Below are 56812 nucleotides of genomic sequence, written 5' to 3'. Positions count from 1 at the left end.
GCCTTCGCCGACCGGTTCGCCGGCTGCGGATCCGACAACGACCACTGGCGCGGCCTGCTGGCGCCCGACGCGATCGCCGCCGCCCGCGCCCGCCTGCTCGCCGGCGACCTGCCCGCCCCCGCGACCCCGGCCGTGCCGGTCGACGGCGACACCACGTCCATGGCGGCGGTGGACGGCGACGGCATGGCGGTGAGCCTCATCCACTCGCTGGCCTTCACGTTCGGCGCCCGCGTCACGGTGCCGGGCACCGGCGTCGTCCTCAACAACCGGCTCGGCCGCGGCGCCTACCTCATCGACGGCCATCCCAACGAGGTCCGGCCGCGGCGGCGCCCGCTGCACACCCTGAACGCCTGGCTGGTCACCGGCGACGACGGGCGGCTGCTGCACGTCGGCAACACCCCGGGCGGCGACGGGCAGGTCCAGTGGAACGCCCAGCTCCTGTCCCACCTGCTGGATCACGGCCTCGACCCCGCCACCGCCGTGGCCGCGCCCCGCTTCACCGCGCACCCGGGCAGCGACGCCGACGTCATCGGCGAGCCGCCGGAACTGCGGTGCGAGTCCCGGCTCGGCGCGGCGCGCCTGCAGCGGCTGCGCGAGCTCGGCCACGACGTGCGGGTCCAGGGGCCGTGGGCGGCGGGTGGCAGCGCCCAGATCATCTCGGTCGCCGAGGAGACCGGCGTGCTGCTCGGCGCCTCCGACCCACGCCAGGACGGGGTGGCTCTCGGTGTCTGACAAGCGCGGTGCCGAAGAGCGGGCCCTGCCGCGGCCCCCGCGTCCCCAGGGCGACTACGCGCCCGCCGTCGTCGCCCCGTACGGCGCCGGACTCGTGCTGATGGCCAGCGCGGGCATGACCCCGCGCCGCGACGGGGAGCTGACCGTGACCGGGCTGGTCGGCCGCGAGGTGGACGCCGCCGCCGCACGCGACGCCGCCGGGGTCGCCGCGCGCAACGCCGTGTCCGCCGTGGCCGCGGCTGCGGGAGGCCCCGGGCGGGTCCGGACCTGGCTGCGGATGACGGTGTACGTGGCCTGCGCGGACGGCTTCACCGCGCTGTCGGCCGTCGCCGACGGCGCCTCGGCCGCGCTGGCGGAGCTGACCCCGGACGTCGCGCCGCCCGCCCGCAGTGCCATCGGCGTACGCGCGCTGCCCGGCGGGGCGCCGGTGGAGGTGGAACTGACCGCGCTGGCCCTCGCCCCGGCCGGCGACATCCCTGTGGAGGACCGCTGAGCATGCAGACCCGACCGCACACCGGGCTCAACCTCGTCGCGGGGGAGTGGACGCCCGCCGCCGGCGGCCGCACCTTCGCCCGCCGCAACCCGGCCGACCAGGACGACGTGGTCGGCGAGTTCCCCGACTCCTCGGCCGCCGACATGGCGGCCGCGGTCGCCGCCGTCGCCGAGGGCGCCGCCGAGTGGGCCGCCGCGCCGGCCGAGCGCCGCGCCGCGGTGCTGGAGGCCGCCGCCGCATGGCTGGAGGAACGAGCGGAACAACTCACCGCCGAACTGGTGCGGGAGGAGGGCAAGACCCGCGCCGAGGCGGCGATCGAGACGAGCCGCACGCCCAAGAACCTGCGCTACTACGCGGGTGAGGCGCTGCGCATCACGGGCCGCAGTTATCCGGCGGACGACGGCGGGCTGGTTTACACCCGCCGCGAACCGGTCGGCGTGGTGGGTGCCGTCACGCCGTGGAACTTCCCGCTCAACATCCCGTCCCGCAAGATCGGCCCCGCGCTGGCCGCCGGGAACGGGGTGGTGTTCAAACCCTCGCCGGTCACCCCGCTCATGGCGCAGCGGCTCGTGGAGGCGCTGCTGGCGGGCGGACTGCCGCCGCGTGTCATCGCCCTCGTCCATGGCGGCGCGGAGCCGGGGGCCGCGCTCGCCGCCGACCCGCACGTGGCGGCGGTGACGTTCACCGGTTCCACCGCGGCCGGGCGGGCCGTGCACGCGGCCGTCGGGCCGTCGCGGCGCTGCCAGCTGGAGATGGGCGGGAAGAACCCCGTCATCGTCCTGGAGGACGCCGACCTGGACCGCGCCGCGCAGATCGTCGCCAAGGGCGCGTTCGGGCTCAGCGGCCAGGCGTGCACCGGAACCAGCCGCGTCATCGTCCACGAATCGGTCCACGACGCCCTGCTGGAACGGGTCGTCCGGCTGGCCGAGGCGCGGACGGTCGGCGACGGCATGCGCCCCGGGGTCGACATGGGCCCGCTGGCCGCCGACTTCCAGCTCCGCAAGGTCCTGGAGTACGTGCGCGTCGGCGAGGAGGAAGGGGCCAAGCTCGTGACCGGCGGACGCCGGCCGGACGGGCCCGGACTCGACCGGGGCCTGTTCGTGACCCCGGCCGTCTTCGCGGACGTCACCCCGGACATGCGGATCGCCCGCGAGGAGATCTTCGGGCCGGTGCTGGCCTTCCAGCGGGCCGCTGATCTCGACGAGGCGATCGCGCTCGCCGACGCCACCGAATACGGCCTTTCCGCGGGCATCGTGACCCGCGACCTGGACCGCGCCCTCACCTTCGCCGCGCGCGTCCGCAGCGGCCTGGTCAAGGTCAACCAGCCGACCACGGGAATGGCGATGACCGTGCCCTTCGGCGGCCTCAAGGAATCCAGCACGCAGACATTCAAGGAACAGGCCGGTGAATCGATGATGCTCTTCTACACCCAGGAGAAGAGCGTCTACATCTCGCCGTGACCGGCGGCGTCACGGCGGCCCCGGGGACGGGGCGTGGCGCCGCCTCGTGCAAGGTGCACACCGGATCCGCCCGGCGCTGTGCGCTCCGGCCATGGCAGGCGACCCCGGCGCGCTTTTAGCTTGACGGAGAGAAAGGAGCCCAAAATGGCGGAACTGCTGTCCAAGGAAGAATTCCGTAAGGAACTCGAGAATGCCATCAAGGGGCGGGAGGCGAAGAACGCCTCGTTCAGCCGCGCCTGGGCGGAAGGGGAGCTGAAGCGCGAGCACTTCGCCCGCTGGGCGGAGAACCACTACCACTACGTGGGCCCGTTCGCCGACTACCTGGGCTACGTCTACGCCAACACCCCCGACCAGTTCACCGGCGCCAAGGACTTCACCCTCCAGAACATGTACGAGGAGGAGCTGGCCGACATCCGGCACACCGACCTCCTCATCCGGTTCGCCGAGGCGTGCGGCACCACCCGTGAGCGGGTCGAGGACCCGGCCAACATGAACCCCATCACCCGCGGCCTGCAGGCGTGGTGCTACTCGGTCGCGATGCGCGAGCACTTCGTGGTCGCCACCGCCGCGCTGGTCGTCGGGCTGGAGTCGCAGGTGCCCAGCATCTACAAGAAGCAGATCGTGCCGCTGCGCGAGGTGTACGGCTTCACCGAGGACGAGATCGAGTTCTTCGACCTGCACATCACCTCCGACGTGGTGCACGGCGAGCGCGGCTACCAGATCGTGCTCGACCACGCCGACACGCCGGAACTCCAGCAGCGCTGCCTGCAGATGTGCCGGTGGGGCGCGGAGATGCGCTTCTCCTACACGCAGGGCCTCTACGACTACTACGTCAAGCCGGACCTGGTGGGGTCCGGCGCCTGACGGACCGGCCGCGGCCGGACGGCGGTGGGCGCGTCCCGCCGCCGCCCGGCCCCGCGGCCCCCGGCCCCGCCCCGCCCGGTACCCGGAGCGGGTCGGGGCCGGGTCCGCGGCGGACCGCCCCGCAACGAGGAACGGAACGGAGAGAGATGACGACGGACCACTGGGTCGAGGCCGCGGCCCTGGCGGACGTGCGCCGCCGCCGGCGGCTCGCGGTCACCGTCGCCGGACGGCACATCGCGCTGTTCCTGGTCGGCGAGACCGTGTACGCGCTCGACGACCTGTGCGTGCACAAGCAGCGCCGGCTGACCAAGGGCACCCTGCTGTACGGGCGCGTGATCTGCCCCGGGCACCAGTGGAAGATCGACCCGGAGACCGGCCGCGTCGAGGACCGCGAGGAGTGCCAGCCCACCTACGCCGTGCGCGTCGACGGCGGGACCGTCTACGTGGACCCGCGGCCGCGCGTCCCCACCAAGGAGTCGTGATGATCGAGTCCGTCCTCGTGGTCGGCGCGGGGCAGGCCGCCGCCGTCGCCGCCCGCACGCTGCGCCGCCGCGGCTTCGACGGCCGCCTCACCCTGGTCGGGGAGGAGCCCGAGGCGCCCTACCAGCGGCCGCCGCTGTCCAAGGACTACCTGGCCGGCGACCAGGACCGGGACGAGCTGTTCCTGCTCACCCCGCGGTGGTGCGCCGACAACGCCGTCGAGCTGCGGACCGGCACCCGGGTCGCCGCCATCCGCCCCGCCGACCGCGCGGTCGAGTACGCCGACGGCACGGTCCAGACGGCCGGCGCCGTGCTGGTCGCGACCGGAGGACGCCCCCGCCGGCTGCCCGGCGTGGCGGGCGACCGCGTCCGCTACCTGCGCACCGTCGCCGACGCCGACCGGTTGCGCGCCGAGCTGCGGCCGGGAGCGCGGGTCATCGTCATCGGCGCCGGGTTCGTCGGCTCGGAGGTCGCCTCCACCGCCCGCGCGCTGGGCGCCGAGGTCACCGTGGTCGAGCAGGCGGGGCAGCCGTTCGGGCACGTCCTCGGCGAGCCGGTGGGCGACGCGCTCGCCGCCCTCCAGCGCGACGCCGGCGTGGATCTGCGCACCGGCGAGAAGGTCGAGACGTACCGCGAGACGGCGGACGCCGCCGTGATCACCACCAGCGGCGGCGCCACCGTCGAGGGCGACCTGGTCGTGGTCGGCGCGGGCATGGTGCCCAACGTCGAACCCGCCGCCGGGACCGGCGTCGAGATCGCCGGCGGCATCGTCGTGGACGAGTACTGCCGGACGGCCCAGGAGGGCGTGTACGCCGCCGGCGACGTCACCGTCTTCCACCACCCGCTCGCCGGCCGGCGGATCCGCGCCGAGCACTTCGACAACGCCAACGCGCAGGGCATGGCCGTCGCCAAGACCATCCTCGGCCGCGAGACCGCGCACACCGCGCCGCCCTGGTTCTGGTCCGACCAGTTCGACCGCAACCTGCAGTGCGCCGGATTCACCGGCGGCGCCGACCGGCTGGTCGTGCGCGGCCGGGTCGAGGACTTCGACTTCGCCGCGTTCTACCTGGCCGGGGGCGTGCTGCGAGGCGTGTTCGCCGTCGACCGCGGCGGCGAGGTCGCGGTGGCGCGCGAGCTGATCGCCGCGGGCGCCGCCCCCGATCCGGACGTCCTGCGTGACGAGGACGCCGACCTGACCGACCTGCTGAGCTGAGGAGCCCGCGATGGAGTCCGCCGAGTTGCCCGAGTCCTCCGCGACCGGAGCGGGCGAAGCCCCCGAGTACCAGTACGTGGCCCGGTCGGGGCAGGTGCCCGAAGGCGTGGTCCGCCGCTTCTTCGTCGGGGAGGCCGAGATCGCCGTCGCCCGCTCGGAGGGCGTGGTGCACGCGATGTCGAACTACTGCACGCACCTGGACTGCCTGCTGTCCTCCGGGCGCGTGACCGAGGACGGGCTGCTGTGCTCCTGTCACGGCAGCGTCTTCGACTTCGCCGACGGCGAGCCGATCACGCCGCCCGCCACCCGTCCGGTGCGGGTCTACCCGGTGCGGGAGGAGGACGGCAGGATCCTGGTGGCCATCCCGCCGGGCGTGGAGCAGCCCGGCCCGCGACGCCGGCGGCAGGGTGTCCACCAGCGATGAACCGGCGGGACGCGGCCCCGGCGGGGGCCCGTGGGCCGCGCTCGTCCCCCTGCTGACCGGTACGTTCACCGGCACCGTCGCCAACACGATCGTCAACGTGCCGCTCAGCGACATCCTCGACGACCTCGGCGTCCGGGTGTCGGCCGGGTCGCTGCTGGTGGTCGCGTTCACCGTCACCTTCGCGGTGCTGCTGCCCGTCTCCGGCTGGGTCGGCGACCGGTACGGCCACCGCAGGGTGTTCGCCGCCGCGATGGCGGTTCTCGGCGCGTCCTCGGCGGCCGCCGCCCTCGCCCCCGGCCTGCCCGCGCTCGTCGCGGCACGGGCCGTGCAGGGGGTCGCGACCGCCGCCATGCTCCCGACCGTGATGGCGCTCATCGTGACGCTGTTCCCCGGCGACGGGCGGGGCCGGGCGCTGGCGCTGTGGGCCGCGGCCAACGGCGTCGGGCAGGCGGCCGGGCCGACCCTCGGCGGCGGGCTGGCCACCTGGTTCGGCTGGCGCGCGGTGTTCTGGCCCGTCGTCCCGCTGGGACTGGCGGCGGCCGTGCTCGCCCTGCGGCTGGTACCGCGCGACCGGCCCCGGCGGGTCCCGCTCGACTGGCGGGGCGCCGTCCTGCTGACCCTCGCCGCCGCGCTCGGCCTGGGCGCGGCGTCCGCCGTCGCCCCGCTGGGCCTGTCCTCCCCGCTGGTGTGGCTGGGCGCGCCCGCCGGGCTGCTCGCCGCCGTGGCCTTCCTGCTCGCCGAACGCGGCCGGGCCGACGCGTTCCTTCCGCCGCGGCTGCTGCTGGAGGTCCGGTACCTGCGGTCGTGCCTGACCGTGCTGGCGCAGATGTTCTGCCTCGGCGCGACGCTGCTCGGCGTCCCGCTCTACCTGACGACCGAACGGCACGTGGCGACCTTCGCCGCGGGCGGGCTGCTGCTGTGCCTGCCGATCGCTATGTCGGTCCTCGCGCCGGTCGTCGGTGTCCTCATGGAACGGGCCGGTCCTCGCCGGGTGCTGCGCGGCGGGCTGGTGCTGCTGGTCGCCGGGCAGGCGCTGGTGTGCGCGGTCTTCGTCGTGCACGCCGCCGTCCCGTGGCTGCTGGCCGCGCTGCTGCTCACGGGCGCGGGCGTGGCGCTGGTGCAGACCCCGGCGGCGACCGGCGCGACGCGTTCGCGGGCGGGCGGGTACGGCGCCGGGCTCGGCCTGTTCAACCTGCTGCGCTTCGGCGGCTCGGCGCTGGGCGCGGCGTGGGTCGCGGCCGTGCTGGACCGGGGCCCGGCGTTCGGCGCCGTCTTCGCCGGCTGCGCCGCGATCGCGGTGCTCGGGCTGCTGGCGTCGTTCGCCGGTCGCGCCCCCGCCGCGTAGCGCCTCCCGCACGCACCACCGGGTTTCCCGGTTTCGCGGTGACGCGCCGTCAGGTGTCCGCGCGGGGCGTCCGCCGTCGCCCGGGGCCGTCCCTGCCTTCTCTGGCCCGCGCCGTCCGTGCCGCCTCGCCGCCGTCGCCCGGCGTGCGCCCCTGGGCGTCGCCGGCGGGCGGGGACAGCTCGTCGGCGAGGGTCTGGGTGACCGAGCTCAGCGTCTCGATGTGGTGCGCGAGCCAGAACATGAACTGCGCCTCGGCCGTGCGGATGTCCATGCGCAGCGCCCGCGAGGCGCGGTCGAGCTTGTACAGCATCGTGTTGCGGTGCAGGTTGAGGGAGCGCGCCGCGGCGTTGAGGTTCCCGGACGCCCTGATGTAGGCGAGCACGATCGCCTCCAGGTCGTCGCCGCCCGCCTGCCGCAACGGGGACAGCGTCTCCCGCGCGAACACCTGCCCCTCGGCGCTGCCCGCCGCCTCCTTGAGCGCCGCGAAGACCCGCAGGTCGTCGTAACCGCACACGTGGTCGGCGCCGGTGTGCCAGGCCAGCCCCATCGCCAGCCGGGCCTCGTAGTAGCTGGTGGCGACCCCGGCCGCGCCCCGGCCCGGACGGCCGTGGGTCACCCGCAGGTCGTCGCCCAGCGCGTCCAGCAGCCGCCGCCGCAGCCGCCGGGCGAACCGGCCCGCCTCCTGCCGCCCGGCCAGCGGGTCGTCGTCGGACGCCAGCTGCCGGATGACCACGATCGTGGAGCCGATCGCGGCGGTCAGCGTGGTGCCCTCCGGCTCCATGGACTGCGCGATCCGCGCGGCGGTGAGCGTGTGGCGCAGGTAGTCCCGGCCGACCGGCAGCAGCGAGGACGCCGCCACCACGTGCACCGCGAAGTGCCCCGTCACGTCGAACCCGTGGTGGCGGGCGCGGGCGCCCAGCTCGTAGGGATCGGCGAACCGGCCGTGCACCAGCGCCTCGACGAAGTCGCCCCGGGCCCGCTCCTCGGCCGCCCGTACCGAGCGCTGCCGCAGCATCTCCGATCCGGTCAGCGTCGCGCCGTGCTCGGCGATGACGCGGTGCTGGGCCAGGTCGTGCTCGTCGGGCGGCCAGGACCGCTCGATCATGACCAGCCGCCCGTACGGCTCGCCGCCCACCACGATGGGGGTGACCAGCACGCGCACCGGGTCGCGGCCGGGACCGGGCCGCAGGTCCAGCTCGACCGGATGGGCACCGCCCCCGGCTCCGTCGCCGGCCGCGGACGGAGATCCGGCCGGGGGCAGCGCGGCGATGATCGGCCCGGGATCGCTCGCCGCGCCGTCCGGCGGCTCCTCCCAGGCCAGCCGCTCGCCGTCCTCGTCCAGGATGAGCACCGGGCAGCGGGACAGGCTGGCGATCGCGTGCGCCATGGCGGGGACGCCGGTGCCGCGGGCGAGGACGTCGGCGAGGGTGCGGTGCACGCGGGCGCCGTACTCCAGGACGTGCGAGGTCTGCGCCAGCGCCTTCTGCCCGACGAGCCGGCTCACCGCCCGGTAGTCGGCCTCCTCGCGCAGGCACAGCAGCGGGATCCCGGCGCGGTCGGCCGCCCTGGCGGCGGCCTTCAGGTCGGACCAGGTGCCCGGGGGCTGCCAGGCCAGCAGCGCGGCGGCGCCGCGCCGGGCCAGCTCCTGGACCAGCGCTCCCGGACCGTCCGCCCCCTCGGCGGCGGCCAGCACGGTCGCGGGCAGGTGCACGGCGATGCCCGGCAGGTCCGCCGCGCCGGCGGTGTCCTCGGCGTAGCGCCGCGTCTCCGAGAGCGGCAGGCACCAGGCGACCCGGCGGTCCAGCCCGGCCGCGCCCGCGACCAGGCCGCCGCGCAGCAGCGGCTCGGCGAGCAGGGCGCCGACGGTGATCCGGCCCTCGGCGCCCGCGCCGTCGTCACCGGGGGGAGGGGCCGCCGCCGGGACGGCGCGGCCGGGGGCGGTGCCGGGCGCGTCGCCGAGGTGGTCCGGGGAGGCGGTTTCCGCATGCTGATGTGCCATGTGCCCACATCCTGTCCCGATAGTTCGGCAAAGTGTACATAGTCCGGTTTGCCGAGGTCCCGGAGACTGACTGCCGTGACCGCGGGACGGGACGGGCGGGCGAGGGCAGGGAATCCTTTTTCCGCTCCTCTCATTTTGCGGCATCGAATCGGGCGGGGCAATACCCCGAATGGCGGGAGAACGGCACCGGCCGACGGCGCACGGCAATTCATTGATTCCGTGAATCGGGAACAGAGAGGAAGCGAAGAATGCAGACCGTTCATCGGCTCACCCTGGAGGACGCCCTGGTGCTGCTGGAGGCCGCCGAGGCCGAGGCGGAGCGGATCGGGGTCAAGGAGACGATCTGCATCGCCGACGACGGCGCGCACCCGATCGCCCTGCACCGCATGACCGGGGCCCGGCTGACCGGGGTGGAGATCGCCATCGCCAAGGCGTTCACCGCCGCCGGCCACCAGCGCGACACCCACAAGTTCAACGAGCCGCCGAACGGGCCCGCGCTGCCCGGCAACGAGGCGTTCGGCATCAGCCACATGCACCCCGGGAAGTTCGCCATCTTCGTCGGCGGCTTCCCGATCGTCTACGAGGGCCAGGTCATCGGCGCGGTCGGCGTCAGCGGCGGCAACGGCGAACAGGACAAGGCGGTGGGGGCGGCGGCCCTGCGCGCCTTCGAGGAGAAGATCGCGCCCCGGGCCGCCGCCGCGTCCGGCTGAACCGGGCTCAACGGGACGGGGTGGGCGGCGGCCACAGGCCGAGCCCCTCGACGGCCACCGCCGCCGCCAGCACCCGCACGTCCTCGTGCCGCCGCCCGACGATCTGCAGGCCCACCGGGGCGCCTCCCGCCGTCCCGGCCGGCACCGAGATCGCCGGATGCCCCGACAGGTTGAACGGGAACGTGACCGCCAGCGCGCCCCAGTGGTCCACCGGACGCCCCGCGATCTCGGTCGGCATCGGCCCCTCGGCGGGGAACGCGGGCACCTGCGTGGCCGGGGTGAGCAGCAGGTCGAACCGGTCGAACGCGGCGGCCAGCGCCGCCACCAACCGCGCTCTGGTCTCGTGCGCGTCCACCAGGGCGTCGGCGTCCAGCGCCGCCGCCGCGTCCCCGTAGCGGCGCACGGTGGCATGGACGGCGTGGAGCCGGTCGGGCGGCGCGGCCCGCAGCTCGGCGTGCACGTCCGGCACCGACAGGGTGCGGAACGCCGCGCCGCACGCCGCCTCCAGGTCCACCTCGGCGGGCACGCGGCGCGCGCCGGTGGCCGCGACGAACGCCTCCGCCGCCGCCTGCACCACCGCCGCCACCTCCGGATCGCACGGGGCGTTCCCCAGATCCGGCGTCCACGCCACCCGCAACCCGCGCAGGTCGACCCCGGCCAGCGCCGTCTCGAACGGCTCGGCGGGCGCGGGCAGCGAGGACCGGTCGTACTCGTCGCTGCCGCAGACGCAGTCCAGGAACCGCGCGGTGTCCCGCACCGTGCGGGTGAGGACGCCGTAGTGGTCGTTCTCGGCCGTCCCCCGGTGGTACGGCCCGCGCGGCACCCGCCCGTAGGTGCCCTTGAAACCGACGAGACCGCAGTACGACGCGGGGATCCGCAGCGAGCCGGCGCCGTCCGTGCCGGTGGCGACGGGGACCATCCCGGCCGCCACCGCCGCCGCCGAGCCGCCGCTGGAACCGCCCGGAGTCAGCGCCGGGTTCCACGGGTTGCGGGTGACCCCGTGCAGGGCCGACGCGGTGAACGACGCGCGCCCGAACTCCGGCGACGCCGTCAGCCCGACCGGGATCGCCCCCGCCGCGACGGCCCGCGCCACCAGCGTGGAGGTGTGCCCGGCGATCCGGTCGGCGTGCAGCGCGCTGCCCATGGCGTACGGCCAGCCCGCCACCGCGTGCAACTCCTTGACGCCCAGCGGGACGCCCGCCAGCGGCCCCGGATCGACGCCCCGGGCCACCATGGCGTCGATCTCGCGCGCCCGCTCACGTGCGCCGTCCTCGTCGACGTGCACGAACGCGCCCAGCTCCGGATCCAGCTCGGCGATGCGGGCCAGCGCCGCGTCGACGACCTCGCGGGCGGCCAGCGCGCCCGTGCGGACCAGCTCGGCCATCCCGGTGACGGTGCCGGCCCCCGCCGGATCCACCGGGTACGGGACCGCGGCGCGGAAGGCCGTGCCGTTCGGGGACGCGGCGTCGTCCACGTGCGTGCTCATCGGGCTCCTCGTCTCCATCCCCGTCACAGTGCCACCGAGGCGATCGCCGTGGCCACCACCAGACCGGCGACCACGGGGACGAACAGCCGCCGCGCCAGCTCGACCACCGACACCCCGGTCAGCCCCGCGACCACGATCAGCGACGACCAGATGACCAGCGTGCCGCCGCCGGTCCAGCTCGCGCCGTTCTGCGCGATCGCGGCCAGCGTCGACACGTCGGCGCCCGAGCCCTCGCCCAGCGAGTGCGCCAGCGACCCGGTGAACGGCAGCCCCGGCCAGCCGTTGCCGTCCAGCCCGATCACCATTCCGACCAGCAGCATCGCGAACGAGGCGAACACCGGCACGTGCGGGATGTACGGCTCCACGTGCTTGATCGCGTCCAGCAGGAACGCGGGGGCCCGCGCGTCCTCGGGCAGGCCGAGGATGTCGGCGGAGTAGTCCGACAGGCCCACGTAGACGAACCCGGCGACCGGGATGACCATCCCCATCGTGCGGAACGCGAAGGCGATGCCCTCGGTGAAGTGCTCGCAGACGTCCTCCAGCCAGTTCGCGCGGTTCGCGGTCAGCGCGATGACGACCAGCGCGAGCGCGGCGGTGCCGCCGACCAGCGGGGCGCCCTGCCCGTCGTCGATGTTCGGCACCAGCGAGGTGAACCGTCCCAGCAGCATGAAGACCAGCAGCGCCGCGAACACCAGCGGCACGGCCACGGCGATGATCCGCGCCCTGGACGGCGAGCCGGGGCCGGCGGCGTCCGCCGTGTCCTCCGAGCCGCCGCCCGCGCCCTCGCCGGGGGCCGGTGAGGTGGTGAGTGTCGCCGCGGCTCCGCCCGTCGCCGCGGACGGCGCCGCGTCCGTCCCCGCCGCCGCGGCGGCGGCGTTCGTGCCGGGAGACCCGGCCCCCACCGAGGCGCTCCCGGCGGAACCCGCCTCGGCGGCGGGCAGGACGACCAGGGCGGAGGCCATCGGGTCGAGCATCTTGGTCCGCACGTCCCGCAGGTAGGCCACCGCGAGCGCGACCACCCCGGCGATCAGCGAGATCACCATCGCCCGGTCCGCGATCGGCCCGGCCGGGACGTCGGCGCCCTCGGCCGACAGCGCCGGCGCCACGCCCATGATGTAGTCGGAGCTGAGGGCCATGCCCTGCCCGGTGATGGCGATCGCCAGCGCGGCCCCGAACGGCGCCAGCCCGGCCCGTACGGCGGCGGGCACCAGGATCGCCGCGATCAGCGGGAGCACCGGCGTCGGCCAGAACGACAGCGACAGCGCGTAGGTCACCACCGCGATGACCACGTACGCGACGTGGCCGTTGCGGAAGAACCGGCCGAGCGGCCGGACCATCATCGCGTCCGCGCCGAGCCGCCGCATCGCGCCGAGCATGGCGGTGACCAGGGCGATGATGACGAAGATCGGGAGCAGTTCCCGGGTGGCGAGGACGGCGGCGTTGAACACCGAGCCGAGCCCGGTGACGACGCTGCCGCCGTAGGCGAGGCCGGTGACGAACGTGGCGACGACGGCCAGCGCCACCACGTTCCTCCGGGCCACCACGGTGGCGATGAGGGCGGCGAGGCCGAGCAGATAGATCCAGTGGGCAGCGGACAAAGCAGCACCTTCCAAGACGGGGGAAAGGCGGAGTCGGGGGAGGGGCGCCAGGATTTGTTAAGCGGAGTTTTCGGCATTGTTGCGGGCGGCGTTCCCGCCGGTTGACCGGCGGTGGGAGAGACTCTGGCCGATCGTTTATCGACGAACAATGAGAAAAGTGCACATCCGCCCGGCGGACAATTTGTGCAGGGTTCCGGACCCGGCGCGCCTGCGACGCGGCCGGGACGGTGCGTCCCGTGGCGCCGTCACGCAGAGTGGATCATGCGATCACACATGGAGAGCATCCCTGGTCTCGGCGACCTGGCCGTGCGGTGCGGGCGTCCGGCGGCCGTCCCGCTGAAGAGCGGGTGCTCGGTTGGGCCGGCGCGAAATCAACGGGCCGTCTGGCTGAGTCGGTCGGCCGTGCGGCGCAGTTCCGTCATGTAGTGCCGGCGTTCGGCGCGGCCCACGGCGGCGCGGAGCGGGCCCACCTGCAGCTCCCAGGTGGCGCGTCCGGCGGCGTCGAACACCGGGGCCACGAGGTGGCTCAGCGGCAGCGGGGCGTCGGCGGTGACGTCGGCGGCGCCGTAGGGGCGTCCGCTGATGTCGGCGAGCAGGGCCAGGACGCGTCCGCGCAGGTCCTGTGACGCGGGGTTGTCCGACAGGTGCTCGACCACCTCGGCCAGCACGTCGAGTGCGGCGGGGGCCGCGGCGTCGATGCCCCACAGCGCGACGCCGTCGGCCCGGATCTGCTCCAACACCTCGGCGAGCGCCGCGCGGCAGTCGGGTGGCGCGGTGGCGAGCCATTCCCGTTGCCGCTCCCGGCTGCTGAACGCCACCGACGCCGCCCCCGCGGGAGCGCGCAACGGCAGGACGGTGCCGGTGGTGATGCCCGCGGGAAGACGGCCCTCGCCCGCGGTGACCGCCACGAACGTCAAGCCGTTCGGAGTGACCAGGCCCAACGCCACGCCGCAGCCCACGCGTTCGGACAGCCCGCGAATCGCCTCGTCGGCACCGTCCGGAGCCGCCAGACGGCCGCAGGTGAGGGCGATGGCGGCCAGGCGCGGGCCGGGCTCGTAGGTGAGGTCGGGCAGCCGTCGCACCCAGGCGCGGTCGGCGAGCGTGCCGAGAATCGCGCCGACGGTCGAGCGGCTGAGCCCGAGGGCGTCCGCGACCTCGGCGGCGCTGACCGGCTTCCGCCGCGCGGCGAGGAGTTCCACCACCGCGATCGCGCGGTCGGTCGGCGGGGACGCCGGCCGGCCCTTGCCATCCACCACCGGCCCTCCTAGCCTCGAATGCGACTATTCATCTCATCGATACGAATATTCGTATCACGAGGGGGGACGCGATGGGCACCCGACCGCTCGCGGACGCCGTCGACGTCAACGGTGTCGACTTCGCGTTCGAGGACGTCCCGGCCCTCCATGAACTCCTCGCCGACCTGCGCGCGGTGCGGCCGTACGCGATCGTCCCGTTCGCGGGCGCGCACGCGGTCCTGCTGCTCACGCACGAGCTGGTCAGCGCGGCGTTCAAGGACGAGGAGACCTTCCCGGCGGCGGCGATCTACCCGCTGACGACCGGCCCCGTCCTCGGCAGGACCCTGCAGTGCATGAGCGGAACCGAGCACCGGATCAACCGCGCCGTCGCCTCGCCGCCGTTCCGCCGCAACCGGGTCGCCCGGTACGTCGAGCCGGTTCTCGAGCCGCTGGCCCACGAACTGGTCGACCGCTTCGCCGAGCGCGGCGAGGCCGACCTGGTCGCCGAGTTCACCACCCGCTATCCCGTCCTGGTCATCAGCCGGCTGCTCGGCCTGCCGGTGGAGGACGAGAGCACGGTGCGCCGGTGGGCGCACGACCTGTTCTACTTCCCGTTCGAGCCGGACGCGGCGATGACGGCCTCACGGGAATTCACCGAGTACATCGGCCCGATCCTGGCGGAACGGCGACGCCGCCCCGGCGACGACCTGGTCTCCATGCTGGTCACCGAATCCGTCGACGGCAACCGGCTCGGCGACGAGGAGGTGTTCGCGTTCCTGCGGCTGCTGTTCCCCGCGGGTGCCGACACCACCATGCTCGCGCTCGCCAACACGCTGACCGCGCTGCTGACCCATCCGGACCAACTGGAGACGGTCGCCCTGGCCCCGGACGAGCACGTCACCTGGGCGGTCTGGGAGGGGCTGCGCTGGGAGCCTCCGGTGGGCCTGCTGCCGCGTCTGTGCCCGCGGGCCACCACCTGGAACGGCATCGACATCCCCGCGGACACGCCGATGATCTTCTCGATCAACGCGGCGCTGCGCGATCCCGCCGTCTACCCCGACCCGTATCGCTTCGACATCACCCGACGTGAGACGGCGATGTTGGCCTTCGGCCAAGGCCCGCACACCTGCGCCGGAACATGGCTCGCGCTCGCCGAACTCACCACCGCCCTGTCCGTACTGCTGCAACGCCTTCCCAACCTCCGGTTGCAGGACGGGACAGAGGAGCACGTCCGCATCACCAGCCAGGTGGGCGCTGCCCTACGCGGCCCCACCGTCCTGCCCGCACGTTGGAACACCGCCTGAACCCATGCGTCCCGCCGGTGGCTGCTCCACGAGGCCCCGGCAGTTCCGCCTCGGCGGCCGATGCCTGTGCGGCCGAGTATGACGAAATGTTCGTGCAAGTGATTCGCGGGCTTCGCATTCGGCTCGTCCGGGGGCAGACATCCAGGCCGATATTTTCGGCGAAGTACGGCTTGCCGGATCCGGCGCCGGGAGAATTCCGGGTGGCAACGCGCATGAAATATTCACGGTCGCCCAGTGACCATCGGGCGGTCTGTCGTTAGCCTGGCGATGGAGATCGTTCGCCGGGCGTGAGGAGGGCCTTGGTGTCTGACGTTCGAAGAGCCCGCCAACGACAGTGGTTCGACGTCGCCGCTTTCCGTCAGGACGTTCGCGCCGCCCTGGTCGACGCCACCGCGGCGCTCGTCATCACCCTGGCCGTCTTTTTCTGGCTCTACCGGCGCATCGAGTCCGGTTCGTCGATGACGCTGCAGGTCATGCCGGACCTGGCCGACGCCGGCAGGTACTGGATGTACTGGATGTGTCAGGCGTTCGGATGGTCCGGTCTGCTGTGGGCCTGGATGACCGTGATGCTCGGATTGCTGCGCTCCAGCCGCCGACGCGACTGGCTGCCGGTCTCCGTCGCCCGGATCGAGAAGTGGCACCGGACCACCAGCCTCACCACCGTCGCGCTGATGTTCGGTCATGCGTTCTGGCTTTTCGCCGAATTCGTCCGCGGCAACGAGGACCGGCAGGGATGGGCCGGGCGGACCTGGAGCGCGTTCGTCGACACCTTCGTCCCGGGCGCGTATTCCAGCGGAACGGGAAAGGTCGCGATTTTCATCGGACTGCTGGCCTTTTACCTCGCCATCCCGCTCGGCCTCGCCTTCTACGCGCGCAGGTCGATCGGCGCGCGGGTCTGGCGGGTGCTGCACGCCTCGATCCTGGCGGTGTACGTGCTCAGCGTCTGGCACACCCTGCTGTACGGCACGAACGTGTGGTTCGACGGCTGGTTCCGCACCACCGTCTGGCTGCTTCAACTGCCCGTCGCGGCGCTGCTGCTGATCCGGCTGCTGGCACCGGCGAGCCGCCCCGGGCGGGGCCGGCTCGATCTGCTGGGACGCGCCATAGGCCGCACCTGCGCCGCGGCGACGATCGTCGTGGTGCTCGTCGTGGCCGCCAGTGGCCGTGACGGCGGGCGCACTCCCGGCGTCGACGGCGCCGGGCTCAATGTCACGCGCACGATGATCTGGATCGGGTTCGCGCTGTTCGCCGCCGGGGTCACCGCCTTCGTGTACCGAGCACAGCGCCTCACGTCCTCACGACAGGCCAGGGCGGAACAGGAGGTCGAGACTTCACCCGCGTGATGCCGGGCGGGCCCCTGCGCTGCCGGGCACGGTGACCGGGTGTGCGAAGCCGCGCGGAGACGTGCCGCGGCGACCGGAACGGCGAACAGGACGGGAGCTTCGCGGTGCGAAGGCGCGGCCTAGTCGCGAATTGGTCGCTACTGCGTCTTGTTTGCAATAATGCGCCGCATGGTGAAACGTCCGGTTGTGGCCGTGATGGCCGTCGCCGTCGTCGTGGCGGCGTTCGCGTCGGCGTGCGGGCAGGGTGACGATCCCGCCTCGGGGAAGGACGGCGTGCTGACGTACGCGATCGGTGACGAGCCCGAGACGTTCAATCCGGGCCTGCAGGACGAGCACACCGATCCGGTGACCGAGCTGGTGTTCCGCGGGCTGACCCGGCACGACAAGGACAACAGGGTCGTCCCCGGGCTCGCGCGCTCCTGGCAGGTCGCGCCGGACGGCAAGAGCTACACCTTCGCGCTGCGACCCGGCGTCAAGTGGCAGGACGGGCGGCCGTTCACCGCCGACGACGTCAAGTTCACCATCGAGACCATCAAGAACGCCGGCGCGGACTCGCCGCTGTCGCGCAACTTCGCGATGGTCCGCTCGGTCACCACGCCGGACCCGGCCACGGTGCGGCTGGAGCTGGACAGGCCGTTCGCGCCGATGCTGGACGCGCTGTCGATGGGGATGCTGCCCAAGCACCTGCTGCAGGGCAGGAAGCTCACCGATCCGGTGTTCGGCCGGCAGCCGGTGGGCACCGGGCCGTTCACGCTCACGACCTACAAGCCCGGCCAGTACGCCGAGCTGACCGCCTTCGACGGCTACTACGAGGGCAGGCCCGGCCTGAAGAAGATCGTCATCAAGTACGTGCCGGACGACTCGGCCCGGCTCATCCAGCTGCGCAACGGCGAGGTCGACGCCGCCAACCTCGCGCCGCAGCAGGCGGGCAAGACCACCGGGCACCGCGTGGAGGTCTACCCGACGGCCGACTACCGGGCGCTGATGTTCAACATGACCAATCCGGTCTTCGCCGACCGCCGGGTGCGGCAGGCGATGAACCACGCCGTCGACCGCGACGCCATCACCAAGAGCGTCGTGCTGGGCTACGGCTCGCCCGCCAAGGGGCCGCTGGACACCAGCCCCTACGCCGCCGCCCCCGGTTTCGCCCACGACCCGGCCAAGGTCGGCGAGCTGATGCGGTCGGCCGGGTACGCCAAGAACGCCCAGGGCCTGTGGGCCAAGGACGGTAAGACGGTCCGGTTCGAGCTGAGCACGTTCGCCGAGGACTCGCTGCGGGTGGCCATCCTGAACGTGGCGGCCACCCAGCTCAAGCAGCAGGGCTTCGACGTGGTGCCCAACCCGCGTCCCAGGGACTGGGTGCGCAAGCATTGGGGCGACCTGCAGATGTTCGTGGTCGGCTGGGGCACCCCCTACGACCCCGACTCCTCGGTGTACGGGCCGTTCGCCTCCTCCCAGGCGCTGTCCAAGGGCGGCTCCAACTACGGCTCCTACGCCAACCCCGCCGCCGACAAGTCGCTGGAGGAGGGCCGCTCCACCCTGGACCCGTCCAAGCGCAAGGCCGCCTACACCGCCTTCCAGCAGGCCCTGCAGGACGACCCGCCGTTCGTGTGGATCGCCTACCTCAAGACCATCAACGCCGTGCCGAAGAACCTGACCGGGCCGGCCCAGCGCACCCTCGGTCACCACGGCTACGGCTTCTTCTGGAACGCCGAGACCTGGCGCTACAACTAGATGGCTCTGCTCCTGGCCCGCCGGGCGGCGACGGCACTGCTGGTCGTGGTGGCCCTGTCCATGGTGTGCTTCGCGCTGCTGGACGCCGCCCCGGGCGACCCGGCCGCGTCGATCCTGGAGGCCCGCTCGGGCGGGCGACCGGCGACCGCGGCGGCCGTCGCCGAACTGCGCGCCCAGATGGGACTGGACGACCCGCTCGCGGCCCGGTACTGGCGGTGGGCCACCCACGCGGTACGCGGCGACCTGGGCACCTCCTACATGTCCGGCCGGCCGGTCACCGCCGCCCTCGGCGAGACGCTGCCGTGGATGCTGCTGCTCACCGCCGCCGCCACCGTGCTCAGCTTCGCCGCCGCGTTGGCGGTCGGGCTGGTCGCCGCGTTGACCCGCCGCGCCTGGCTGCGCCGCGGCATCGACCTGGTCCTGTTCGTCATGGGCGGCATGCCCGGCTTCGTCGCCGCGCTCCTGCTGCTGTACGTGTTCGCGGCGGCGACCCACCTGATGCCGTCCGGTGGCGTCAGCCGCCCCGGCGAGCCCGTCACCGCCTACGGCCTGCTGGCCCATCTGGTGCTGCCCGCGTGCGCGCTGGCGTTCGGCCACCACTTCGGCATCTACGTGCGGCTGGTGGAGACCGGTGTCGGACGGCTGCGCGACGCGCCGCACGTGCACAACGCGCGCGTCCGCGGCCTGCCCCGCCGCACCGTGGTGACACGGCACCTGATGCGGCCCGGACTCGTGCCCTTCACGGCCCGGCTCGGCGTCGGCGTCGGCACGCTCATCGCCGGTGTGTACGCCACCGAGGTGATCTTCTCCTGGCCCGGCATGGGGCGGCAGGCCATCGCCGCCGCCCGCGCCCAGGACTACCCGCTGCTGGTCGCCGTCGTGCTGGTCACCGGCCTGATCGTGGTCGCCGCCAACCTGGTCGCCGAGCTCGTCGTGGCCGTGCTGGACCCGCGCGCCCGCTCGGGGCAGGCCGATGCCGACTGAACGCCGCACCGTCGTCCGTGCACCTTCGCCCGTACCGTCGCCAGAGGGGAGCCCGCAGGTGGTGGCTGAGACCCGGGGACTGCTGGCCGTGCGGCTGCGGCCGCGGCGTCCGGCGTTGCTCGTCGCGGTCGCGGTGCTGGCCGTGATGGGGCTGGCGGCCGTACTGGCGCCGTCGCTCACCCCACTCGACCCGGTGGCCACCGACACGTCCGCGACCTCGTTGCCGCCCGGCTCGGCCGGTCACCCGCTGGGCACCGACCTGCTCGGCCGCGACCTGCTGGCCCGCATGCTCTACGGCGCCCGCACCTCCCTGCTGGTCGGGCTGGCCGCCGCGGCGGTCACCGTCGGGCTCGGCATGCTGGTCGGCGGCCTGGCGGCCATCGCCCCGCGCTGGCTGGACGGGCTGATCGCGCGGATCGCCGACGTGCTGCTGGCGCTGCCGCTGCTGGTCATCGTGCTGGCCCTGGCCGCCGTCGCCGGGCCGTCCATGGGCCTGGTGATCGCGGCGATCGCGCTGACGAGCTGGATGCCGGTCGCCCTGATCGTCCGCGCCGAGCTGCGCACCCGCCGCCGGCGCCTGTACGTCCGCGCCGCCTACGCCCTCGGCCTGTCCCGATGGCAGGTGCTGTGGCGGCACCTGCTGCCCGGCGCGCTGCCCCCGGTCGCCTCCGTCGCCGCGTTCGAGGTCGGGCACGCCATCCTCACCGAATCCACCCTCAGCTTCCTCGGCCTGGGCATCCCGCCCAACCGGCCCAGCTGGGGCAACCTGCTCACCGAGGCCCAGTCCCACCTTCTCACCGGCGAGTGGTACACCGTCGCCATCCCGGCCGCCGCCGTCGTGGCCACCATCATCGCCGTCAACGTCATCGCCGGCGCCATCGCCGGCCCGGAGGAAGGCAGGACCTGGTGACCTCCACAGCCGAGCACCGGGGACTCGCCGTCACCGGACTCACCGTCGAGGTCCCCGGCCGCCGTGTCGTGCACGGCGTCGACCTCACCGTGCCCACCGGCCGCGTGCTGGCGCTGGTCGGGCCGAGCGGCAGCGGCAAGACCCTCACCGCACGCGCCATCGCCGGGCTGCACCCCTACCGGGGCACCGTGCTGGTCGACGGCCGGCCTCCTGTGCCCGGCCGCGACGTGGGATACGCGTTCCAGAACGCCCTGGCCTCGCTCAACCCCACCATCACCGTGCGGCGGCACCTCACCGAGACCGTACGCGCTCACCGGACCGGCGACCCCGACGAGGCACTGGCCCGCGTCGACCTGGACCCGGCCCTGGCCGCCGCCCACCCGTTCGAGCTGTCCGGCGGCCAGGCACAGCGCGTCGCCCTCGCCCTGGCCACCGTCCACCGGCCCCCCGTGCTCATCGCCGATGAGATCACCACCGCCCTGGACCCCGTCACCCAGGCCGGCGTCCTGGACCTGGTGCGCGCCCAGGCCCGCGACCGCGCCGTCCTGCTCATCACCCACGACCTGGCCGCCGCCGCCCGCTGGGCCGACGACATCGCCGTCCTCCACCACGGCCGCGTCCTCGAACACGGCCCGGCCCCCAAGATCTTCGCCGCTCCCCGCACCGACCTCACCCGCCGGTTGCTCGAAGCCGCCGAAGCGGCCCCTGCGCCGCGTCCCGTCCCACCGGCGGCCGAGCCCTCCACCGAAGGCGGCCTCGCCCTCCAAGGCGTGCGGCGGGTACTGCGGTCACGCCGGCGCCGCACCGTCGCGCTGGACGACGTCGACCTCGACATCGCCCCCGGCGAGGCCGTGGCCATCGTCGGCCGCAGCGGCTCCGGCAAGTCCACCCTCATCGGCGCCCTCGCCGCGCTCGACCGCCCCGACCACGGGACCGTCCTGCGCGACGGCCGTGACGTGTGGGCCCTGCCCGGCCGTGGACGACGCGCCGTCCGGCGCCGCACCGGACTGATCTTCCAGGACCCGCTCGCGTCCTTCGACCCCCGCCACACCGTCCGCCAGGTGATCGCCCAAGCCGGCCCTTACGACGACGACCTGCTGCGCTACGTCGGCCTCGACCCCGCCCTGGCCGCACGTCGCCCCGCCACCCTGTCCGGTGGCGAATGCCAGCGCGTCGCCATCGCCCGCGCCCTCGCCCAGCGCCCGCACGTCCTGCTCGCCGACGAACCCACCAGCGGCCTGGACGTCCTGGCGCAGGAGCGCATCCTGCGGCTGCTCACCGACCTGCGCCGCGATCACGGCCTGACCATCGTTCTGGTCACCCACGACCTGCGCGTCGCCCGCCGCGTCGCCGACCGCGTCATCACCCTGCATCGGGGCCGCGTCGTCGACGACCTCCCCGCCACCGCTCTCGACACCGCCCAGCACCCCGAGACCCGGCGCCTGCTGGAGGCCACCCGGCGGGACCCCGCGTCCCGCTGAACGAGCCGCCGACACCGGCCGTTGAAGTCATGGCAGTATGTGGGGGTAGGCGACGGCGGAACGAGGAAGCCGGTGCGAATCCGGCGCGGTCCCGCCACTGTGATCGGCGAGCGGACTCCGATGACGCCACTGCCCGCGTTGCGGGTGGGAAGGCCGGAGCGAGCATCGACCCGAGAGCCAGGAGACTCACCTCGTCGCCTCCTCGTTGGAGCTGGGGCGGATTTCCCCAGGGAGGAGAGGGTGCTCGCGTGCGTTCACGCATGGCCGGCTCGACGCCGGTTCCTGTCCGTCGTGCTCTTCTCAGCTTGGTGACGGCGTTGTGCCGCGCCTGCGCCGAGGGGGCCTGGTCCCGATGACGCGCAGCGCTCGGTGGCTGCTCGCGTGGGTGCTGGCGTCGGTGTCGCTGGTCGCCGCCTGTGGCGGTTCGGCGACCGGCACCGGTGGCGCCTCCGGCGGGGAGGCGGCGCCGGGGTTCCCGGTGACGATGACCAACTGCGGGATGAAGACCACCTACCTGCGTCCCCCGCGACGTGCGGTGTCGCTGAACCAGCACGCGACCGAGGTCATGCTGGCGCTGGGGCTGCAGAAGTCGATGGTGGCCACCGGATACCTCGATGACGAGATCCTGCCGGAGTACCGGGCGGCCTACGACTCCATCAAGGTGATGTCGAAGGAGTATCCGTCCTTCGAGACGCTGCTCGCTGCCGAGCCGGACTTCGTCTACGGGGGCTTCGCCGGCACCTACGACGCCAAGGAGGGACGCGGCCGCGACGCCCTCGCCAAGGCCGGGATCAACTCCTACCTCAACGTCGAGGGCTGCGCGTCCGGGCCGGTGACCGTGGACACCATGGACACCGAGATCCGCAACATCGCGAAGATCTTCGGTGTGCCGGAGCGGGCCGAGGAGCGGATCGCCGGACTGCACCGCACGCTGGACGCCGTCAGGGCCGAGGTCGCCGGGGTCGCCCCGGTCAAGGTCTTCGTCTACGACAGCGGTGACAGGACCGCCTTCACCGCCGGCGGCGCGGGCATCGGCAACGAGATCATCCGGCGGGCCGGCGGCGTGAACCTGTTCGCCGACCTGGACAAGACGTTCGGCGACGTCTCCTTCGAACAGGTGGCCGACCGCGCCCCCGAAGTGATCGTCATCTACGACTACGGCGACCGGCCGGTCGCCGACAAGAAACGGTTCCTGCTGAACAACCCCGCGCTGAAGGACGTACCGGCGATCAGGAACCGGCGGTTCGCGGTGCTGCCGCTGTCGTCGACCGTGCTGGGCGTACGCGTACCGTCGGCGGTGGAGTCGCTGGCCCGGCAACTGCACCCGGACCGCTTCCGGTGACGCACGCCGCGCGGGAGGCCGGTGACGCACAGGCCGCAGGCGGTGGACAGAGGTCGGTCGTCCGGCGGACGCGGGTGCCATACGCGCTGGTGCTGGTCGTGCTCGGCGGCCTGGTGGTGGCGGCGGCCACGGCCGGGATCGCGATCGGCTCCATCAACATTCCGGCCGGTCAGGTGTGGGGCATCCTGCTGCACCGGTTGCATCCGGCGCTGGCCGATCCCGGCTGGACACCGGTGCGCGAGACGATCGTCATCGACGTCCGGCTGCCGAGGGTGCTGCTGGCCGGGGCGGTCGGGGCCGGGCTGGCGGTGTGCGGGATGGCGTTGCAGGCGCTCGTGCGCAACCCGCTGGCCGACCCGATGCTGCTGGGGATCTCCTCGGGCGCGGCGGTCGGCGCGGTACTGGTCGTGGTGTTCAACGTGACGTTGCTGGGCGTGTTCTCGCTGCCGGTGGCGGCGTTCGCGGGGGCGTTGACGGCCCTAGTCGCGGTGTACCTGCTGGCTCGCTCGGGCGGGCGCATGACGACGGTCCGGCTCGTGCTGGCCGGGGTCGCGACGGCCGAGGTGCTGTCGGCCGCCGCCAGCTTCCTGATCGTCACCTCCGGCGACCCCCACAAGACCCAGGCGGCGCTGCGCTGGATGCTCGGCGGGATGGCGGGCACCACTTGGACGATGGTGTGGATCCCCGGCGCCGCGGTGCTGGCGGGGACGGCGGTGCTGCTGGGCGTGACCCGCCCGCTCAACCTGCTGCTGGCGGGCGAGGAGGCCGCCGCCTCCCTCGGGCTGGACGTGCACCGGTTCCGCTCCGCGCTGTTCGTGCTGGTCGCGGCGCTCGTCGGCACGATCGTCGCGGTCAGCGGGCAGATCGGGTTCGTCGGGCTGATCATGCCGCATGTGGTGCGGCTGCTGGTCGGCGCCGACCACCGCCGGGCACTGCCCGCCGCCGCGCTGCTGGGCGCGGCGTTCCTGATCGCCGCCGACCTGGCCGCGCGCGTCCTCATCGCGCCCGAGGAGATCCCGGTCGGCGTGTTGACCGCCCTGGTCGGCGGCCCGTTCTTTCTGTGGCTGATGCACCGCAGGACCGCGTCATGACCCGCCACCGAGTTTCCACCGACGTGCCCATCGACGTGCCCGACGACGAGCCGGGCGCGGTGCGTGCCGAGGCGGTGTCGGTGGTCGTCGGCGGCCGTGCCCTGGTGCACGAGGTGTCCGTGGACGTCGCCCCGGGTGAGGTGATGGGCCTGGTCGGACCCAACGGCGCAGGCAAGTCGACACTGCTGCGCACCTTCTACCGGGCGCTTCGTCCCACGTCCGGCCGCGTACTGCTGGACGGGGAGGACGTGTGGCGGACACCCGGCAGGCGGGTGGCGCGGCGGCTGGCCGCCGTCCCGCAGGACGGCGGTGGCGACTTCGAGCTCACCGCGTACGAGGTGGTCGCGATGGGCCGCACCCCGCACAAGCGGCCGTTCGCGGGCGACGACGCCACCGACCGCGCCATCATCACCGCCTCGCTGGACGCCCTCGGCGTCGCGGCACTGGCCGACGCGCCCTTCGACCGGCTGTCGGGCGGCGAGCGGCAGCGGGTCCTGATCGCCCGCGCGCTCGCCCAGCGCACCGGCACGCTGGTGCTGGACGAGCCCACCAACCACCTGGACCTGCGCCACCAGCTGGACGCGCTGCGGCTGGTGCGCCGGCTCGGCGTCACCGCCGTCATCGCCCTGCACGACCTCAACCTGGCGGCGGCCTTCTGTGACCGCCTCTGCGTCCTGGACGCCGGCCGCCTGGTCGCCGCCGGACCGCCCGGCCAGGTGCTCACCGCCGACCTGCTGGCCGAGGTCTACCGGGTGGACGCCGAGGTGACCGTCCATCCCCGCACCGGCATCCCGCAGATCACCGTCCTGCCCGAAATGACACGCCTGATCGAATGACCCGAATAGGAAGACGACAGGCTGATCCCTGATGTCGACGCCTGTGCCGACACCGGCAGTGTCGCCCGCCGCACGGCCTGGCGGAGTCGCTCAACATTCCCCATAACCGCAGGTAGTCATACGGGTGCGGATACGGGTTTCCCCGGATGTCCTTCACTCAGCACGGTGACACTCTGTGATCAGCCAGTCACGTTCGCAGATCTGGGGGGACACCATGACATTCAGCCCGTTGAAGGTAGGGATGCTCGGCCTCGGTGCCGGCGCCTGCATCGCCATGACCACGGGCGGCGCCGGGGCGACGGAGTCGGCCCCGGCCACGTCCAAGCAGGTGGCGCGCACCTGCCACGTCCGCTCCGACGGCAAGCTCCTCTGCGAGAACAAACGCGGCGCGCCGCTGTACCAGCACCGGTCGACCGGAAGCAGGATCGTCGACTACCTCGACACAAGCCCGAGCGTCTTCGCCTGCTGGGGCGAAGGCGACCTCCACGCCGGAGGCAACCGCATCTGGTACTGGACCAACGGCGACCGCACCAAGCAGTGGGGCAACATCCCCGCCGTCCACCTCTACACCTCCGTCGACCCACCGGCCGGCATGAAGAAGTGCTGACCTGATTCGGCGGAACCCGGGCCCCTGGACTCCAGGGGCCCGCACCGCTGGTGAGGGCCTGTTCCCATAGGGCGGGCCTACCGCACATTGACTGCGCCGCCTATCCTTTCTCCGCTCGCTCGCGGATCGGTTCATCCGCCGGTCGCGGCGCCGTGCACCCGGTACCGCTCGGCGTCGGCCCACTTGATCTCAAGACCGAGCCCGGGGCGGGCGCGGTCGGGGCGCAGCGCGCCGCCGCTGGGCGAGGGGACGCCGTCGAAGACGGTGTGTTCCACGCGCACGTGGTCGTGGAAGTACTCCAGGTGCCGCAGCCGTTCGACGGCGCGGAAGGCGTGCGCCGAGACGGCGGGCGCGCAGTGCGCCGACAGGTCGATCTGGTGGCCGGCGGCGAGCCCCGCCACCTGAAGCAGCCCGGTGATCCCGCCGCAGCGGGTGATGTCGGCCTGCAGGCAGTCCACCGCCTGGGCCTGGAGCAGATTGGTGAAGTCGCGCAGGACGTAGCCGTATTCACCGGCGGCGATGTCCAGGCCGCCGGGCCCCGCGCGAGACAGCATGCGCAGCCCTTCGAGGTCCGCGGAACTCACGGGCTCCTCGAACCACGACACGTCCCATTCCTCGGCGAATCGCCGCGCCCAGTACAGCGCCTGCTTGCGCGACAGGGCGCCGTTGGCGTCGGTGAACAACTCCGGCTCGTCGCCGATCGCCTTGCGCACCGCGGTCAGCCGCGCCGGATCGTCGGCCGGATGCCGGGACGTCTTGAGCTTCACCCGGGGAATGCCCTGCTCGACCCACCCGGCGAGCTGGGCGGTGAGGCGGTCGAGCGGGTAGTTGGTGAAGCCGGCGCTGCCGTAGACCGGCACCCGGTCGTGGAAGGACGGCAGCAGCGCCGTCAGCGGGAGCTCCAGCAGGTGAGCCTTGAGGTCCCAGAGCGCCACGTCCACCGCCGAGACGGCCATCGCCCCCAGGCCCGGCCGTCCGGTGTTGCGGATCCGGGCGAACATCCGCCGCCACAGCGCGGCCGGAGCGAGCGCGTCGCCGCCGACGACCACGGGGGCGAGCTTGGTCTCCACCAGTGTCGCCGCCGGCACGTCGGTGTAGGTGTAGCCGATGCCCGTCCGTCCGCCGCCCTGGGCCAGCACCACCACGATGGTGGTGGAGTCCCAGGTCAACGTGCCGTCGGTCTCTTCGCCGTCGGGACCGTCGGTGGGGATCTGGAAGGCGTGCACCTCCAGGCCGTCCACCGTCACCGTGGTATCGGTAACGCCCACGGACCTTCCCCCTTCACCACGTGTCCCCCCGTACGTGGCGGCCGACCGGCACGGTCAGCCGGGCCCGGCGCGATGCCCGCTTCTCTAGTGGCCGCGGCCGGGTAGCGACTCGTACACCTCCGCCAGCTTCTGCCGGAACCCCTTGGCGACGATCCCCGCGCGTTCGGGGTCCCGCAGCGCCGCCTTGACCGACTTCTTGGCCTGCTCGGGCATGATGTGCGGCGGCAGCGGCGCCACCTCCTGGTCCACCTTGAACTCCAGGACCACCGGGCGGTCGGCGGCCAGCGCACGGTCCCAGGCCGCGCCGACCTGGGCGGGGTCGTCGCAGTAGATCCCGGTCAGCCCGAGGAGCTCGGCCCACTTGTGGTACGGGACGTCGGGGAGGTACTGCGACCCCATGAACTTGGGCTCCCCGCCCATCGCGCGCTGCTCCCAGGTCACCTGGTTGAGGTCCTGGTTGTTGAAGACGCAGAAGATCAGCGGCGAGCGGCCGAGACGGTCCAGATAGCGCTTGACCGTGATCATCTCGTTGAGGCCGTTCATCTGGAACGCGCCGTCGCCGACGAAGGCGATGACCGGCCGGTCGGGGTAGGCGAACTTGGCGGCGATGGCGTAGGGCGTGCCGGGGCCCATCGTGGCCAGGGTGCCCGACAGCGACGCCTGCATCCCGTCGCGCAGCCGCAGCTGCCGTGCCCACCAGGTGGTGGACGATCCCGAGTCGGCGGTCAGGATGGCGCCCTCGGGCAGCCTGCCCGACAGCTCCCACGCGACCAGCTGCGGGTTCAGGGCGTCGAACCGCTGGTGCGACTGGCGGTCGAGGATGTCCCACCACTCGCGGACGTCGGCCTCGATCTTCTCCCGCCACGAGCGGTCGGTCTTGCGTTCCAGCAGCGGGATGAGGGCGCGCAACGTCTCCTTGGCGTCCCCGACCAGGTGCGCGTCCATCGGATACCGGATGCCGATCATCCGCCCGTCGATGTCGATCTCCACACCCCGGGCGCCGCCCTCGTCCGGCAGCCACTCGGCGTAGGGGAAGCTGGTGCCGATCATGAACAGGGTGTCGCAGTTCATCACCATCTCGTCGCTGGGCCTGGAGCCCAGCAGCCCGATGGGGCCGGTGACGAACGGCAGGTCGTCCGGCAGCACCTGACGTCCCAGCAGCGCCTTGGCCACGCCGGCGCCCAGCAGCTCGGCCGCCTCCACCACCTCGGCCTCGGCCTCGGCCGCGCCCTGCCCGACCAGGATCGCCACCTTCTTTCCCGCGTTCAGCACGTCCGCGGCCTTGCGCAGCTCCTGCTCGTTCGGCAGGATCCGCGGCCGCGACCAGCCGACGCTGGAGTAGACGGCGCCGTGCTCCTTGGGCGGGGACGGCACGGCGGGAGACTCCTGGACATCCTCCGGGACGATGACCGTGGCGATGCCGCGCGTGGTCAGCGCGGTCTTGAACGCCCGGTCGATCAGATGCCGGGCCTGGGCGGGCTCCATGCACACCGCCACGAACTCCGAGACGTCCTTGAACAGGCTGAGCAGATCGACTTCCTGCTGGTAGTGGGCGCCCAGCGACATCCGCTTCTGCTGACCGACGATCGCCACCACCGGCTGGTGATCCAGCTTGGCGTCGTACAGCCCGTTGAGCAGGTGGATCGCCCCGGGCCCGGACGTGGCCGTACAGCAGCCCACCTCGCCGGTGAACTTGGCGTGCGCGCACGCCATGAACGCGCCCATCTCCTCGTGCCGCGGCTGGATGAACTCCGGATCCCCCGCCGCGCGGTCGAACGCGCCGAGCAGACCGTTGATCCCGTCCCCCGGATAGCCGTAGACGCGGTGGACCCCCCACTCGCGCAGCCGACCGAGGATGTAGTCGCTGACCTGCTGCTTCATCGTCCTCTCCCCAGCTTCGGTGTCACAGCGGGCGAACGCCTCCAAAAGCGGCTACCCGCCCGAAGGCCATCCATACCGATCCGGGCGGCGACGCGGCCCCCACTGACATGGCGCGAAGGCGCTCTCGGCCGCCCGCCATTCGGAGCAGAGCAGGGTGCCCAAGCAGGACTCACGATGACGACGAGACCTGGTCAGCGGGCAAGTGCGGAGCGTCGGCCGGCCTGTGTGGGGCGGCGGCTGGCTGGTAGGGGAGCGGGCGTGCCTTCGCCGGATCGGCCGCGCATTTTCGTGTCGCAGGAGACGCAGAGCAGCGCGCGGATCAGGGCGAAGGTGGGGGAGGAGCTGGAGGAGGCCGATCCCCGCGCGGTGCTGACCGCGGTGCTGACCGAACTCGTCCCCTACGACGCGGCGACGCGGCTGCACATGCGCGTCCGCCAGTCCTTCACCGCCCTGGCCCTGTCCGACGCCGCCATCGCCGACCGGCTGCGCGCCGAGTACGTCACCTTCCACGAGCAGATCGCCGGCCTGTTGCGCAAGGAGCAGGCGGCGGGGCGCGTCGCCCCGGGCGATGTGCGCGAGACCGCCATGGAGCTGGTCGCGCTCGCCGAGGGGCTGGCCTACTACGTCCTGATCGGCCTGGTCAGCACCGACTGCGCCCGCGAACGTGTGCTGGCGGCCATCGCCGACGCCTACGTCTGACGGCAGCGTCGTCCTCCTGTGGCGCCGTTCCGCTGCCGGGTGGCTGTGAGCGGCCGTACGAGCGGGACGGAAGTCCGTTGACAAGCGGACCGGTCGCCGAGAACGTCAGTGCCTGCGTAGGGCCCCCGCATCGTGCGCGAGCCGAAACGCGGTGGAGACGATCAACGCCAGGACGAGCGTCGCCAGGCGGGCGCGCTGGGCGTCACATCACTTCCGGTCGACGCTTCCGCCCTGCCCTTGTCCAGTGCTCGCCGACTCCGGCCGGTTCCAGCCGTGCCGCTCCAGGGCGCTGAGAAAGGCGTCCACCACCACCGGATCGAAGTGGGTGCCCGAGCAGCGCCGAAGCTCCTCGGCCGCCTCCTCCAGCGACCACGCACCACGGTAGGAGCGGTTGGAGGTCATGGCGTCGAACGCGTCCGCCACCCCGATCACCCGGGCGAACTCGGGGATCTCCTCGCCGGCCAGTCCCAGGGGATAGCCGCGGCCGTCCAGCCGCTCGTGATGGTGCATGATCCCGGCCAGCGCCTCGTCCAGGAACCCGATCTCCTGGACGATCTGCAGCCCGCGCATCGGGTGCAACTGGATCTCGGTGAACTCCTCGTCGGTCAGCTTCCCCGTCTTCTGCAGGATCTTGGTGGGAATGCCCAGCTTGCCGACGTCGTGCACCATCCCGGCGAACCGCAGCGCATCGACCCGGTCGGCGCGCATGCCGATCTGGCGGGCGATCATCACCGCGCCGCGCGCGACCCGCTCCGAATGCCCGCGCGTGTAGGGGTCCTTGGTCTCCACCGCCTGGCACAGCGCGGCCAGGGTCGCCGCGTACGCCCGCCGCTGCTCGTGGGTCTGCTGGAACGCCCACCGCGCGATGAGAACAGGCAGCAGCACCAGCACCGCGCTCAACGACCCGGCACTCTCCCACAGGCCGGCGATGAGCAGGCCCAGCATGCCGTATCCCAGGCACCCGACGGCGAGCTGGCCGCTCTCGCGCAGCAGCTCCTCGGCGGAGGCCTGCCCACTGAGCAGCAGGATTCCCGCCATGAGTGCCAGGTTCACCGTCACGAACACCACCAGCGCGCCCAGGAACGGGCCGATGACCTGCCCCACCCACCCGACCTGGCCGGGGTGGAACAGGTCACCGTCCAGCAGGTCGAACACCATGCCGGCGGTGTAGCCGCTGAGGGCGAACTGGGCCCCGTTGAACACCCGCTTGACGGGCGCGGACAGCCGCTGCCCGGTCGCCACGGCGCTCGCGCCGACCAGTGCGGCGCCGACCGCACCGAGCAGCACCACCGATGCCAGGCTCGCGGCGAAGCTCAGCGACACCCGCGCGCCCTCGACATTCAGCCGGGCCGGAACCGAGTCGCAGATCAGAAACAGCACGACCAGCCCGGCCAGCGTCCCCCAGTCCAGAGAATCGAAGGCAGAGGCGGCGATGAGGCCCGCCGCCGACGCCGCCACAACACAGATGTACGCCCAGGCGGCACCAGAGAGTCCCAGCATGTCACCCAACAGTGGTCGACGTGACGAAGAGCGAAAAGCACGCTCCGTACTCCATATCTCACGATCAGCGTACATTGGCAAGCCGCGTGCACGGCCCTGATCGGCGAAGAAACCAGCGGTGCCGCAACAGTCCGAGTTAAGTGCTTCTGACTGAGGGAAAGAATGATCTTCAGAATCACGTGGTAATGGCGGAATCCGTCCCTCAGGCGCTTGGTGACGTCCGGCGACCAACTTGTCCAGGTTCATGACCGGGTCCGCGCGGAACTCGTCTGCCTCGGCGAGGACGTGCGCATCCATCTCGACGACGGCATGCGGCGATCGGGCCTCGGCCGGAGCCGAGGGGGCGGCGCCGATGCACCGCCGGGCAAGACGGCGGTCAGCCGCGTGCTGTTCACACCACGGCTCTGACCGCCGCGGCCTAACTGTTCATCCTCATTCGCGTGAGGACGAGGAAACCAGGCGAGGAAGGTGCTACGCCATGAACCGGATGATCAACGACGTGCCCAGTCCGGTGCGTCCCGCTTGAAAGACTAAGGGAATCCGACTGTGGCCCCCGAGCAGGGCGCCAACCTCCTGCGGGACGGCACGCTGCCCGATGTCTGCGTCGTCGGCTTCACTACGCAAAAAACGAACCGGATGCCCAGATGAAGGCCCCACCGCCACTGCCGCGTGGTAAACGACGACCTGCTGCAATGCGTCCTGTTCGACCGCAGCGCCCGGGACGCGAATCTAATCGGGACCGAGCACATCGTCTCCGAGCGGCTGTTCGGGACGCTGCCGGACGCCGAGAGACCAGGACGCCGCCCTGGAAGCCTCCGCCGCGTGACAGGTGGCCGTGAGCGACGAGGTAGGCGCTGACCAGCAGGGTGACCGGCAGCAGCGTCAGGCCGGTGACGCGCAGCGCGTCGAACCCGTCGGCGGGTCCGCGGCGCAGCGTGCCGGTCTGGGCCTCTTCCTCCCGGTCGACGGCGCGCAGCAGCATGACGGTGCCCGGCATCGCCACGAGGAGATGCGAGCCGAGCTGACCAACGTCTTCCGCCTCGCGGCGGTGTCTAGGCGTGCTGGCGGGCGGCCATCTACCGCCGCTACGTCGGCAAGCAGGAGATGGTCTTCGCCGCCGCCGTGCACGATCTGACGATCACCGCCCCCGCCGACTCCGGTTCGCTGCGCGCCGACCTCACCGCGCTGTGCGCCGACCTCGCCGCCAGCCTGACCACCATCCCCGCGCCCAGCCTGCTGGGTCTGCTCGCGGACATCACCCCCCATCCGGCGTCGGCGGCCCGCATCCAGGAGGCGTTCGTGGTGACCGAGCGGGCGCCTGCGAGGGCGGAGGCGATGAGGGTGAGTTCCTCGCCCGGCGAACGGGATCCATCCGGCGGCCAGGTGGGGCGGGTGGGCGGCCAGGGTGCTCACCGGGTGGCCTCCCCGGTGCTCAGCGCGGCGCCGGCGCCCGCAGGACTTCAAAATCGCAGCTCGCGTGTGCGGGCGTTCAGGGGCGGCCCGGACCCGGGGGAGGGCGGTCGATCGCTGCAGCACCACGTGATCTGCGACGGCGCCCGGCGCGTTCTTTGGGCGGGCTGGCCGTTCTCGTGCCTAGTCAGAGGGTCATCGCCGTCGGCTGGGCGTCGGGGCGCATGGCGGCGTCGGTGCCGCCGTCGACGTAGAGGATCGCGCCGGTGGTGTAGCGGGCCTCGGGCCTGAGGAACTGGTGGACCCAGAAGGCGATGTCCTCCGGGTGTCCGAAGACGCCCAGCGGCATCGGCGTGGGGAATTCGTCGGCGTCCGGCTCGGTGGTGTTTCCGGTGGAACCGAGCATGAGGGGGGTGAGCACCGCGCCGGGCGCGATGGCGTTGAGGAGCACGCCGCGCCGGGCCCACTCGGGGGTGACGGCGGTGCGGCGCACCCAGCGGGCGAGGGCGAACTTGGACGAGGCGTAAGCGGAGATGCTGGGCGCCATGTCGAGTACCTCCCGGGGCATGGCGTTTTGCGCCGCGCGGGCGTGCTTGCGGGCGGCGTCCTCGTCACCGGCGAGGGCGAGTTCCACCAGGCGATCGTCGATCAGCGGCACGGTGGTCGCGGAGTTGGATCCGATGACGACGGCGCGGCCGGCGCCCGAGCGTTCCAGGGCCGGTCGCAGCGCTTCCAGCAGCGCCACCGGCCCGAAGTAATTGATGGACATGACCGCGGCCGCGTCCGGCACGCTCGGGCCGACGCCGGCGACGGCGGCGACGCCGTCGAGTGTGCCGCCGCTGTTCGCCAGGATGTCCTGGACCGCCTTGGCGCGGCCGTCGGAGGTGCCCAGGTCGGCGATGACGTCGGCGTCGTGCAGATCGACCCCGATGACGGTGTGCCCGGCGGCGCTGAGGTTCGCGACGACGGCGGCGCCGATGCCCGAGGCGGATCCGGTGACGGCGTAGGTTCCCATGCTCGACTCTCCTCGCGAGACGCCGCGGACAGGGTGGGGGGACGACAGCGGCTTACATCAGCCAATCATTGATTGGACCGTGCTTCCACCGTCTGTGATGCAATGTGCGCATGGCAGAGGAACCCGTCTCGACGCGAGATCGTTTGCTGGCGGCCGCGGAGCGGCTGTTCCTGGCGAAGGGCGTCGACCAGGTGTCGGTCCGTGCGATCAACGCCGAGGCGGGGCTGAACCCGGGTGCGGTGCACTATCACTTCGGGTCGCGGGAGGGGCTGGTCCTGGCGCTGCTGGAGCGGGAGCTGCTGCCGTTGTGGTCGGACCGGCTGGAGGCGATCGCCCGCCGTTCCCAGGCCGACGACGACGGTCCGCCCTTCGATGTCGTGGACCTGGTGACGGCACTGGTCGAGCCGTTCGAGGAGCTGGCGCGGACGGAGAAGGGCCGGATGCTGTGCCATCTGCTGGCCCGCTCGGTGCTGCCGGCATGGCGGCTGCCGAGCACCTCGCCGTGGTTCGGCCCGGTCCCGTTCGAGGTCATGCTCGGACGCGCGATGCCGCAACTGTCGGTGCGCGAGATCGCCGAACGCTGGCGGCTGGTCTTCGTCCTGCTCCTGGAGATCTACGGACGCCCGCTGGCGTCCTCCCCGACCGCCACGGCGTCGCTGCCCGAGTCCGGCACGGTCATCGCCTTCATCACCGCCGGCCTGACCGCACCTTCGCCGAAGCCCGGTTCCTGACCCGCCCCAGGCGGCCGATCAGGATCGTCGGGGTGTGCCGCCGCGGGACTACGCATGCCTTCATGGGTTGTGTTCAGCTGAGGTGTGTCACTGACGTGGCGCTTGGTTCCCGGCCCGGGCCCGGCTCCAAGGACGGGCTGCGTGCAATCCGAGGTCGGCGCGGAGCTCATCACATTCCGGCGTGCTGCGTCGTCGTACTGCTGAGTCGAACACGCCATCCCGTGAAGAGGAAAGCCCAGCGACATGGAACCCGTGAACGCCGCGATCATCTACTACAGCGCCACCGGCACCCTGCACGCCCTGGCCCGAGCCGCCGCCGAGGGCGCGGAGAAGGCCGGTGCACACGTGCGACTGCGCAGGGTCGCCGAAACCGCCCCACCGGAAGTGATCAACTCCAGGCCTGCGTGGGCCGAACACCTCCGGGACACCGCCGACGTCCCCCAGGCCGACCTGGACGACCTGGCCTGGGCCGACGTGGTGCTGTTCGGCACTCCCACCCGCTTCGGCAACCCGGCGAGCCAGCTCAGGGCGTTCATGGAGAGCACCAGTGCGCTGTGGTTCAACGGCGGGCTCGCGGACAAGGTGTACTCGGCTTTCACCGCCAGCAACACGCCCCACGGCGGACAGGAGTCCACCATCCTGGCGCTGGGAAACACCTTCTACCACTGGGGCGGCATCATCGTGCCCCCCGGCTACACCGACCCCGTCCAGTTCACGTCGGGCAACCCCTACGGCACCTCTCACGTGGCGGGCGGTGGACCGCCCGACGACGTCACCTTGGAGGCGGCCCGCCACCAGGCCCGACGCGCCGTCAACACCGCGGCCGCGCTCAAAGCCGGCCGCGCCGCCTGAGCCATGCCGATCTTTTCCTGACCCGCCTCACCCGCCCGCTGCGCGTAGTGGTGTGACGTGGAGCGGCCACCGCGTGATCACGCCGAGGTCGTGGACTCAGACGGTCTCGCGGTGGCCGGGACCTCGTCCAGTGCGGTCGGCCACCACGCGGCGGGGCCGATCTCGCGGGCCAGCGCGGGCACCAGCAGCGAGCGGATGACCAGGGTGTCGAGCAGCACGCCGAACGCGACGATGAACGCGATCTGCGCCAGGAACGCCAGCGGGATCACCACCAGCGCCGCGAACGTGGCGGCCAGCACCACCCCGGCGGAGGTGATCACGCCGCCGGTCGCGGTCAGCCCGCGCCGGATCCCCTCCCGGGAGCCGTGGCGCAGCGCCTCCTCCCGCACCCGGGTCATCAGGAAGATGTTGTAGTCCACCCCCAGCGCGACCAGGAACACGAAGCCGTACAAGGGCACGGACGCGTCCGTGCCGCTGAAGCCGAGCAGCCCCTGGAACACCAGCGCGGTGACGCCGAGGGTGGCGAAGTAGCCGAGCGCGACCGTCGCGACCAGGAGCAGCGGCAGCAGCACGGCGCGCAGCAGCGCGAACAGGACGACCAGGATGACGGCCAGCACCACCGGCGCGATCAGGTTGCGGTCGCGGGTGGCGGTGTCCTGGGTGTCGATCTGCTGGGCGGTGCGCCCGCCGACCATCGCGCCGGCGTCCGGGACGGCGTGGACGGCCGCGCGGAGGCGTGCGACGGTCCGCCTGGCGGCCTCGCCGTCGGACGCGCCGGTGAGCGTGACGTCGATGCGCACCCGGCCGTCCACCACCAGCGGCGCGCCGCCGGGCCGCCCCGCCTCGCCGACGGGCGCGGCGGACGCCACGCCGGGCACCGCCCGCGCGGCCCGGGTGACCTGGTCCGCGCGGCCCGCGTTCGCGATCACGACGGCCGGGTCGCCCGCCCCGCCGGGGAAGTGCTCGCCCAGCACCCGCTGCGCCTGTACGGAGGGGGCGTCGTCGACGAACGTCTCGTCCATCGGCAGGCCCTCGGCCTTGAGCGCCGGCATGAACGCGGCGAGCACCAGCAGCGGAAGCAGGCTCACCAGCCAGATGCGGCGCGGGCGCCGGTCCACCACGGCGGCGACCTTCCGCCACACGGCGTGCCCTTCGGCCGCCTGCCGCCGCGGCCTGGCGGGCCAGTACGCGACGCGGCCGAAGACCACCAGCATCGCGGGCAGGAAGGTGAGCGTGCCCAGCACGGCGCAGGCGATGCCGATGGCGCCGACGGGGCCGAGCGCCCGCGTGTTGGTCAGGTCGCTGAGCAGCAGCGCGAGCAGCCCGAGCGCCACGGTGGCGGCGCTCGCGATGATCGCCCCCGCCGAACGGCGCAGCGCGGCGCCGATCGCCGCGAACCGGTCGCCCCGTACGCCCAGCTCCTCCCGGAAGCGCGCGGTGAGCAGCAGGGCGTAGTCGGTCGCCGCGCCGATCACCAGGATCGACAGCATGCCCTGCACCTGGCCGTCCACCGTGACCGCGCCGTGGTCGGCCAGGGCGTACACGACCGCGCAGGCCAGCGCGAGCGCGAACACCGCGCCCACGATGATGATGAACGGGAGCAGGACGCTGCGGTAGACCAGCAGCAGGATCAGCAGGACGACGCCGAGCGCCACGCCCAGCAGCAGCCCGTCGATCCCGGCGAACGCGTCCTTGAGATCGGCCTGCGTCGCGGCGGGCCCGCCGACGTGGACGCTCGTCCCGGGCACCCCCGCCACGGCCTCGCGGACCTTCTCGACGCTCGGCGCCACCTGGTCGCCGAGGTCGGAGCGCAACGGCACGACGCCCTGCAGCGCGCGGCCGTCCTCGGAGGGGATGGCGGGGGAGACCTGCCCGGCGACCTCAGGGGCGCCGTTCAGTGAGGCCAGCGCCCGGGTCGCGGCGGCCTGCGCCTCCGGTGTCACCTTGCCGTCCCGGGCCTGCCAGACAACGATCGCGGGCAGCGTCTTCGCACGCTGAAAGGCCCGCTGCGCCTCGATCACCCTGGTCGACTCGGCGCTCTGGGGCAGGAACGACGACTGGTCGTTGGTCGCGACCTCGCCGAGCTTGCCCGCGTACGGTCCCAGCGCGCCGCCGATCCCGAGCCAGACGACGATCAGCAGTACCGGCACCGCCCACCGGGCACCTCGCAGCGTGTTCGCCACCGGCCTCCACCCTCCAGAATCTCAATGACCAAGTATCTTTATCGTTGAGATACCGACCCTATCCTGGAGGTGCGCACTGGACGGCAACGCCCCCCAGGGCATCGGCCTGCACGACTTCGCGGTCCAGCTGCGGCGCATGAACGCCGAGTTCAACCGCATCACGCAGGAGTTCGCCCGGGCCCAGAAGCTGCACGAGACCGACGTCCTGGCCCTCATCGCGATCCTGGACGGCGACGAGCACGGCGGCCCGATGACACCGGGCCGGCTGCGGGAGCGCCTCAACCTCACCTCCGGCGCGGTGAGCGCCTGCCTGGACCGGTTGGAACGCAGCGGGCACATCCGCCGTACCCGCGACGCCGCCGACCGCCGCGTGGTGCATCTCCACTACGCGCCGCACGGCACCGCGATCGCCCGCGAGTTCTTCCGCCCGCTGGCCCGCGGCACCGGCGCCGCCTGTGCCCGTTTCGACGAGGCCGAGCTGAGAACGGTCATGCGGTTCCTGGTCGCGATGAACGAGGAACTGGCCGCCCAGCGGCGGCACGACGCCTGACCCGTGAACCACGCCGGCCACCGAAGACGAGCACCCTCAGGCCGCCCGTCGACCGTGAAGCGCCGCGCTGCCTGCCCAGGGTCGCGCACATCGCCCCTCACCGCGAAGGCTTCGCCGCCGTCGGCTTCCTGAGGTCGGCCGGCTGATGGGCGTTCACGGCCATGCGGTATCCGCGTGACGAGATCTCTCGCGCGCGGCCGCGTCACAGTGTCGCCGGCGCGCGGTTCGCAGGTTGGGGAGCCCGGCTTGTGAGGTCCTCGTTCCCGATTCCCGGGGACGGGACTGGTTCTTGGGCGGCGCGGATCAGCTGTCCGGGGCGGGTGCCTGGTCGCCTTCTTGGGCCGGCACGGTCTGGTCGGAGGTCGCGGCCCAGCTGGCGAGGAGGTTGAGCGCGTCGCGGGCGGGCGTCCCGGGGTCGGCGCTGAAGGCGGTGAGGGTCAGGCCGTGGTCGGCGGGCAGGGGCATGGCTTCGAAGGGGAGGCTGATGTCGCCGACGGCGGGGTGGCGGAAGTTCTTGACCCCCGTGTGGTGCAGGCGGACGTTGTGGGCGGCCCACAGGGTGCGGAATTCCTCGCTGCGGGTGACCAGTTCCCCGATGAGGTCGGTCAGGGCGCGGTCGTAGGGATCGCGTCCGGCCTCGGTGCGCAGCAGGGCCACGGTGGTGTGGGCGGATTCCCCCCAGTCGGGGTAGAAGTCGCGGGCGCGGGGGTTGAGGAAGCGGAACCGGGCGAGGTTGACCGGCCGGACCGGATCGTCGAAGACGGGCGAGTACAGGGCGCGGCCGAGGCGGTTGGCGGCGAGGATGTCCAGGCGGCCGTTGCGCACGTACGCGGCCGTGTCGGTCATCGAGTCCAGCAGCCGCTGGATGCCGGGCCGGATGCGCTGCCGGGCGGGGCTGCGGCGGGTGCGGGGGGTGGCGTTGGCGGCCCGGGCCAGGTCGAACAGGTGGGCGTGTTCGGCCTCGTCCAGCTGAAGGGCGCGGGCGAGGGCTTCCAGCACGCTTTCGGAGACCCCGCTGAGGTTGCCCCGTTCCAGGCGGGCGTAGTACTCGGCGCTGACCCCGGCGAGCATGGCGACCTCCTCGCGGCGCAGCCCGGGGACGCGCCGGTTGCCGCCGTAGGCGGGCAGGCCGGCCCGCTGGGGCGTGATCTTGGCTCGCCGCGAGGCCAGGAACTCGCGGACCTCACTGCGGTTGTCCATGTCTTCCGAGGTTAGGCCGGTATTCGGCGCCGTGGGGTGTTCTGTCAGTACATGGAACAGCAGGAACTGCCTCACTGGCGCCCCCAGCGGTTTCCTGGGTGCTGCCGGGGGAGCACAGCCTGCCCCCCCCCGGAGCGCATGACCGGCACTCCAAAGGAACGAACGATGACAGAGAACACGGCAAGCACGCAGCCGTCCGGCGCCCGGACGCTGCTCGGCGATTTCGCGCCCAAGCTGGTGGAGCTGACCGAAGAGGTGCTATTCGGGGACGTGTGGGAGCGGCCGGGGCTGTCGCCGCGCGACCGCAGCCTGGTCACCGTCACCACTTTGGCGGCGCTGTACCGCACCGACCAACTGGACTTCCACCTGCGCCGCGCGCTGGAGAACGGCCTGAGCAAGGACGAGCTGGTCGAGGCCCTCACCCACCTGGCGTTCTACGCCGGCTGGCCCAGCGCCATGAGCGCGGTCACCCAGCTCAAGAGCATCGTCGAGGCGTCCGGCCCGGCCGCCTGACCACCTCGCCGCGCGCCCGCTGTGGCCGGACGGCGGCACATCGACGAAGGAGACACGATGGAGATCTTGAAGCGGCCCCCGACCGCGAAGCTGCCCGAGCAGTGGTTCACCGGCGACGCCTGGGCGGATGTGATCTACCGGGGCGAGGACCCCTCCCGCGCGCGGGCGAACATGGTGCGCTTCGCGCCCGGCGCCCGGACCGCCTGGCACTCCCACGGCCTGGGCCAGACCCTCTACATCGTGGAGGGCGTCGCGCTGATCCAGGCCCGTGGCGGCCGGATCATCGAGGCCCACCCCGGGGACGTGATCTGGACGCCGCCGAGCGAGGAGCACTGGCACGGCGCCGCCCCCGACCAGTTCATGATCCACCTCGCTCTGTGGGAAGGCGACGACGTCGACTGGCTGGAGCACGTCACCGACGCCGAGTACGCCTCCCCTCGCGTCAGCACCCGAACCCGCCCCTGACCGAGCCCACGGCCGCGGCCGAGATCGGTCGGCCTCGCGGAGACCGAGGTCGCCTGGGCGGGAGTCTCGGCAGCAGCCCGCAACGGCCCCTCATCGGTTGTAGAGCCGACGCGCCCACAGGTAACCGGCCAGGGCGATGACCGCGCTCCAGATCGCCGCCTCCACGAAGCTGGAACCGGCGGATCGGCCGGCCAGCAGCGCGCGCAGGGTGTCGATGACAGGGGTGAACGGCTGGTGCTCGGCGAACCAGCGCAGCCCGCCGGGCATCGACTCGGTCGGGACGAAGCCGCTGCCGAGGAACGGCAGCATCAGCAGCGGCATCGGCAGGTTGCTGGCCGTCGCCACGTTCGTGGAGACCATGGCGAGCGCGACCGACAGCCAGGTGACGGCAAAGGTGATCATGGCCAGCACGCCGACCACGCCGAGCCACTCCAGCGCCGAGGCGGACGGGCGGAAGCCGATCAGCATGGCCACCGCGGTCGCCACCGCGATCGCGATGAAGGTCTGCAGCATCGCGCCGAGCACGTGCCCGGTGAGCACCGAGACACGGGCGATGGCCATCGTCTTGAACCTGGCGATGATGCCCTCGGTCATGTCGGTGGCCACCGAGATCGCTGTCCCCTGCGCGGCGCCGGCGACCGTCGTGACCATGATGCCGGGGGTGAGGTAGCCGGCGTAGGCGGCGCGGTCGCCGCCGATGCCCGCGCCCAGGGTGCCGCCGAGGACGTAGACGAACAGCAACAGGAACACCACGGGGACGGCGGTGTAGGTGACGATCAGCGACGGGTACCGCCAGATGTGCTTGATCTGGCGGCGCAGCATCGTCGCCGAGTCGGTGATCGCTCTCATCGGGACGGCTCCTTGGTCAGGGTGAGGAAGACGTCGTCCAGGTCGGGGGTGTGCACCGTCAGCTCGGCGACGTCGATGGCCTGGGTGTCCAGCCACTCCAGGAGCTTCTTGAGCGTCCTGACGCCGCCGGCGCCGGGGATCTGGACGGTGAGCGCGCTGTCGTTGCGCGAGGTCGCGCCGACGTGCGGGGCCGCCCTGCGGTAGCCGTCGGCGTCGGCGAAGCGCACGACGATGTGGCCGCCGGGGACCAGCCGCTTGAGCTCGTCCGGGGTGCCCTCGGCGCCCAGCGCGCCCTGGCTGAGCAGGGCGATGCGGTCGGCGAGCTCGTCGGCCTCCTCCAGGTACTGCGTGGTCAGGAAGATGGTCACGCCGTCCTGCTCGACCAGCTCTCTGACGATCTGCCACATGGTGCGGCGGCTGCGCGGGTCCAGGCCGGCGGTCGGCTCGTCGAGGAAGATGAGCCGGGGCGTGCCGACCATGGTCATGGCGAGGTCGAGGCGGCGGCGCATGCCGCCCGAGTAGGTGGCCGCCGGCCTGCGTGCGGCGTCGGTGAGGTCGAAGCGCTCCAGCAGTTCCCGGGCGCGCCTGCGGCCCTCCGAGCGGCCGAGATGCAGCAGGTCGGCCATGAGCCGCAGGTTCTCCTCGCCGGTCAGCAGGCCGTCCACGGCGGAGAACTGGCCGGTGACGCCGATCGCCGCGCGCACCTTGTCGGGTTCTCGGGCCAGGTCGTGCCCGGCCACCCGGATCTCGCCGGCGTCGGCCTTGATCAGGGTGGACAGGATCTGCACCGTGGTGGTCTTGCCCGCGCCGTTGGGGCCGAGCAGGGAGAAGATCGTGCCCTGCGGGATGGTGAGGTCGATGCCGTCCAGGACGCGGTGCGGGCCGTACGATTTGCGCAGTCCCGTCACCGAGATGGCGGGGACGGCGTGGATCGGGTCGGGGGTCTCGGTGGTCCGCATCGCGTTCACCCCCGGTCCCAGGTGACGCGCAGGCTGCGCACGCCGCAGATCTGCGAGGGGCCGGTGCGCAGCGGCACCTCTGCTGCCGGTACGGCGAACCGCAGCGTCGGGAATCGGGTGCCGATCAGGTCGGCGGCAGGGGCGGGCGGCGGGTGCCCGCTCGTCAAATCGTTCAACACATCGTGAAAGCTACGTTGCGTTCAAAAATTCTGTCAATCAACGGAAGTGTATTTTCCCAGGTGACAGGCCAAAACTTGATGCAATGACGCTGGAGTTGAATGCAATGCTCCATTGCAATGAATGGTGCCGAAAGCAATACTGGCGGCATGCCGGGAGGACGGTTGACCCACCAGGAACGTCAGCGCATCGCGGCGGGCCTCGCCGAAGGGCTCTCCTATGCCGAGATCGCCAGGCGCCTCCGACGGCCGACCTCGACGATCAGCAGGGAGATCGGCCGCAACGGCGGCCCAGGCGGTTACCGGCCCGAGCAGGCGCACCGGGCGACGGAGCGGCGGGCGCGGCGCGGCACGCCGGCTCGCCCGCCCGCGGCCGGACCGTCGGACGGCAAGGCGGTGGAGGTGCAGGACGGGGCCGTCGAGCTGGCCGTCGGGATGGGGCTGCCGAAGATGACGGCGCGCGTGCTCGTCGCCCTGTGGCTGAGCGAGGACGGCCGGCTCACCGCCGCCGAGCTGACGCGTGATCTGCGGGTCAGCCCGGCCTCGGTCTCCATGGCGGTGGGTTATCTGCTCCAGCAGGGGCTGATCAGGCGCGAACGCGATCCGCAGCGGCGTCGCGACATCTACGTCTTCGACGACGACACCTGGTACCACTCGATGGTGACCAGCGCGCGGCAGACGCTCGAGGCGGCGCAGATCGCGAAGGAGGGGGCGAAGACGTGCGGGCTCGGCACGCCCGCGGGGCGCCGGCTGGCCAAGGGCGGGGCGTTCCTGGAGCGGATCAGCCAGGACCTGCTGGCGTCCACTGAGCGCTGGCGCGGCCTCCTGTCGTGACCAGCCCGGCGTGCCGGCCTCCGGGCGCCCGGAACGCGTCGGCGGCCGGCGGCCACGACGAGCTGATCACTCACCCGTCACCAGGGCACCACCCCCGCGTCGTCGAAGAACCCGCCGGTCGGGCCGTCGTCGAGCAGGGTCGCCAGCCGGATCGCGATCGCCGCGCCCTGTTCGGGGGTGCGGACGCCACGGAAACCGTTGAGATCGGTCGCGCAGAAGCCGGGACATGCCGCGTTGATCAGGATGCCGGTGTCACGCAGCTCCTTGGCGTACTGGAGGGTGACGGCGTTGAGGAACGTCTTCGACGGCGCGTAGGCGACCGAGATCGGGCCCGTTTCGGTGTCGGGAGTGGACTGCAGGGTGAGTGAGCCGACGCTGCTGGACATGTTCACGATCCGCGGCGACGTCGAGCGGCGCAGCAACGGCAGCATCGCGTTGGTGACGCGGATGACGCCGATGACGTTGGTCTCCACGGCCGTGCGCACCGTCGCGGGGTCGACCGTGGTGGGCGTCTGCGGTGCGGCGCCGGTGATCGCGGCGTTGTTGACGAGCACGTCGAGGCGTCCGGCGCGCTCCTCGATCTGGCCGGCCGCGGCGGCGACGCTCGCGTCGTCGGTCACGTCGAGCGGCACCGCGAAGGCGTCGACGCCGGCCGCGCGCAGCTTCTCCACCGCGGCCTCCCGGCGCTCCGCGTCCCGGGCTCCGACGCCGACGCTCCAGCCGAGGGTGCCCAGGCCGGCCGCGATCTCGTATCCGATCCCTTTGTTCGCGCCGGTGACCAGCGCGATCGTCTGTTCGCTCATGCGCTCCATCCTGTGCGCGGACCCGGCGGGGCCGCCAACACCGTCTGGGTGGGCCGCGATACCGCCCGGGTATCGAGCCAGCGTCACCGCCTTTCTGACCGTCGGCGTCCGGCGGGCCGGCACGGGTACCGTGGCGGCATGGAGACGCGGGAGCTGCGCTACTTTGTCGCCGTCGCCGAGGAGCTGCACTTCGGTCGGGCCGCGCAGCGGCTCGGGATCGCCCAGCCACCGCTGTCACGGGCCATCCAGCAGCTCGAACGGCGGCTCGGCGTGAAGCTGCTGGAACGCACCAACCGCACCGTCACGCTGACCGAGGCCGGGTCGGTGCTGCTGCGCGAGGGCCGAGCGGCCCTCGACGCCGTAGACGCCGCCGAGCGCCGTACCCGCCGTGCCGCCCTGGCCGCCACCGGTCAGCCCGGCCTGGTCCTCGTCACGAAAGCCGGAGCGTCCAGCGAACTGCTGTCGAAGCTGCTCGACGCGTACGCCGCCGAACCCGGCGCGGTCACCGTCGACGTGCACCTGTGCGGGATCGGTGAGCAGGAGCGGCTGCTGCGCGACGGGCGGGCCGACGTGGCGCTGCTGCACCGGCCGTTCGACTCGACGGTCGGGTTCGACACCGAGGATCTGCGCACGGAGGGGCAGGTCGCGGTGCTGCCGGCCGGGCACCCCCTCGCCCGCCGGGCCGGCCTGCGGATGGACGACGTCACCGCGCTGCCCGACCTGCCGCTGCCACGCTGGCCCGGCCCCGACGGGACGTACCCGGACGGTCCCGGACCGCAGGTCCGCGACCATACGCAGCTGTTGCAGCTGGTCGGGCTCGGCCGGGCGGCCGCGGTCCTGCCGGACTCGTGCCGCGCCCATCTGAACGCCGACCTCGCCGCCGTGCCGGTGCTGGACGCGCCGACCGTGACGACGGTGATCGCGTGGCCGCCGCACAGCCGGTCCCGGGCTCTCGCCGGCCTGGTCCGAGCCGCGACCCTCCTGTAGCCGTCCGGCCGGCCCGCGTCCTCATCACGCACGTTCCCCGGCCGTGACCTGCACTCGGCCTGGGCTCCTCGTGACGGAGCCACGTGGTGATCGCGGCGACATCACCACCGGCCAGGCGGCAGGCCCGGCCGTCCTCGCCGCTGGATGGCCGGGTGAGGTGACGTGTGCCACGCCATTGCGGATGTCACAGGACGGCGGCCGCCGGTGTCCTGTGCGTGTGGCACGGTCGAGAGCGAACAGGCAGGAGCCGGATATGGGCGAGGGCAGCAAGCCGACAACGTACGCGGCCGAGCGGCTCACCGGTGACGGCCGCGTGGACCCGGCCACGGAGGCGTTCGTCGCCCACCGCAATCTGCTGTTCACCGTCGCCTACGAGATGCTCGGTTCGGCCGCCGACGCCGAGGACGTCCTGCAGGAGACCTGGATGCGGTGGGCGGACGTGGAACTCGACACGGTGCGGGACCCGCGCGCGTACCTGGTCCGGATCACCACCCGCCAGGCGCTCAACCGGCTGCGCACGCTCGGCCGCCGCAAGGAGTCCTACGTCGGCCCCTGGCTGCCCGAACCGCTGCTGACCGCGCCCGACGTGGCCGAGGACGTGGAACTGGCCGACAGCGTCTCGATGGCGATGCTGCTGGTCCTGGAGACGCTCGCGCCGACCGAGCGGGCGGTGTTCGTGCTGCGCGAGGTCTTCGACCTGGCGTACGACGAGATCGCCGACGCCGTCGGCAAGAGCCCGGCCACGGTCCGCCAGATCGCCCACCGCGCACGGGCCCACGTCGCCGCGCGGCGACCACGCGAAGCCGTCACCCCCGCCGAGACCCGCGCCGCCCTCCAGGCGTTCCAGCGGGCGGTGGTCACCGGCGATCTGCAACACCTGCTCGACATGCTCGCACCGGACGTCGTCTTCCTGGCGGACGGCGGCGGAGTCAAGCAGGCCCTGCTGCGGCCCATCAGCGGAGCCGACCGGGTCGCTCGCCTGCTGACCGCGAGCCTGCCCAAGTTCGGCAGCGACCTGACGGTCGAGCCGGTGCAGGTCAACGGCTACCCGGCGCTGCTCCTCCGGCTCAACGGCGAGATCGACACCGTCATGGCGGTGCGCGTCGACGACGGCCTCATCACCGGGCTCTACGCCGTACGCAACCCCGAGAAACTCTCCCATGTGCAGCAGGAGACCGCACTCAGCCGGGGATCAAAGGCGCGAACAGCCACAACGCCGGGCCCGCGACCCTCTGCACACGGCTAGGCGTGTTGCAGAGTCCAAGTTTCTGCGGCAGCGAAAGAGGTCTTCGGGCGATCAGGCCAAAGCCTTTGTATCGAACCCAATGGATTTTCTCAAGCATGGCTTCCGGGGGGCGGTTCGCCCATCGTCCGCCCATGTCGATGGCGGTTAACTCGCGCAGAAAGGGATCCCTTATGGGGTGGTCCTACCAGGCGTGATCAGGCACACGTTATGGGTGCGTAGAGGTGTCAACCGTGGCGGTCGGCGAGTGGGCGGGCGATTGTCGGCTTGCTGGCGGCGCTCCTGTAAAGGTGGCCCGACAACCCCACCCGTGGCCGCCACTCCCCACAGCACCACCCGCGCACGCTGCTCCGACCGTGGGACGACTCTTCCAGTGTGGCGCGTATGGCGGCTACGCGGCCGTCGGCGTCGGGCGGCGGTGGGGTGAAGACGCGGTTGCGAGAGGTGCCGCAGCCATGTCCGAATTCGCGGCGTCGGCTATTTCCTCGGGCTCTCCGTGGTGCATTTTCTCCTATCCGATTGCGTCGCCCTTCGGCTGTGGCGCCACGAACCAAGGGGGTGGAGTCGGCGGCGTGAGCGGGCGAGCCGCCGCCTGCGGCTGAGGTGCGGGCACGGCGTATCGGCGATCAAGATCTTGAGTTGCCCGAGTGCGGCGGTCCACCAGGTGAGTCGCCTTCATGGGCGGGCGCTGATGAACGTGCGCCACCATCCCGGCCCGACCTTTGCGGGACCCGTGCCGCTGACGGCGGCGAGGCGCCGCGTGATCGGGACGAGCGCAGGGATCGGTACGGTCCCGTAGCGATATAACGTCGGCCGGTGTGTTGCTATCACAGGGGCTCTGCGCTGCGATAAACCCCTCCGGCAGCTGAACTCGGTGATCTCTTGACAGCATAAGCAGGCACTTCTAGGCTCGACTTCGCATTTGATCACGTTATCTTCACATGAGCTCACGTGATCCTGGAGATCGGAGACGGCGTGGAACCGGATCTGGCGCCACGGACCTCGCTGCGAGCACCACGCCGAAGCTCGTCCTGGTTCGTCCGCCACCGGTCCCACCGAGGCCTCGTGGAAATCGGCGGGCAGTGCCGGTTCCGCCACGGCATGCCGCGGCACGAGCGGCCGTGTCCAGAGGGCCAGTACGTTCCGTCGCCGGATCACTTCGGGGGAGTTCCACGTCACCGCCGCCGCGCCGTCCGGACAGGACGCGCGGCGGACGCTCCGATGACCGCCGTCCCCAGGGCGGGACGGCTCTCGCGGCCCCTCCGGCCGCGATCCCGAGGAGGACACACATGACATCGTCATCGCGCGGAACGCCCCTCGACCGACGCGGCTTTCTCCGGCTGGCCGGCGGTGCCGCCGCCGTGACGGCGCTGCCCGGGGTCCTGTCGGCCTGCGGCGGCTCGTCCGGGTCGGGCGGGTCGCTGCGGCTGGTGGGCGTGGCCGACCAGCAGAAGCCGCTCGACCTGCTCACCAAGGGCTACACCCAGGCGAAGTTCAACACCTCCTACGCGCCGACCGACCAGGTGCAGACCTCGGTGCGCACCCAGCTCGGCGCCGGCGCACCGCCCGACGTGCACGTGGTCTATCCCGGCAACGGCAGCGCGATGAGCATGGCGCAGATCGCGCGGGCCGGGCTGCTGGCCGACCTGTCCGACCAGCCCTGGACGAAGAACATCCCGGCCAACTTCAAGCCCGCGTTCCAGCTCGACGGCAGGACCTTCCTGTTCTCGGCCGGGTCCAGCGTGATCGGCGCGATCTACAACAAGAAGGTGTTCCAGGAGGCCGGGGTCGAGGCGCCGCCGCGAACCTGGAGCGAGTTCCTGGAGGTCTGCGACAAGATCAAGAAGAAGGGGAAGACACCGATCGCGCTCGGCGCGCAGACGCCGTGGGTCACCCAGCTGATCACCTACGCGCTGGTGCCGTCGACGGTGTACGCCAAGAACCCGAGGTTCGACGCGCAGATGCAGGCGGGGTCGGCCAGTTTCGCGCAGTCGGGCTGGTCGGACGCGTTCACCATGTACCTCGACCTGCAGAAACGCGGGTTCTTCAACGACAACCCCAACGGCACCACGTTCGAGCAGCAGACCTCGATGGTCGCGACGGGCAGGGCCGCGATGGCGATCCAGGTGTCGGCGGTGCTGCCCGACTTCCGCAAGGCCGCCGCCGGCCCGGACGACCTGGGGATGTTCCCCGTGCCCGGTGCCGACGACGCGGACGGCGTCTGGATCCCGGCGGGCGCCGTCGTCGGCCTCGGCGTCAGCGCCCGGAGCAAGAACCGCGACGCGGCCAAGGCGTTCATCGACTATCTCGGGCAGCAGCAGAACATCAACGCCTGGGCGGAGGCGGTCGCGTGCGTGCCGCTCGTCCGCGACGCCAACTCCAAGATCGACCCGGTGCTGAAGGACTTCCTGCCCTACATCGACGGGAACAAGGCCGTCCCGTTCATGGACCAGGCCTGGCCGAACGCCGAGGTGCAGCCCGCCCACTTCGCGGCGGTGCAGGAACTGCTCGGCGGGCGGACGACGATCCCGCAGGCGCTGGCCAAGCTCGACGAGACGTACCGGAAGAAGTGAGCCGTGGCCGAAGCCCTCACCGCCCGCACGACCAGGACCCGCCCCCGGCGGCGCAGGCGGCAGGGCGGGTTCCTGGCGCCGCCGTGGTGGTTCGCCGCGCCCGCCCTGGCCGTGTACGCCCTGGTGGTGCTGTACCCGAGCATCAGCGGCATCGCCGTCGCGTTCACCGACTGGAACGGGATCGGCGACCGTTCCTTCAACGGCCTGGCCAACTTCCACAAGCTGCTGGACGACGACGCCGCGCGCGGGTCGCTGCTCAACACGCTGCTGCTCACCGTCGCGATCGTGGTCGTGCAGAACGGGATCGGGCTGCTGCTCGCCCTCGGCGTGCACACGAAGATCAAGTCCCGGGCGGTGCTCCGGGTGATCTTCTTCGCGCCCGCAGTGGTCAGCCCGGTGATGGTGGCGTTCCTGTGGAAGTACGTCTATAACCCCGCGCCGGACGCCGGGCTCAACGGGATCCTCGGCGCGGTCGGCCTCGGCGGGCTGCGCCAGGACTGGCTCGGCGACCCGTCGCTGGCGCTGTGGTCGGTGGCCGGCATGGTCATCTGGCAGTTCGCCGGCTACTCGATGGTCATCTTCCTGGCCGGGCTCGAAGGGGTGCCGGCGGAGCTGCACGAGGCCGCGATGATCGACGGGGCCGGGCGGTGGCAGCGGTTCCGGAACGTGACGTGGCCGCTGCTGGCACCCGCCGTGACCATCAACGTCATGCTGTCGACCATCGGCGGGCTGAAGCTGTTCGACCAGGTGTACGCCGCCACCAACGGCGGCCCCGGGCATGCCAGCGAGACGCTCTCCACGGTGCTCTACAAGCAGGCGTTCGTGTTCGGCAACTACGGCTACAGCACGGCGATCGCGCTGGTCCTGGCGCTGTTCGTGGCGGCGGTGTCGATGATCCAGATCCACTACCTGCGCGGCCGGGAGGTGACGTCGTGAGCCTTCGCTACGGGGTGCGGACGTTCCTGCTGGAGATCGTGATGATCGGCGCGGCGGTGGCGTTCCTGTTCCCGGTGTACGCGCTGATCACGCTGTCGCTCAAGGACAAGCGGCAGATCGCCGAGGCGCCGCTGTCGCCGCCCACCGCACCGGACCTGGGCAACTTCGCCGACGCCTGGTCGCGTGCCTCGCTGGGGTCGGCGCTGCTCAACAGCACGGTCATCACGGTCGTGAGCCTGGTCGCGCTGATCGCGGTCGGGTCGTCGGCCGCCTACTTCCTGGCGCGGCGGGCGACCCGGCTTGGCTTCGGCCTGTACGTGCTGTTCCTGCTGGGCATCGTGCTGCCGTTCCAGCTCGGCATGATCCCGCTGTTCAAGATGGTCGACTCGATGGGGCTGCTCGGCACCTACCAGGGGATGATCGTCTTCTACACCGGCATCCAGATGCCGTTCACGGTCTTCCTCTACACCGGGTTCATCCGGGCGTTGCCGGCCGACTACGCCAACGCCGCCCTCATCGACGGCGCCGGGCACCTGCAGGCGTTCACCCGGGTCGTGTTCCCGCTGCTGCGCCCGATCACCGGCACGGTGCTGATCCTCAACGCCGTGTTCATCTGGAACGACTTCTTCACCCCGCTGCTCTACCTGGGCGGTTCGGCGCGGGAGACGGTCCCGGTGCGGATCTTCGCGTTCGTCGGCCAGTACGTGTCGGACTACGGCCTGGTGTTCGCCGGGCTGGTGCTGGCCGCGCTGCCGATCATCGTGGTGTTCCTGGTGTTGCAGCGGTACGTCATCAAGGGTTTCGCCAGCGGTCTGAAGGGATGAGCCGATGCTTCCTGCGCGGTTGCGGACGGTTCTGGAGACACCGCCGCGCGCCTTCTCCCCGGCGCCGTTCTGGTGGTGGAGCGGCGACCGGCTCGACCGGCGGCGGCTGCGCGACCAGCTCGAACGCTTCGCCGCGGGCGGCGTCCACAACCTGGTGATCATCAATCTGGCGCCGTCCGGGCCGATGTTCGGCGCCGACGCCGACGAGCCCGCGTTCTTCGGCGAGGCCTGGTGGGAGCTGCTGGACGGGGTGTGCGACGACGCCGCCGCGCTCGGCACGTCGCTCTGGTTCTACGACCAGCTCGGCTTCTCCGGCGCCGGCCTTCAGGCACGGCTCGTCCAGGAACGGCCCGAGTACGCGGGGCTGTGGCTCGACCGCGACGGCGGCCCGCCCACGCCGCGCGGCTTCGACTACCTGTCGGCCGAGGCGTGCGCCGCGCTGCTGGACCGGGTGCACGGCGAGTTCGAGCGGCGGCTCGGGCACCGGCTCGGCACGGTCATCGTGGGGTCGTTCCAGGACGAACTGCCGTCGCTGCCCACCTGGTCGGCCCACTTCGCGGAGGAGTTCGAACGTCGGCGCGGCTACGACCCGACCTCGCGTCTGCACCGGTTGTGGTCAGGGGACGACGGTGACCCCGGCGGCCGGGTGTTCCGTCGCGACTACCACCTCACCCGGGCCGAGCTGGCGGAGGAGGCGTTCTTTCGCCCGCTGGCCGAATGGCACGGCAAGCACGGCCTGCTGCACGGCTGCGACCAGCAGGATCCGGCGCGTGCCGGGTTTCCCGTCGACGGCGTGCGCCTGTACGCCGACTACGCCCGTACGCACCGCTGGTTCGGGGCGCCCGGCTCCGACCACCACGGCGACGCCCGCGTCCACTCCTCGCTGGCGCACCTGTACGGCCGGGACCGCACGTGGATCGAGTCGTTCCACTCCAGCGGCTGGGGCGGCACCCTGGAGGAGACTCTCGACTGGCTGCTGCCCTGGCTGCGCACCGGCGCCACCCTCTACAACCCGCACGCCTCCTACTACTCGACCAGGGCGGGCTGGTGGGAGTGGGCGCCGCCGTCCACAGACTGGCGGCAGCCCTACTGGAAGCACTACCGCGTCTTCGCCGACGCCGTCACCCGGCTGTGCGCGGCGCTGTCGCTGGGACGGCACGTATGCGACGTCGCCGTCCTGTACCCGACCGCCACCGCGCAGGCCGGAACCAGGCTCGACGGCGTCGACGCCGAGGCCGCGCGGGCCCAGGACGTCTACCGGTCGCTGGTCGGGGACATGGCGTGGTTCAAGATGGAGCCGGGCGTCCTGGACCGGCACCGCGTCGACGCCGACGTGATCGACGACGACTCGGTGCGGCGGGCGCGGGTCGCGGACGGGCGGCTGACGGTCGCGGACGAGTCGTACCGCACCGTCCTGCTGCCGGCCTGCACCATGCTGGAAGGCGCGACCGCGCGACGGCTCGCCGAGTTCGCCGAGAACGGCGGCCGGGTCGTCGCGGTCGGCCCGCCGCCGCACGCGGGCGTCGGGGACCCGGACGCGGACGCCGCCGTGGCCAGGCTGGCCGGGCTGCTGGAGACCGTTCCGGACGCCTCCGGCCTCGCGGAGGTGCTCGACGGCGACCGCCGGGTGGAGGCGCCCGTGCCCGCGCTCGTGCGGGAGGTGGACGGCGCCACCCTGGTGTTCCTGACGGCCTCGCCGTCGATGGCGAGCCGCGTGTCGGTCGGACGCCCGGACGAACGCGGCGCCGACCTCGGCTGGATCGACGTGACCTACGACTTCGACCCGGACCGCTATCTGCGCGACATGCCCGTCCGCGTGCGCGGCGTGGCCGGACCCGCGTACGCGATCGGCCTGTTCGACGGAACACCCCGCCGCCTCGCGACCACCGCCGTGGACGACCACGTGGAGTTGGTCGTCCCGTTCGACGATGGCCCCGCCGCACTGCTGGTCTTTCCCGGCACCGGACAGGAGGCGGACGAGCCGGCTCGCCCCGTCCCGTACCGCGAGATCGACCTCGGCTCTACCTGGGAGATGGAGCTGGTGCCCACGCTCGACAACACCTGGGGCGACTTCGCGCGCCCGCCCGGCGAGCCGGTGGCGCTCGAACGCTGGGAACTGCACCACCGCGCGGAGGACGACGCCGGCTGGACCACGGTCCACGCCACCTTCGGCCCGCACGGCGTCTGGTCCTGCGACGGGACGAACTGGCGGGAGGCGGTCTACTCCGACTCGCGCGGCATCCGCAAGGACACCGTCCACCGGGAGTTCCTCGGCCCGAAGGGGCACGTGCCGGAGGAGTTCCTCGACTTCGGGCCGATCGCCGCGGGACAGCGGGTGGTGTTCCGCACGCGTGTGACGGTGCCCGCGCCGGGAGGGTTCCCCGCGGTCGGTGCCGCGGCCGTCAAGACGCTGCTGGTGGATGGGGCGCCGACCCCTCTGGAGGACCACGGCTATCTGGCGGTGGCGAAGACCCCGTTGGCGCCGGGGGAGTACGACCTGGAACTGCGGCTCGTCCCCGACACGGACCGGCACGAGGACGAGCGGCTGCGCGCGCACGTCGCCGTCGTCACCGACCCCGAGCGCTACCGCAGACCGGAGTGGATCACCGTTGAGGGACCGTCGCGCACCGGAGCCCAGGTCGCCCTGTCGACAGCGCTCCCGGCCGACGCGCACGGGATCCTCCAGGTCGCCTCGTCCGCGCCGTGCCGGATCGTCGTGGACGACGTGGAGATCGGCCGCCAGGGCGGGTTCGATCCGTACGCCGAGCAGCAGACGCCGCGCGTCGGACGCTACGACGTGACCGGCCACGCGGGCAGGGAGCTGACGCTGATCCTCACCGAGTCGGACACGCCCCCCGCGGTGCTGGTGGACGGCCCTGTCACGGGCTGGCGCGCGACCCGGGACCGCGAGCCGGCGGCCGTCGTGCCCAAGCGCACGCAGTACGGCGATCCGGCCGCCCTCCACCTGCGCCGTCGCCCGCACCCGCTGCCCGGCGCGGCCTGGATCGAAGACGCGGCGGACGACGACGGCGTCGTCCTGCCCGCCCTGTACGCGGTGCCGGGCCGCGGCGAGACCCTGGAGCGATTCCGCTTCACGGTGCCGCCCGGCGCGACGAGCATGTCCTTCGACGCGCACGGCGAGGTCACCGGTGTGTTCCTCGACGGGCGGCGCCTGGAAGGGGGACCGGAGTTCGCGCTGCCCGGGGGAGGGAAACGCACCGCCGAACTGCACGTCCGGACCCGGCCCGGCCACAGCGGAGGCGCCGCGTTGGCCGGGCCCGTCCGCTTCACCCCGGGCCCCGGCACCATCGCGCTCGGCGACTGGGAGGACGAGGGCCTGGCCGGATACAGCGGAGGGGTCCGCTACCGCCGCGTCGTCGTCATACCCGCCGACGCGCGTGGCGTGGTGCTCGACCTCGGCCGGGTGCGCGGCACGGCCGAGGTGAGGGTCAACGCCACGCCCTGCGGCGTCCGCGTCTGCGCCCCGTACCGCTTCACCCTCGACGACGCGGCCCTGCGCCCCGGTGAGCCGAACGAAATCGAGGTCGTGGTGTACGGCACCCTCGCCCCGCACCTGGACGAGACCAGCCCGACCCATTTCGTGTTCGAGGGCCAGCGCGTGACCGGCCTCTTCGGCCCCGCCGTCCTACGCGTACCCGACACGCCCTGACCTCAGGTGCCGGTTGCTGCGCCGCAGTTGCGCACGAGTTCCGCGGCGGCCCACCGGATGGACGAGTTCTCGTCGTTCTGCAGATGCAGCAGGGAGGGGAGGGCCTCCTTGACGGCGTCCTGCGCGTCGCCGGGGCCGTCGGCGATGTCCGCGATGAGGAGCAGCAGGGTGTTGCGCGCCCGGTTGGTCGGGATGAGCATCCGTTCCACCAGGAACGGCACCGCGTGGACGGCCGCGCTCGGAGAGGCGCTGCCCCTGTAGGCGAGCAGTTCGTACAGTCTCTTGACGGCCGCCTGCGCGGTGTCCTCATCGTCGGACGCCAGCTTGGCGATCAGGCCTGGAACCTCGTGGGCCGGGCCGCGCGCCGCCCAGAGCGACCCCCAGTCGATCTCCGCGAGGCGCAGCCGCAGCGACCGGGCGGGCCACAGCCGCTCCACGTCGAGGCGCAGTTCGGCGGTACCGTGCGCGGTGGTCACGCGCAGCGAACCCTCCGGCCTCAGGGCCAGGGCCTCGATCCCGGTGCCGATCCGCAGGTCGGCGCTCTCGCCGGAGGTCAGGTCCCAGGCGCGCACCAGTCCGTCGGCCCAGGCGGCGGCCAGGGCCGGTCCGGTCTCCAGGGACGCGGTGGCCAGCGCCGCGACGGGCGACCTGCGCCGGGCGAGCGGCACTCGTGGAAGTGGGCCCTGTGCCGGCCACCATCGGACCACCCCATGGGCGTCGCCGCTGACGACCGAACGGGTGCCGTGGGGGCCGCGGTAGCAGGTGACGGCGGTGACCGGGGCGCGGTGCGGCTTCTGGACGTCGAGTTCCGCGCCGTCGGCCGCCCAGACGTGCACGCGTCCGGCCGAGTCTCCCGCGACGACCGTCGTCGCGTCCCGGTCGGCGGCCGCGGCCGTACGGTCCGCGAGCCCTCGCAGCGCGGGAACGTCGGGGACGGCGGGGACTCCCGACGCGGCGGCCGTCGAGGCCACGGTCCAGCGCAGCCGGTCGTCGGCGTCCCCCTCGGCGAACGACGCCGGTCCCAGGTCCTCGGTGGGGAGGGGCACCTCCTGCGGGGCCGAGATGCCCTCGTCGGTCCACGCGACCCCCAGGGTGTCCAGGGCTTGGACGAGCGCCTCGCGGGTCCGGGCCTGGACCACGACGGCGAAGTCGGCTCCGGGCCCGCGGCCGTGCCGGATGAGCACGTCCGGGCCGCCGTAGGTGAGGGCGTCGGTGCCGGCCTCCTGCCAGGGCAGCAGGCCGATGTCGCGGTACGCGGCCTGTAGACGCTCGACGATCGCGGGGGCGGCCTCGACCTCGGCCCGCCGCACCCGGAAGGACCAGCCGAAGGTCGCCGGCAGCCGTTCCATCGCCAGCTGCAGGAAGAACTCCGACACCGACCGGCTCTGCACGACCCAGCCGTCGAAGGAGCTGACCAGGACCTTCGGGTCGGGCAGGTGGGCTTCGGAGGCGAGGTAGCCCCACTGGTTGAGGTACTGGTACTCGGCCATGAACACCCGGATCTCGTCACCGGGCGGGTCGTCGAGCGAGTCCGGCCCCGACGGGGGCCACACCGAGTGCGTCCAGTAGAGCCGCGGGCGGAAGGCGAAGGAGTTGACGGGGGAGTCCCACCACTCGACCAGTGCCGCGGGGACGGGGTCGGACTCGTCCGGTTCGTATCCGGGCGCCTCACCCGCCCTGGTCACGAGGGGCTCGCCGCCCGGATCCTCATAGCCCCACTCGCGCTGTACCTCGTCGAGAAGCTGGAGGACCGGCCGGTCCGCGGCGAGCCGTTCCGCGAACCGCCCGTAGTCGATGATCTCCGCCATGGCGAAGATCCTAGGGGGCCATCACCGACCGAATCTCCTATTTCGGTTATCCCCAAGGGGCGGTCGACGTTGTTCGCCGAACAGCGTGCCTATCCGGGGCGGTGCTCCCAGCCGCGGTGGGGGGCGCGGGTGCCGAGCCGCTCGTCGCGGCTGCGGTAGACGATGTAGGGGCGGGTGAGGTAGCCGACGGGTGCGGTCAGCATGTGCACCAGGCGGGTGAACGGCCAGACGCAGAACAGCAGCAGGGCGCTGAGGGCGTGCAGCTGGAACAGGATCGGCACGTCCGCCATGAGGTGCGGGTCGGGCCGCAGAGAGAACACCGACCGGAACCAGGGGGAGACCGTCTCGCGGTAGTTGTAGCCGCCGCCCACGATGTTGGCGGCGACGGTGGCGGCCAACCCGAGCACGATGACCAGGGTGAGCACCGCGTACATGAGTTTGTCGTTGCGGGTGGTGGCGGAGAAGACCGGGCCGACGGTCCGGCGCCGGTAGATCAGGATCGCCAGTCCCGCCAGCGTGCAGAATCCCGCGACGGTGCCCAAGGCCACGGCCGTCACGTGGTAGGCGTGCTCGCTGACGCCGATCGCCTCCGTCCACCTGTCGGGGATGACGAGCCCCCCGACGTGGCCGAGCAGGACCAGCAGGATGCCGAAGTGGAACAGCGGGCTGCCGATGCGCAGCAGGCGGCTTTCGTACAGCTGGGACGAGCGCGTGGTCCAGCCGAACTTGTCGTAGCGGTACCGCCAGTAGTGGCCGAGCACGAACACCGCGATGGTGACGTACGGCAGCGCCACCCACAGCAGGACGTCGACGACCCCCGTCGACTGCTCCGTGGAAGGCGCGACGGTGGACACGACCGTGCCGCGGATCATCGGTGGGCTCCTTGCGTATCGGGTCGGGAGGGTGGGCGCGACGGCCGCGGGTCGGGGAGGAAGACCGGGCCGCCGGACGAGGCGCCGTAAGGGGCGAGGCCGACCTCCTCTTCGGGCGGCCCTTCCGCGGCGAGCCGCAGGACGGCGTCCTGGATGTCGCCGCTCAACCGGGGCAGGGTGGCCGACACCGCGTCGAGCACCGCCGCCCACGGGGAACGGGACTCCGCCAACGCCAGCCGGAGCAGTTCCAGGCCGGCGCGGTGCTCGTTGAGCAGCCGGGCGCCGGCGGTGGGGTCGGCGGCGGCGAACTCCAGCACGACGGCCAGATGGTCGGGCAGCT

Annotated in this window: 51 protein-coding genes, 2 pseudogenes and 1 riboswitch (2 of these 54 only partly in view); of the genes and pseudogenes, 35 read left to right on the top strand and 18 right to left on the bottom strand. The window is 72.4% G+C overall.

What is annotated here, in order from left to right; translation table 11 throughout:
- The 8 genes from ABD811_RS02140 to ABD811_RS02105 form a co-directional block, all read left to right on the top strand.
- A protein-coding gene (locus ABD811_RS02140) for a gamma-glutamyltransferase family protein (protein WP_344939794.1) crosses the window boundary here: on the top strand, positions 1-732 show its 3' end. Its footprint begins 909 nt before the window's first position; 732 of the gene's 1641 nt are visible here — the last part of the coding sequence; its start codon lies off the left edge, out of view; it ends in the stop codon at positions 730-732.
- Positions 725-1225, top strand: coding sequence for a RidA family protein (locus tag ABD811_RS02135; RefSeq protein WP_344939792.1), 501 nt, complete (start codon positions 725-727; stop codon positions 1223-1225). Before ABD811_RS02140 ends, ABD811_RS02135 begins: the two co-directional genes overlap by 8 nt.
- 2 nt (positions 1226-1227) lie before the next feature.
- Positions 1228-2685 (top strand): aldehyde dehydrogenase family protein, encoded by a 1458-nt coding sequence (locus ABD811_RS02130; protein ID WP_344939790.1) that lies wholly within the window; start codon positions 1228-1230, stop codon positions 2683-2685.
- Between the two features lie 144 nt (positions 2686-2829).
- Complete coding sequence (locus ABD811_RS02125) at positions 2830-3549, top strand: iron-containing redox enzyme family protein (RefSeq protein WP_344939788.1); 720 nt, start codon at positions 2830-2832, stop codon at positions 3547-3549.
- 146 nt (positions 3550-3695) lie between these two features.
- Positions 3696-4031: a Rieske (2Fe-2S) protein gene (locus ABD811_RS02120; RefSeq protein WP_344939786.1), complete on the top strand. Its 336-nt coding sequence runs from the start codon at positions 3696-3698 to the stop codon at positions 4029-4031.
- Positions 4031-5242 (top strand): NAD(P)/FAD-dependent oxidoreductase, encoded by a 1212-nt coding sequence (locus tag ABD811_RS02115; protein WP_344939784.1) that lies wholly within the window; start codon positions 4031-4033, stop codon positions 5240-5242. The genes ABD811_RS02120 and ABD811_RS02115 overlap by 1 nt, the downstream gene beginning before the upstream one ends.
- Before the next feature lie 10 nt (positions 5243-5252).
- Positions 5253-5666 carry a Rieske (2Fe-2S) protein gene (locus tag ABD811_RS02110; RefSeq protein WP_344939782.1) on the top strand — a complete coding sequence of 138 codons (414 nt, stop codon included), beginning with the start codon at positions 5253-5255 and terminating at the stop codon, positions 5664-5666.
- A complete protein-coding gene (locus ABD811_RS02105; protein WP_344939780.1) occupies positions 5650-7011 on the top strand; it encodes an MFS transporter in 1362 nt (453 codons plus the stop codon). The genes ABD811_RS02110 and ABD811_RS02105 overlap by 17 nt, the downstream gene beginning before the upstream one ends.
- A 49-nt stretch (positions 7012-7060) precedes the next feature.
- On the opposite strand, the gene ABD811_RS02100 is transcribed toward ABD811_RS02105, so the two are convergent.
- Positions 7061-9010: a PucR family transcriptional regulator gene (locus ABD811_RS02100; protein ID WP_344939778.1), complete on the bottom strand. Its 1950-nt coding sequence runs from the start codon at positions 9008-9010 to the stop codon at positions 7061-7063.
- A gap of 248 nt (positions 9011-9258) precedes the next feature.
- Between ABD811_RS02100 and ABD811_RS02095 the strand changes: the two genes are divergently transcribed.
- On the top strand, positions 9259-9720 hold the full coding sequence (locus tag ABD811_RS02095) for a GlcG/HbpS family heme-binding protein (protein WP_344939776.1): 462 nt from the start codon (positions 9259-9261) through the stop codon (positions 9718-9720).
- A gap of 7 nt (positions 9721-9727) precedes the next feature.
- On the opposite strand, the gene ABD811_RS02090 is transcribed toward ABD811_RS02095, so the two are convergent.
- The 3 genes from ABD811_RS02090 to ABD811_RS02080 all read right to left on the bottom strand — a co-directional run bounded on the left by ABD811_RS02090 (position 9728) and on the right by ABD811_RS02080 (position 14060).
- Positions 9728-11206, bottom strand: a complete 1479-nt coding sequence (locus ABD811_RS02090; protein ID WP_344939774.1) for an amidase — start codon at positions 11204-11206, stop codon at positions 9728-9730.
- Between the two features lie 23 nt (positions 11207-11229).
- Positions 11230-12804: a hypothetical protein gene (locus ABD811_RS02085; RefSeq protein WP_344939773.1), complete on the bottom strand. Its 1575-nt coding sequence runs from the start codon at positions 12802-12804 to the stop codon at positions 11230-11232.
- A gap of 371 nt (positions 12805-13175) precedes the next feature.
- Positions 13176-14060: a helix-turn-helix domain-containing protein gene (locus tag ABD811_RS02080; RefSeq protein WP_344939771.1), complete on the bottom strand. Its 885-nt coding sequence runs from the start codon at positions 14058-14060 to the stop codon at positions 13176-13178.
- 71 nt (positions 14061-14131) lie between these two features.
- Between ABD811_RS02080 and ABD811_RS02075 the strand changes: the two genes are divergently transcribed.
- The 10 genes from ABD811_RS02075 to ABD811_RS02030 all read left to right on the top strand — a co-directional run bounded on the left by ABD811_RS02075 (position 14132) and on the right by ABD811_RS02030 (position 25671).
- Positions 14132-15343 (top strand): cytochrome P450, encoded by a 1212-nt coding sequence (locus ABD811_RS02075; RefSeq protein ID WP_344939769.1) that lies wholly within the window; start codon positions 14132-14134, stop codon positions 15341-15343.
- A 302-nt stretch (positions 15344-15645) separates the two neighbouring features.
- Complete coding sequence (locus ABD811_RS02070) at positions 15646-16686, top strand: ferric reductase-like transmembrane domain-containing protein (RefSeq protein ID WP_344939767.1); 1041 nt, start codon at positions 15646-15648, stop codon at positions 16684-16686.
- A gap of 168 nt (positions 16687-16854) precedes the next feature.
- Positions 16855-18420, top strand: a complete 1566-nt coding sequence (locus ABD811_RS02065; protein WP_344939765.1) for an ABC transporter substrate-binding protein — start codon at positions 16855-16857, stop codon at positions 18418-18420.
- The gene (locus ABD811_RS02060) at positions 18421-19404 is read left to right on the top strand and encodes an ABC transporter permease (protein WP_344939764.1); all 984 of its coding nucleotides are present in this window, start codon (positions 18421-18423) and stop codon (positions 19402-19404) included.
- A gap of 58 nt (positions 19405-19462) precedes the next feature.
- A complete protein-coding gene (locus ABD811_RS02055; protein WP_344939762.1) occupies positions 19463-20314 on the top strand; it encodes an ABC transporter permease in 852 nt (283 codons plus the stop codon).
- Complete coding sequence (locus tag ABD811_RS02050; protein WP_344939760.1) at positions 20311-21795, top strand: ABC transporter ATP-binding protein; 1485 nt, start codon at positions 20311-20313, stop codon at positions 21793-21795. The genes ABD811_RS02055 and ABD811_RS02050 overlap by 4 nt, the downstream gene beginning before the upstream one ends.
- A gap of 23 nt (positions 21796-21818) precedes the next feature.
- A riboswitch (cobalamin riboswitch) is annotated at positions 21819-22003 on the top strand.
- A gap of 144 nt (positions 22004-22147) precedes the next feature.
- Positions 22148-23137 (top strand): ABC transporter substrate-binding protein, encoded by a 990-nt coding sequence (locus tag ABD811_RS02045; protein ID WP_344939758.1) that lies wholly within the window; start codon positions 22148-22150, stop codon positions 23135-23137.
- A 74-nt stretch (positions 23138-23211) separates the two neighbouring features.
- Entirely contained in the window at positions 23212-24228 is a 1017-nt protein-coding gene (locus ABD811_RS02040; protein WP_344939756.1) for a FecCD family ABC transporter permease, read from the top strand.
- A complete protein-coding gene (locus ABD811_RS02035) occupies positions 24225-25064 on the top strand; it encodes an ABC transporter ATP-binding protein (RefSeq protein WP_344939754.1) in 840 nt (279 codons plus the stop codon). Before ABD811_RS02040 ends, ABD811_RS02035 begins: the two co-directional genes overlap by 4 nt.
- A gap of 229 nt (positions 25065-25293) precedes the next feature.
- A complete protein-coding gene (locus tag ABD811_RS02030) occupies positions 25294-25671 on the top strand; it encodes a hypothetical protein (protein ID WP_344939753.1) in 378 nt (125 codons plus the stop codon).
- A gap of 131 nt (positions 25672-25802) precedes the next feature.
- Here ABD811_RS02030 and ABD811_RS02025 read toward each other — a convergent pair whose 3' ends face one another.
- Both ABD811_RS02025 and ABD811_RS02020 read right to left on the bottom strand, forming a co-directional pair.
- Positions 25803-26939, bottom strand: coding sequence for an enolase C-terminal domain-like protein (locus tag ABD811_RS02025; RefSeq protein WP_344939751.1), 1137 nt, complete (start codon positions 26937-26939; stop codon positions 25803-25805).
- A gap of 84 nt (positions 26940-27023) precedes the next feature.
- Positions 27024-28820 carry a thiamine pyrophosphate-requiring protein gene (locus ABD811_RS02020; RefSeq protein WP_344939749.1) on the bottom strand — a complete coding sequence of 599 codons (1797 nt, stop codon included), beginning with the start codon at positions 28818-28820 and terminating at the stop codon, positions 27024-27026.
- A gap of 258 nt (positions 28821-29078) precedes the next feature.
- Between ABD811_RS02020 and ABD811_RS02015 the strand changes: the two genes are divergently transcribed.
- Positions 29079-29519 (top strand): TetR family transcriptional regulator C-terminal domain-containing protein, encoded by a 441-nt coding sequence (locus ABD811_RS02015; protein ID WP_344939747.1) that lies wholly within the window; start codon positions 29079-29081, stop codon positions 29517-29519.
- Between the two features lie 207 nt (positions 29520-29726).
- On the opposite strand, the gene ABD811_RS02010 is transcribed toward ABD811_RS02015, so the two are convergent.
- On the bottom strand, positions 29727-31019 hold the full coding sequence (locus ABD811_RS02010; protein ID WP_344939745.1) for an HD-GYP domain-containing protein: 1293 nt from the start codon (positions 31017-31019) through the stop codon (positions 29727-29729).
- A gap of 213 nt (positions 31020-31232) precedes the next feature.
- On the opposite strand from ABD811_RS02010, the gene ABD811_RS02005 reads away from it, so the two are divergent.
- A complete protein-coding gene (locus ABD811_RS02005) occupies positions 31233-31427 on the top strand; it encodes a hypothetical protein (RefSeq protein ID WP_344939743.1) in 195 nt (64 codons plus the stop codon).
- 258 nt (positions 31428-31685) lie between these two features.
- Positions 31686-31877: pseudogene (locus tag ABD811_RS44135) on the top strand (DUF1264 domain-containing protein); the annotation flags it as partial.
- Here the strand turns inward: ABD811_RS44135 and ABD811_RS44130 are convergent.
- A pseudogene (locus ABD811_RS44130) lies at positions 31834-32001 on the bottom strand (sodium:proton antiporter); the annotation flags it as partial. The pseudogenes ABD811_RS44135 and ABD811_RS44130 sit on opposite strands and share 44 nt — an antisense overlap.
- 122 nt (positions 32002-32123) lie before the next feature.
- Here ABD811_RS44130 and ABD811_RS44125 point away from each other — a divergent pair.
- Positions 32124-32720, top strand: coding sequence for a TetR-like C-terminal domain-containing protein (locus ABD811_RS44125; RefSeq protein ID WP_486303617.1), 597 nt, complete (start codon positions 32124-32126; stop codon positions 32718-32720).
- Here the strand turns inward: ABD811_RS44125 and ABD811_RS01995 are convergent.
- Complete coding sequence (locus tag ABD811_RS01995) at positions 32617-33444, bottom strand: SDR family oxidoreductase (protein WP_344939739.1); 828 nt, start codon at positions 33442-33444, stop codon at positions 32617-32619. The two genes, ABD811_RS44125 and ABD811_RS01995, sit on opposite strands and share 104 nt — an antisense overlap.
- Positions 33445-33554: 110 nt before the next feature.
- Between ABD811_RS01995 and ABD811_RS01990 the strand changes: the two genes are divergently transcribed.
- Both ABD811_RS01990 and wrbA read left to right on the top strand, forming a co-directional pair.
- Positions 33555-34175, top strand: coding sequence for a TetR/AcrR family transcriptional regulator (locus ABD811_RS01990; RefSeq protein ID WP_344939737.1), 621 nt, complete (start codon positions 33555-33557; stop codon positions 34173-34175).
- A 243-nt stretch (positions 34176-34418) separates the two neighbouring features.
- Positions 34419-35027 (top strand): NAD(P)H:quinone oxidoreductase, encoded by a 609-nt coding sequence (gene wrbA, locus ABD811_RS01985; RefSeq protein ID WP_344939735.1) that lies wholly within the window; start codon positions 34419-34421, stop codon positions 35025-35027.
- A 77-nt stretch (positions 35028-35104) separates the two neighbouring features.
- Here wrbA and ABD811_RS01980 read toward each other — a convergent pair whose 3' ends face one another.
- On the bottom strand, positions 35105-37210 hold the full coding sequence (locus ABD811_RS01980) for an MMPL family transporter (protein ID WP_344939733.1): 2106 nt from the start codon (positions 37208-37210) through the stop codon (positions 35105-35107).
- Between the two features lie 136 nt (positions 37211-37346).
- Between ABD811_RS01980 and ABD811_RS01975 the strand changes: the two genes are divergently transcribed.
- Positions 37347-37760, top strand: a complete 414-nt coding sequence (locus ABD811_RS01975; protein ID WP_344939731.1) for a MarR family winged helix-turn-helix transcriptional regulator — start codon at positions 37347-37349, stop codon at positions 37758-37760.
- A 303-nt stretch (positions 37761-38063) separates the two neighbouring features.
- Here the strand turns inward: ABD811_RS01975 and ABD811_RS01970 are convergent, their stop codons facing one another.
- Complete coding sequence (locus tag ABD811_RS01970) at positions 38064-38960, bottom strand: helix-turn-helix transcriptional regulator (protein ID WP_344939729.1); 897 nt, start codon at positions 38958-38960, stop codon at positions 38064-38066.
- Positions 38961-39125: 165 nt separating this feature from the next.
- Here ABD811_RS01970 and ABD811_RS01965 point away from each other — a divergent pair, with 165 nt between their 5' ends.
- Both ABD811_RS01965 and ABD811_RS01960 read left to right on the top strand, forming a co-directional pair.
- Positions 39126-39473: a carboxymuconolactone decarboxylase family protein gene (locus tag ABD811_RS01965; RefSeq protein WP_344939728.1), complete on the top strand. Its 348-nt coding sequence runs from the start codon at positions 39126-39128 to the stop codon at positions 39471-39473.
- A 57-nt stretch (positions 39474-39530) separates the two neighbouring features.
- Positions 39531-39938: a (R)-mandelonitrile lyase gene (locus ABD811_RS01960; protein WP_344939726.1), complete on the top strand. Its 408-nt coding sequence runs from the start codon at positions 39531-39533 to the stop codon at positions 39936-39938.
- A gap of 90 nt (positions 39939-40028) precedes the next feature.
- On the opposite strand, the gene ABD811_RS01955 is transcribed toward ABD811_RS01960, so the two are convergent.
- Genes ABD811_RS01955 through ABD811_RS43860 form a run of 3 tightly spaced genes read right to left on the bottom strand, consistent with a single transcriptional unit; the run spans position 40029 to position 41922 of the window.
- Positions 40029-40787, bottom strand: a complete 759-nt coding sequence (locus ABD811_RS01955; protein WP_344939724.1) for an ABC transporter permease — start codon at positions 40785-40787, stop codon at positions 40029-40031.
- Positions 40784-41746, bottom strand: coding sequence for an ATP-binding cassette domain-containing protein (locus ABD811_RS01950; protein ID WP_344939722.1), 963 nt, complete (start codon positions 41744-41746; stop codon positions 40784-40786). The genes ABD811_RS01955 and ABD811_RS01950 overlap by 4 nt, the downstream gene beginning before the upstream one ends.
- A 5-nt stretch (positions 41747-41751) precedes the next feature.
- Complete coding sequence (locus tag ABD811_RS43860) at positions 41752-41922, bottom strand: hypothetical protein (protein WP_425549352.1); 171 nt, start codon at positions 41920-41922, stop codon at positions 41752-41754.
- 150 nt (positions 41923-42072) lie between these two features.
- On the opposite strand from ABD811_RS43860, the gene ABD811_RS43855 reads away from it, so the two are divergent.
- Positions 42073-42756, top strand: coding sequence for a helix-turn-helix domain-containing protein (locus ABD811_RS43855; RefSeq protein ID WP_425549351.1), 684 nt, complete (start codon positions 42073-42075; stop codon positions 42754-42756).
- 77 nt (positions 42757-42833) lie between these two features.
- Here the strand turns inward: ABD811_RS43855 and ABD811_RS01930 are convergent, their stop codons facing one another.
- The gene (locus ABD811_RS01930) at positions 42834-43559 is read right to left on the bottom strand and encodes an SDR family oxidoreductase (protein ID WP_425549350.1); all 726 of its coding nucleotides are present in this window, start codon (positions 43557-43559) and stop codon (positions 42834-42836) included.
- A 138-nt stretch (positions 43560-43697) separates the two neighbouring features.
- On the opposite strand from ABD811_RS01930, the gene ABD811_RS01925 reads away from it, so the two are divergent.
- From ABD811_RS01925 to ABD811_RS01900, 6 genes are all read left to right on the top strand, one after another.
- On the top strand, positions 43698-44546 hold the full coding sequence (locus ABD811_RS01925; protein WP_344939718.1) for a LysR family transcriptional regulator: 849 nt from the start codon (positions 43698-43700) through the stop codon (positions 44544-44546).
- Positions 44547-44799: 253 nt separating this feature from the next.
- Positions 44800-45792, top strand: a complete 993-nt coding sequence (locus ABD811_RS01920; protein WP_344939716.1) for an RNA polymerase sigma-70 factor — start codon at positions 44800-44802, stop codon at positions 45790-45792.
- A gap of 1286 nt (positions 45793-47078) precedes the next feature.
- Positions 47079-48362 (top strand): ABC transporter substrate-binding protein, encoded by a 1284-nt coding sequence (locus tag ABD811_RS01915; RefSeq protein WP_344939714.1) that lies wholly within the window; start codon positions 47079-47081, stop codon positions 48360-48362.
- Between the two features lie 3 nt (positions 48363-48365).
- Positions 48366-49298, top strand: coding sequence for a carbohydrate ABC transporter permease (locus ABD811_RS01910; protein ID WP_344939712.1), 933 nt, complete (start codon positions 48366-48368; stop codon positions 49296-49298).
- Positions 49295-50122 (top strand): carbohydrate ABC transporter permease, encoded by an 828-nt coding sequence (locus tag ABD811_RS01905; RefSeq protein ID WP_344939710.1) that lies wholly within the window; start codon positions 49295-49297, stop codon positions 50120-50122. Before ABD811_RS01910 ends, ABD811_RS01905 begins: the two co-directional genes overlap by 4 nt.
- A gap of 4 nt (positions 50123-50126) precedes the next feature.
- A complete protein-coding gene (locus ABD811_RS01900) occupies positions 50127-53792 on the top strand; it encodes a glycosyl hydrolase (RefSeq protein ID WP_344939708.1) in 3666 nt (1221 codons plus the stop codon).
- A 2-nt stretch (positions 53793-53794) separates the two neighbouring features.
- Here ABD811_RS01900 and ABD811_RS01895 read toward each other — a convergent pair whose 3' ends face one another.
- The 3 genes from ABD811_RS01895 to narJ all read right to left on the bottom strand — a co-directional run.
- The gene (locus ABD811_RS01895; protein WP_344939706.1) at positions 53795-55600 is read right to left on the bottom strand and encodes a WD40 repeat domain-containing protein; all 1806 of its coding nucleotides are present in this window, start codon (positions 55598-55600) and stop codon (positions 53795-53797) included.
- A gap of 89 nt (positions 55601-55689) precedes the next feature.
- Positions 55690-56472, bottom strand: coding sequence for a respiratory nitrate reductase subunit gamma (gene narI / locus ABD811_RS01890; RefSeq protein ID WP_344939704.1), 783 nt, complete (start codon positions 56470-56472; stop codon positions 55690-55692).
- Positions 56469-56812 carry the end of a nitrate reductase molybdenum cofactor assembly chaperone gene (gene narJ / locus ABD811_RS01885; protein WP_344939702.1) on the bottom strand. It continues 361 nt past the right edge of the window, so 344 of the gene's 705 nt are visible here — the last part of the coding sequence; its start codon lies beyond the right edge, outside the window; the stop codon is at positions 56469-56471. Before narJ ends, narI begins: the two co-directional genes overlap by 4 nt.

The sequence above is a fragment of the Actinomadura miaoliensis genome (assembly GCF_039536785.1).
GTDB lineage: Bacteria > Actinomycetota > Actinomycetes > Streptosporangiales > Streptosporangiaceae > Spirillospora > Spirillospora miaoliensis.
The sequence above is the reverse complement of the archived record's forward strand: the minus strand, read 5'-3'. Positions and strand labels throughout refer to the sequence as shown.

Coding starts and splice junctions, on each gene's coding strand:
- ABD811_RS01950 (WP_344939722.1), bottom strand. CDS start 41,746: ATGCGGACCACCGAGACCCCCGACCCGATCCACGCCGTCCCCGCCATC.
- ABD811_RS01965 (WP_344939728.1), top strand. CDS start 39,126: ATGACAGAGAACACGGCAAGCACGCAGCCGTCCGGCGCCCGGACGCTG.
- ABD811_RS02020 (WP_344939749.1), bottom strand. CDS start 28,820: ATGAAGCAGCAGGTCAGCGACTACATCCTCGGTCGGCTGCGCGAGTGG.
- ABD811_RS02130 (WP_344939790.1), top strand. CDS start 1,228: ATGCAGACCCGACCGCACACCGGGCTCAACCTCGTCGCGGGGGAGTGG.
- ABD811_RS43855 (WP_425549351.1), top strand. CDS start 42,073: ATGCCGGGAGGACGGTTGACCCACCAGGAACGTCAGCGCATCGCGGCG.
- ABD811_RS01900 (WP_344939708.1), top strand. CDS start 50,127: ATGCTTCCTGCGCGGTTGCGGACGGTTCTGGAGACACCGCCGCGCGCC.
- ABD811_RS44125 (WP_486303617.1), top strand. CDS start 32,124: ATGGTCTTCGCCGCCGCCGTGCACGATCTGACGATCACCGCCCCCGCC.
- ABD811_RS01995 (WP_344939739.1), bottom strand. CDS start 33,444: ATGGGAACCTACGCCGTCACCGGATCCGCCTCGGGCATCGGCGCCGCC.
- ABD811_RS02095 (WP_344939776.1), top strand. CDS start 9,259: ATGCAGACCGTTCATCGGCTCACCCTGGAGGACGCCCTGGTGCTGCTG.
- ABD811_RS02115 (WP_344939784.1), top strand. CDS start 4,031: ATGATCGAGTCCGTCCTCGTGGTCGGCGCGGGGCAGGCCGCCGCCGTC.
- ABD811_RS01970 (WP_344939729.1), bottom strand. CDS start 38,960: ATGGACAACCGCAGTGAGGTCCGCGAGTTCCTGGCCTCGCGGCGAGCC.
- wrbA (WP_344939735.1), top strand. CDS start 34,419: ATGGAACCCGTGAACGCCGCGATCATCTACTACAGCGCCACCGGCACC.
- ABD811_RS02010 (WP_344939745.1), bottom strand. CDS start 31,019: ATGCTGGGACTCTCTGGTGCCGCCTGGGCGTACATCTGTGTTGTGGCG.
- ABD811_RS01915 (WP_344939714.1), top strand. CDS start 47,079: ATGACATCGTCATCGCGCGGAACGCCCCTCGACCGACGCGGCTTTCTC.
- ABD811_RS01955 (WP_344939724.1), bottom strand. CDS start 40,787: ATGAGAGCGATCACCGACTCGGCGACGATGCTGCGCCGCCAGATCAAG.
- ABD811_RS02090 (WP_344939774.1), bottom strand. CDS start 11,206: ATGAGCACGCACGTGGACGACGCCGCGTCCCCGAACGGCACGGCCTTC.
- ABD811_RS02045 (WP_344939758.1), top strand. CDS start 22,148: ATGACGCGCAGCGCTCGGTGGCTGCTCGCGTGGGTGCTGGCGTCGGTG.
- ABD811_RS01990 (WP_344939737.1), top strand. CDS start 33,555: ATGGCAGAGGAACCCGTCTCGACGCGAGATCGTTTGCTGGCGGCCGCG.
- ABD811_RS02060 (WP_344939764.1), top strand. CDS start 18,421: ATGGCTCTGCTCCTGGCCCGCCGGGCGGCGACGGCACTGCTGGTCGTG.
- ABD811_RS02110 (WP_344939782.1), top strand. CDS start 5,253: ATGGAGTCCGCCGAGTTGCCCGAGTCCTCCGCGACCGGAGCGGGCGAA.
- ABD811_RS02100 (WP_344939778.1), bottom strand. CDS start 9,010: ATGGCACATCAGCATGCGGAAACCGCCTCCCCGGACCACCTCGGCGAC.
- ABD811_RS01975 (WP_344939731.1), top strand. CDS start 37,347: ATGAACGCCGAGTTCAACCGCATCACGCAGGAGTTCGCCCGGGCCCAG.
- ABD811_RS02065 (WP_344939765.1), top strand. CDS start 16,855: ATGGTGAAACGTCCGGTTGTGGCCGTGATGGCCGTCGCCGTCGTCGTG.
- ABD811_RS02125 (WP_344939788.1), top strand. CDS start 2,830: ATGGCGGAACTGCTGTCCAAGGAAGAATTCCGTAAGGAACTCGAGAAT.
- ABD811_RS01925 (WP_344939718.1), top strand. CDS start 43,698: ATGGAGACGCGGGAGCTGCGCTACTTTGTCGCCGTCGCCGAGGAGCTG.
- ABD811_RS01920 (WP_344939716.1), top strand. CDS start 44,800: ATGGGCGAGGGCAGCAAGCCGACAACGTACGCGGCCGAGCGGCTCACC.
- ABD811_RS01895 (WP_344939706.1), bottom strand. CDS start 55,600: ATGGCGGAGATCATCGACTACGGGCGGTTCGCGGAACGGCTCGCCGCG.
- narI (WP_344939704.1), bottom strand. CDS start 56,472: ATGATCCGCGGCACGGTCGTGTCCACCGTCGCGCCTTCCACGGAGCAG.
- ABD811_RS01960 (WP_344939726.1), top strand. CDS start 39,531: ATGGAGATCTTGAAGCGGCCCCCGACCGCGAAGCTGCCCGAGCAGTGG.
- ABD811_RS02035 (WP_344939754.1), top strand. CDS start 24,225: ATGACCCGCCACCGAGTTTCCACCGACGTGCCCATCGACGTGCCCGAC.
- ABD811_RS02120 (WP_344939786.1), top strand. CDS start 3,696: ATGACGACGGACCACTGGGTCGAGGCCGCGGCCCTGGCGGACGTGCGC.
- ABD811_RS02075 (WP_344939769.1), top strand. CDS start 14,132: ATGGGCACCCGACCGCTCGCGGACGCCGTCGACGTCAACGGTGTCGAC.
- ABD811_RS01930 (WP_425549350.1), bottom strand. CDS start 43,559: ATGAGCGAACAGACGATCGCGCTGGTCACCGGCGCGAACAAAGGGATC.